The 57,671-nt window shown below is 38.6% G+C and carries 42 protein-coding genes and 1 pseudogene (2 of these 43 cut by a window edge); 11 read left to right on the top strand and 32 right to left on the bottom strand.

The features are described from left to right. The 5 genes from RMX98_RS02825 to RMX98_RS02845 all read left to right on the top strand — a co-directional run. On the top strand, positions 1 to 677 hold the 3' portion of the coding sequence (locus tag RMX98_RS02825) for a tyrosinase family protein (protein ID WP_322678162.1). It extends 547 nt beyond the left edge of the window; 677 of the gene's 1,224 nt are visible here — the last part of the coding sequence; its start codon lies off the left edge, out of view; its stop codon occupies positions 675 to 677. A gap of 189 nt (positions 678 to 866) precedes the next feature. Beyond that, the gene (gene trpB, locus RMX98_RS02830) at positions 867 to 2,096 is read left to right on the top strand and encodes a tryptophan synthase subunit beta (RefSeq protein ID WP_322678163.1); all 1,230 of its coding nucleotides are present in this window, start codon (positions 867 to 869) and stop codon (positions 2,094 to 2,096) included. A 93-nt stretch (positions 2,097 to 2,189) separates the two neighbouring features. Beyond that, entirely contained in the window at positions 2,190 to 3,305 is a 1,116-nt protein-coding gene (gene trpD, locus RMX98_RS02835; protein ID WP_322678164.1) for an anthranilate phosphoribosyltransferase, read from the top strand. Between the two features lie 148 nt (positions 3,306 to 3,453). Beyond that, complete coding sequence (gene aroF / locus RMX98_RS02840; RefSeq protein WP_322678165.1) at positions 3,454 to 4,530, top strand: 3-deoxy-7-phosphoheptulonate synthase; 1,077 nt, start codon at positions 3,454 to 3,456, stop codon at positions 4,528 to 4,530. Between the two features lie 965 nt (positions 4,531 to 5,495). Further along, entirely contained in the window at positions 5,496 to 6,848 is a 1,353-nt protein-coding gene (locus RMX98_RS02845; RefSeq protein WP_322678166.1) for an alkaline phosphatase PhoX, read from the top strand. A 241-nt stretch (positions 6,849 to 7,089) separates the two neighbouring features. Here the strand turns inward: RMX98_RS02845 and RMX98_RS02850 are convergent, their stop codons facing one another. Further along, entirely contained in the window at positions 7,090 to 7,902 is an 813-nt protein-coding gene (locus tag RMX98_RS02850; protein ID WP_322678167.1) for an SDR family oxidoreductase, read from the bottom strand. Between the two features lie 204 nt (positions 7,903 to 8,106). Here RMX98_RS02850 and RMX98_RS02855 point away from each other — a divergent pair, with 204 nt between their 5' ends. Further along, positions 8,107 to 9,084, top strand: coding sequence for a threo-3-hydroxy-L-aspartate ammonia-lyase (locus RMX98_RS02855; RefSeq protein ID WP_322678168.1), 978 nt, complete (start codon positions 8,107 to 8,109; stop codon positions 9,082 to 9,084). A gap of 214 nt (positions 9,085 to 9,298) precedes the next feature. On the opposite strand, the gene RMX98_RS02860 is transcribed toward RMX98_RS02855, so the two are convergent. The 3 genes from RMX98_RS02860 to RMX98_RS02870 form a co-directional block, all read right to left on the bottom strand. After that, positions 9,299 to 14,638, bottom strand: coding sequence for an AAA family ATPase (locus RMX98_RS02860; protein WP_322678169.1), 5,340 nt, complete (start codon positions 14,636 to 14,638; stop codon positions 9,299 to 9,301). Positions 14,639 to 14,846: 208 nt separating this feature from the next. Further along, positions 14,847 to 17,156: an NAD(P)-binding protein gene (locus RMX98_RS02865; RefSeq protein WP_322678170.1), complete on the bottom strand. Its 2,310-nt coding sequence runs from the start codon at positions 17,154 to 17,156 to the stop codon at positions 14,847 to 14,849. 79 nt (positions 17,157 to 17,235) lie between these two features. Beyond that, a complete protein-coding gene (locus tag RMX98_RS02870; protein WP_322678171.1) occupies positions 17,236 to 18,486 on the bottom strand; it encodes a hypothetical protein in 1,251 nt (416 codons plus the stop codon). A 402-nt stretch (positions 18,487 to 18,888) separates the two neighbouring features. On the opposite strand from RMX98_RS02870, the gene RMX98_RS02875 reads away from it, so the two are divergent. From RMX98_RS02875 to RMX98_RS02885, 3 genes are all read left to right on the top strand, one after another. After that, a complete protein-coding gene (locus tag RMX98_RS02875; protein WP_322678172.1) occupies positions 18,889 to 20,202 on the top strand; it encodes an amino acid permease in 1,314 nt (437 codons plus the stop codon). Between the two features lie 212 nt (positions 20,203 to 20,414). Further along, positions 20,415 to 21,002: an RNA 2'-phosphotransferase gene (locus RMX98_RS02880; protein WP_322678173.1), complete on the top strand. Its 588-nt coding sequence runs from the start codon at positions 20,415 to 20,417 to the stop codon at positions 21,000 to 21,002. 321 nt (positions 21,003 to 21,323) lie between these two features. Then, positions 21,324 to 21,800, top strand: a complete 477-nt coding sequence (locus tag RMX98_RS02885) for a hypothetical protein (protein ID WP_322678174.1) — start codon at positions 21,324 to 21,326, stop codon at positions 21,798 to 21,800. Positions 21,801 to 22,084: 284 nt separating this feature from the next. On the opposite strand, the pseudogene RMX98_RS02890 reads toward RMX98_RS02885, so the two are convergent. Then, positions 22,085 to 22,219, bottom strand: a pseudogene (locus RMX98_RS02890) (IS5/IS1182 family transposase); the annotation flags it as partial. A 492-nt stretch (positions 22,220 to 22,711) separates the two neighbouring features. Between RMX98_RS02890 and RMX98_RS02895 the strand changes: the two are divergent. Next, positions 22,712 to 28,135: an AAA family ATPase gene (locus RMX98_RS02895; RefSeq protein ID WP_322678175.1), complete on the top strand. Its 5,424-nt coding sequence runs from the start codon at positions 22,712 to 22,714 to the stop codon at positions 28,133 to 28,135. A 244-nt stretch (positions 28,136 to 28,379) separates the two neighbouring features. Here the strand turns inward: RMX98_RS02895 and RMX98_RS02900 are convergent, their stop codons facing one another. Both RMX98_RS02900 and RMX98_RS02905 read right to left on the bottom strand, forming a co-directional pair. Continuing rightward, a complete protein-coding gene (locus RMX98_RS02900; protein WP_322678176.1) occupies positions 28,380 to 29,075 on the bottom strand; it encodes a pentapeptide repeat-containing protein in 696 nt (231 codons plus the stop codon). 271 nt (positions 29,076 to 29,346) lie between these two features. Continuing rightward, positions 29,347 to 29,529, bottom strand: a complete 183-nt coding sequence (locus tag RMX98_RS02905; RefSeq protein WP_322678177.1) for a hypothetical protein — start codon at positions 29,527 to 29,529, stop codon at positions 29,347 to 29,349. A gap of 844 nt (positions 29,530 to 30,373) precedes the next feature. Between RMX98_RS02905 and RMX98_RS02910 the strand changes: the two genes are divergently transcribed. After that, on the top strand, positions 30,374 to 31,948 hold the full coding sequence (locus RMX98_RS02910; protein WP_322678178.1) for a hypothetical protein: 1,575 nt from the start codon (positions 30,374 to 30,376) through the stop codon (positions 31,946 to 31,948). Positions 31,949 to 32,054: 106 nt separating this feature from the next. On the opposite strand, the gene RMX98_RS02915 is transcribed toward RMX98_RS02910, so the two are convergent. The 25 genes from RMX98_RS02915 to RMX98_RS03035 form a co-directional block, all read right to left on the bottom strand. Continuing rightward, positions 32,055 to 32,615 carry a WcaF family extracellular polysaccharide biosynthesis acetyltransferase gene (locus RMX98_RS02915; RefSeq protein ID WP_322678179.1) on the bottom strand — a complete coding sequence of 187 codons (561 nt, stop codon included), beginning with the start codon at positions 32,613 to 32,615 and terminating at the stop codon, positions 32,055 to 32,057. Between the two features lies 1 nt (position 32,616). Beyond that, positions 32,617 to 33,201, bottom strand: a complete 585-nt coding sequence (locus tag RMX98_RS02920; RefSeq protein ID WP_322678180.1) for a YdcF family protein — start codon at positions 33,199 to 33,201, stop codon at positions 32,617 to 32,619. A gap of 12 nt (positions 33,202 to 33,213) precedes the next feature. After that, positions 33,214 to 34,212 (bottom strand): SGNH/GDSL hydrolase family protein, encoded by a 999-nt coding sequence (locus tag RMX98_RS02925; protein ID WP_322678181.1) that lies wholly within the window; start codon positions 34,210 to 34,212, stop codon positions 33,214 to 33,216. Further along, on the bottom strand, positions 34,212 to 34,997 hold the full coding sequence (locus tag RMX98_RS02930) for a glycosyltransferase family 2 protein (protein ID WP_322678182.1): 786 nt from the start codon (positions 34,995 to 34,997) through the stop codon (positions 34,212 to 34,214). The genes RMX98_RS02925 and RMX98_RS02930 overlap by 1 nt, the downstream gene beginning before the upstream one ends. A 97-nt stretch (positions 34,998 to 35,094) precedes the next feature. Next, positions 35,095 to 36,210, bottom strand: coding sequence for an acyltransferase (locus RMX98_RS02935; RefSeq protein WP_322678183.1), 1,116 nt, complete (start codon positions 36,208 to 36,210; stop codon positions 35,095 to 35,097). A gap of 254 nt (positions 36,211 to 36,464) precedes the next feature. Further along, positions 36,465 to 37,115, bottom strand: coding sequence for a class I SAM-dependent methyltransferase (locus tag RMX98_RS02940; protein ID WP_322678184.1), 651 nt, complete (start codon positions 37,113 to 37,115; stop codon positions 36,465 to 36,467). Between the two features lie 28 nt (positions 37,116 to 37,143). Next, positions 37,144 to 38,346, bottom strand: a complete 1,203-nt coding sequence (locus RMX98_RS02945) for a glycosyltransferase (RefSeq protein ID WP_322678185.1) — start codon at positions 38,344 to 38,346, stop codon at positions 37,144 to 37,146. Positions 38,347 to 38,425: 79 nt separating this feature from the next. Then, positions 38,426 to 39,754 (bottom strand): O-antigen ligase family protein, encoded by a 1,329-nt coding sequence (locus RMX98_RS02950; RefSeq protein ID WP_322678186.1) that lies wholly within the window; start codon positions 39,752 to 39,754, stop codon positions 38,426 to 38,428. Positions 39,755 to 39,797: 43 nt separating this feature from the next. Further along, entirely contained in the window at positions 39,798 to 40,901 is a 1,104-nt protein-coding gene (locus RMX98_RS02955; RefSeq protein WP_322678187.1) for a glycosyltransferase family 4 protein, read from the bottom strand. 15 nt (positions 40,902 to 40,916) lie between these two features. After that, positions 40,917 to 42,044 (bottom strand): glycosyltransferase family 1 protein, encoded by a 1,128-nt coding sequence (locus RMX98_RS02960; protein WP_322678188.1) that lies wholly within the window; start codon positions 42,042 to 42,044, stop codon positions 40,917 to 40,919. Positions 42,045 to 42,183: 139 nt separating this feature from the next. Then, positions 42,184 to 43,164 (bottom strand): hypothetical protein, encoded by a 981-nt coding sequence (locus RMX98_RS02965; RefSeq protein WP_322678189.1) that lies wholly within the window; start codon positions 43,162 to 43,164, stop codon positions 42,184 to 42,186. A gap of 45 nt (positions 43,165 to 43,209) precedes the next feature. Next, positions 43,210 to 44,073 (bottom strand): glycosyltransferase family 2 protein, encoded by an 864-nt coding sequence (locus tag RMX98_RS02970; protein WP_322678190.1) that lies wholly within the window; start codon positions 44,071 to 44,073, stop codon positions 43,210 to 43,212. A 91-nt stretch (positions 44,074 to 44,164) separates the two neighbouring features. Further along, a complete protein-coding gene (locus tag RMX98_RS02975) occupies positions 44,165 to 45,073 on the bottom strand; it encodes a glycosyltransferase (RefSeq protein ID WP_322678191.1) in 909 nt (302 codons plus the stop codon). A 21-nt stretch (positions 45,074 to 45,094) separates the two neighbouring features. Continuing rightward, positions 45,095 to 46,111, bottom strand: a complete 1,017-nt coding sequence (locus RMX98_RS02980; protein ID WP_322678192.1) for a glycosyltransferase family 2 protein — start codon at positions 46,109 to 46,111, stop codon at positions 45,095 to 45,097. A gap of 188 nt (positions 46,112 to 46,299) precedes the next feature. Next, positions 46,300 to 47,271: a glycosyltransferase family 2 protein gene (locus RMX98_RS02985; RefSeq protein ID WP_322678193.1), complete on the bottom strand. Its 972-nt coding sequence runs from the start codon at positions 47,269 to 47,271 to the stop codon at positions 46,300 to 46,302. Between the two features lie 127 nt (positions 47,272 to 47,398). Then, entirely contained in the window at positions 47,399 to 48,628 is a 1,230-nt protein-coding gene (locus RMX98_RS02990; RefSeq protein ID WP_322678194.1) for a DegT/DnrJ/EryC1/StrS family aminotransferase, read from the bottom strand. A gap of 108 nt (positions 48,629 to 48,736) precedes the next feature. Then, entirely contained in the window at positions 48,737 to 49,687 is a 951-nt protein-coding gene (locus RMX98_RS02995) for an aldo/keto reductase (protein ID WP_322678195.1), read from the bottom strand. Continuing rightward, positions 49,684 to 50,481, bottom strand: coding sequence for a TauD/TfdA family dioxygenase (locus RMX98_RS03000; RefSeq protein WP_322678196.1), 798 nt, complete (start codon positions 50,479 to 50,481; stop codon positions 49,684 to 49,686). Before RMX98_RS03000 ends, RMX98_RS02995 begins: the two co-directional genes overlap by 4 nt. Positions 50,482 to 50,511: 30 nt before the next feature. Further along, a complete protein-coding gene (locus tag RMX98_RS03005; RefSeq protein ID WP_322678197.1) occupies positions 50,512 to 51,159 on the bottom strand; it encodes an acetyltransferase in 648 nt (215 codons plus the stop codon). 19 nt (positions 51,160 to 51,178) lie between these two features. Then, positions 51,179 to 52,291, bottom strand: a complete 1,113-nt coding sequence (locus tag RMX98_RS03010; protein WP_322678198.1) for an FkbM family methyltransferase — start codon at positions 52,289 to 52,291, stop codon at positions 51,179 to 51,181. Positions 52,292 to 52,615: 324 nt separating this feature from the next. Further along, entirely contained in the window at positions 52,616 to 53,890 is a 1,275-nt protein-coding gene (locus RMX98_RS03015; RefSeq protein WP_322678199.1) for an ABC transporter ATP-binding protein, read from the bottom strand. Between the two features lie 53 nt (positions 53,891 to 53,943). Further along, positions 53,944 to 54,576 carry a DUF1566 domain-containing protein gene (locus tag RMX98_RS03020; RefSeq protein WP_322678200.1) on the bottom strand — a complete coding sequence of 211 codons (633 nt, stop codon included), beginning with the start codon at positions 54,574 to 54,576 and terminating at the stop codon, positions 53,944 to 53,946. A gap of 152 nt (positions 54,577 to 54,728) precedes the next feature. After that, complete coding sequence (locus tag RMX98_RS03025) at positions 54,729 to 55,691, bottom strand: hypothetical protein (protein WP_322678201.1); 963 nt, start codon at positions 55,689 to 55,691, stop codon at positions 54,729 to 54,731. A gap of 190 nt (positions 55,692 to 55,881) precedes the next feature. Continuing rightward, positions 55,882 to 57,003, bottom strand: a complete 1,122-nt coding sequence (locus tag RMX98_RS03030; protein ID WP_322678202.1) for an acyltransferase — start codon at positions 57,001 to 57,003, stop codon at positions 55,882 to 55,884. 135 nt (positions 57,004 to 57,138) lie between these two features. After that, positions 57,139 to 57,671 carry the 3' portion of a N,N-dimethylformamidase beta subunit family domain-containing protein gene (locus RMX98_RS03035; protein WP_322678203.1) on the bottom strand. It continues 1,699 nt past the right edge of the window, so 533 of the gene's 2,232 nt are visible here — the last part of the coding sequence; its start codon lies beyond the right edge, outside the window — the gene reads right to left on this strand; the stop codon is at positions 57,139 to 57,141.

Consider the following 57,671-nt stretch of genomic DNA (forward strand, 5'->3'; position numbering starts at 1 on the left):
ACTTTACAGGCGGCCCTGTACCTGGCGCTTTTTCGGCTGCAAATGGCTGGATTATGAATCCAGCATTAAACATTGACCCAGATACCCAAACATCATTAGGTACATCACTTGTCCGCTTTCTAAAACTACCTCCAGCCACCGATTACCCTGTCCCCAAAAAAGATGTTGAGCGTGCCCTGAGACTTAATGACTATTCTTTATTTCGCCCTGCTTTAGAAGGATTTATCTCTGTAGATAAGCAAGGTAAAGTCACTCCCGGAGGATTTATCCACAATTATATTCATGGTTTAGTCGGTGGGGTACAGATAGACGCAAGCACAAGACCCGTAAAGTTTAAAGGCTTAGGTACGATGAGCAATATACCAAGTTCGCCTTATGACCCAGTGTTTTGGTTGCATCATGCCAATGTAGACCGCCTCTGGGCTGAATGGCAAGAAAAGGGTCATCAAGGTAGCAATTTCTATCCTGCTGATGGTCAGCCTTACGGGCACAATCTTAAAGACCTAATGTGGCCTTGGGATGGCGGGATGTCTACCCCAAAAGCTACGGCGTTAGGAAATTTACTATCCCTACTACCAAAATTTAACCCTAGCGATTTGGTGCGCCCCATAGACGTTTTGAATCACAAGGAACTGGGTTATACCTACGAAACCTGGCAAAGGAAAACGCAAAGATAATTGCTCTTTTCTATGTGTTCTCTGCGCGGCAGTCGCTCATGGGGGAAACCCCCAAGACCGCGCTGCCTTGCCTCTGTGGTTCAATCAAATACTTTTAAACCGCACAGACACAGAGAACGCAAAGATTTTAAGAGTCACCTTGAATAGAACGAAAGTAAAAAATACTCGAACATCAAAGGATTTTACCCAATGGTAGGCATACAAGACATCAAGACTGCAACTGTCCAACCAGATTCTTTAGGCAGATTTGGAAAATTTGGCGGTAAATACGTCCCAGAAACCTTAATGCCTGCATTAACTGAATTAGAAGCAGCATTTCAAAAATATCGTGATGAGCCGAGTTTCCAAACCGAACTGCAAAACTTATTACGTGACTATGTAGGACGACCCAGCCCATTATATTTTGCTGAACGCCTGACAACAAACTACGCTCGACGAGATGGCACTGGGCCACAAATTTATTTAAAGCGCGAGGATTTAAATCACACAGGCGCTCACAAAATTAATAATGCGTTGGCTCAAGTGTTACTCGCTAAACGCATGGGTAAGCAACGGATTATTGCAGAGACAGGTGCAGGACAACACGGCGTAGCGACTGCAACTGTGTGCGCGCGATTTGGTTTGAAATGTGTGATTTACATGGGCGTTCACGATATGGAACGCCAAGCCCTGAACGTGTTTCGGATGAAATTAATGGGGGCAGAAGTTAGTCCAGTGGAGGCAGGGACGGGAACTCTCAAGGATGCGACTTCGGAAGCAATTCGGGATTGGGTAACAAACGTGGAAACAACTCATTACATCCTGGGTTCCGTTGCCGGGCCTCATCCCTACCCGATGATTGTCCGTGACTTCCACGCGGTAATTGGACAAGAAACTCGCGCTCAATCCCAAGAGAAATGGGGAGGATTACCAGATATTTTACTGGCTTGCGTGGGTGGAGGTTCCAATGCGATCGGCTTATTCAATGAATTTGTCCATGAATCTTCAGTGCGCCTAATTGGAGTCGAGGCGGCGGGTGAAGGTGTAAATACAGAAAAACACGCTGCTACCTTGACAAAAGGAAAAATAGGTGTGTTGCACGGTGCAATGAGTTATTTACTGCAAGATGATGATGGTCAAGTCATCGAAGCCCATTCAATTAGTGCCGGATTAGATTATCCCGGCGTTGGCCCTGAGCATAGTTATTTAAAGGATCTTGGTCGCGCCGAATATTACAGTGTTACCGATAAACAGGCACTAGAAGCATTGCAAAGACTTTCGCAACTCGAAGGGATTATTCCAGCTTTAGAAACGGCTCATGCGATCGCATATCTAGAAACCCTTTGTCCTCAGTTAGAAGGCAACCCCCGCATCGTCATCAATTGTTCCGGCAGAGGTGACAAAGATGTGCAAACCGTTGCCAAAGTCCTAATTCCTTAATTTGTTATTTGTCATTAGTCATTAGTCATTTGTCACTTGTACTGAGCGAAGCCGAAGTATTTGTCATTTGTCTTTCGTGAATGCCCAATAAATATGATCGCTGTAACGCAAACTCCACTTGAAAACTTCCCCATTCCTCCTGAGTTGTACAACTGGTCAGCTTTATTGCAACAGTTGTTGAATCGGCAATCGTTGACAGTTCCCCAAGCTGCGGATTTGATGCAAGGTTGGCTCACAGATGCCATTCCTGATGTCCTATCAGGAGCGATTTTAACCGCAATTCAAGCCAAAGGCGTATCCGCCGAAGAATTAGTAGGCATGGCCAGTGTCTTACAATCCCAATCCCCAGTACCCAGCGATGCACTGAGCTTGCCGAAGTGTACCCAATCCCCAGTCCCCCTAATTGACACCTGTGGAACTGGGGGAGATGGTGCTTCAACCTTTAATATCTCCACTGCTGTTGCCTTTGTCGCCGCCGCCGCCGGGGTAAAAGTTGCCAAACATGGCAATCGTTCCGCATCTAGCAAAGCTGGTTCCGCTGATGTGTTGGAAGCTTTGGGTATAAATCTCAACGCTACTCCTGAGAAAGTACAGGCGGCAGTGAGTGAAGTTGGAATCACCTTTTTGTTTGCTCCTGGCTGGCATCCTGCACTAAAGGCGATCGCTAGTTTACGAAAAACTTTGAAAGTGCGGACTGTTTTTAACTTGCTCGGCCCACTAGTAAATCCCATGCGACCGACAGGGCAAATTATTGGTGTGAACGACCCAATTTTACTAGAGGAGATTGTTCAAGCTTTATCCCAACTGGGATGTCAGCAAGCGATCGCACTCCACGGACGGGAACGTTTAGATGAAGCTGGTTTGGCAGATGTCACTGACTTAGCTGTACTCCAAAATAAAAAAGTCCGTTCTCTAACCCTCAATCCTCAAGAACTGGGTTTGAGTTTTGCACCGACTGCGGCGTTATGCGGTGGAGATGTTCAACAAAATGCCGAAATTTTAAAGGCAGTTCTCCAAGGTAAAGGCACTCAAGCGCAGCAAGATGTAGTCGCTTTAAATACAGCTCTTGCACTGCAAGTGGGTGAAGCCATTCATGGGGAAACTGATGTTTTAGCAGGTTGTGTTAAAGGTATTGCCCTTGCCAAGGATATTCTGCAAAGCGGCGCGGCTTGGACAAAACTAGAACAACTTGGGGAATTTTTGCGCTAGAACCTCTCCTACAAGGAGCTACGGTGTAGAGGCAAGTCTTCTAAAGTTGCCCTACACCTTGACCTGCAATGCCAATGCATTACCCTGCAATAACAATGCATCGACCTGTAAAGATTAGCCCACCCAAACTATACGCAAGGAAAAGTAGATGATTATTATACTTAAGAGCGGTACACCTGTTGAGGAAATTACTCGCATTAGCCAAGAAGTGAGTGAGACTTGGGGAGTCACGGTAGAAAAAAGCATTGGCACTCATAAAGTTGTGCTGGGGCTAATTGGTGATACCACTAGCATCGATAAATTACAAGTTCAGGAATTCAGCCCTTGGATTGAGCAAGTATTACGGGTGCAACAACCTTTCAAGCGCGTAAGCCGAGAATTCCGACATGGAGAAGCCAGCGAAGTTGTTGTACCTACACCTAACGGTGATGTCTACTTCGGTGAACATCATCCCATCGTAGTGGTAGCCGGGCCTTGTTCCGTTGAGAATGAAGCGATGATTGTCGAAACAGCAAGGCGCGTGAAGGCAGCAGGAGCGCAGTTCCTGCGTGGTGGAGCTTATAAACCCCGTACTTCACCTTATGCATTTCAAGGTTATGGTGAAAGCGCTTTAGATTTATTAGCAGCAGCGCGGGAAGCTACTGGTTTGGGTATCGTCACAGAACTGATGGATGCTGCCGATTTATCAGCAGTGGCGAGAACAGCTGACATCATCCAAATCGGGGCGCGAAATATGCACAACTTCTCGCTGCTGAAAAAGGTAGGCGCTCAAGATAAACCTGTGCTGTTGAAGCGCGGGATGTCTGCCACAATTGACGAGTGGCTGATGGCAGCAGAATATATTTTGGCATCTGGAAATCCGAATGTGATTCTTTGTGAACGAGGAATCAGAACCTTTGATGGTAAATATGCCCGGAATACTTTAGATTTATCAGTGCTTCCGGTATTGCGATCGCTTACCCACTTACCAATTATGATCGATCCCAGTCATGGTACGGGTAGGTCAGAATATGTTCCATCGATGGCAATGGCTGCGATCGCAGCTGGTACAGATTCCTTAATGATTGAAGTTCATCCCAATCCCGCAAAAGCTTTATCTGATGGCCCCCAATCTCTCACCCCTGAGAAATTTGACCGCTTAGTTCAAGAAATGTCAGTCTTGGGCAAACTAGTCGATCGCTGGCCTACACCTGCACCTGCATTCGATCGCATTGGTGGGCGTTGAAATAAAGGGATAAATTGAGGTCATCCACTTTACAATAGACCTCTTGCAAAAGTTCTTTTTGCAAGAGGTGGGAAAAGGGAAAAGGTTAAAGGGGAAAGGGAAAAAAACAAACCTTTCCCCCTTTCCCCGACAAATGCCAAGAAGTCTAATGTCCACACTGTAGGTCAAGGAAATTCAGAAAAACGGAAAGCGAAGAGGTATGTGGGCACATTTGCATCAAATGCAATGTGCCTGCTGCCGTGCTTCTCTACGAGACGCTACGCGAATCCTAACCATCCTAAATCATTTGTGAAATTCTTGATTTGTTTTCTTGGCGCTCTTGGCGACTTGGCGGTTCGATAATTTTCACAACTAAAATAAGTAGGTGGACACAATTATTTAGAAGACGCATTTCGACTCCCTTCTCTACGAGAGGCTGCGCCAACGACTCCGCTACCTCGACTTCGCTCGGCACAAGTCAGGGCAAGTCGCTCAATGTTCGGTAAGGTTATTCCTTGAGGGTTGAGTTTCGACACAACGACTACGCGGTAGTTGAGCGTAGTCGAAACTCAGTGCATCGCTACGCGGTAATCGAGCGAAGTCGAGATTCAACTTCCGCGCAGTCGAAACCCGGCCAGATCGAGTTAGGTTTAATTTAGTCCTTCTACTTAGAATTACTATAGGTATACCGAAAGAAGATATCCTCTCAAAAATTATTGATTTTTTATTGCTTATAATAAATCCGATTTTTACCTCTTAAAGGGTGCGATTAAAGGAACCTGCTACCACGACTTTGTTTATATCGCTCTAGGTTTTAGGTAGTGGGTTTACATAAAACTTATATGCATAAATTTGGCTGACTTGGGAAATTTTTATATAAATTTATCTTTTATTAACTAACTCTAAATTAAATAAAGCATTACCTAAACTTAATCAAAATCAAATAATTTTTCTTCAGCATTATTTTAAGTAACCAAATCATCCTCATGACACTCTCACGACGTAAATTCTTTGCAGTAGCAGGTACTACTGCTGTCGGCACTTTGATGGTGTCTCCTTTAGAAGGTCTTCTTGCCAGAAAAGCCTATGGTAAAAAATTTGGTAGAGGATATGGGCCACTTTTACCAGATCCCAATGGCTTGTTAGATTTACCAAGCGGATTTGAGTATCAAGTTATTTCTCGCACAGGCACTCTGATGAGCGATGGCAATCTAGAGCCTAGTAATCATGATGGTATGGCAGCCTTCCCTGGGCCTCAAAACACAACAATTCTGGTTCGCAATCACGAACTTAGCATCACCTCTGGTACACGAGTACAAGTACCAAATCCCTACGATCCCATTTGCAGAGGTGGCACTACGACTCTAATTGTTGGACGCGATCGCCAGTTGATCAAACAGTTCAGCTCTCTCGGCGGAACCATTCGTAATTGTGCCGGTGGTTTAACTCCTTGGGGTTCATGGATTAGCTGTGAAGAAGATACAACCATACCAAGTGCAACTAATGGAGTCACAAAGTTACACGGTTATAACTTTGAGGTTCCATCTAGAGCCACCTCTCCTGTTGACCCAGTGCCTCTAGTTGCGATGGGACGGTTTAATCATGAGGCTATAGCTGTAGATCCCAAAACTGGATATGTCTATCAGACTGAAGATAGAGGAAATAGCCTCTTCTACCGTTTTATCCCGAAAGTTCCTGGACGGTTAAAAGAAGGAGGCATTCTTCAAGCTCTGAGGATCATAGGTAAACCAGGAGTCAACACTAAGACTGGTTTCGTAGTAGGACAAAAGTTGGCTGTAGATTGGGTAAATATTCCTGACCCCAACCCAACAACTACAGATAATGTCAGAGTGCAAGGTCATGACTTAGGTGCAGCTCAGTTTAGCCGTGGGGAAGGCATCTATTATGACGACAACAGAGATAAGAAGGATAAAAAAGGCAACAATTGCAAAGGAGAATTTTACTTCACTGCTACAGATGGTGGCCCTGTCGGCGGTGGTCAGGTCTGGCGCTACATTCCGGGTGAAGAGACAATTGAATTGTTTGTCGAGTCTCAATCTAAAGATGAACTCGATATGCCCGATAACATAGTCGTAGCACCTTTTGGCGATCTTATCCTTTGTGAGGACGGAGACGGCGACAATTTCTTGATAGGTATTACTCCCAGTGGTGAAATCTACAAATTTGCGCGTAATGCCCTCGAAACTGGTGAGTTTGCTGGAGCCTGTTTTTCACCTGATGGTCGTACTTTGTTTGTTAACATTCAAAGCCCTGGTATTACTTTAGCTATTTGGGGCCCTTGGAAGAGTAATAGAGGCTGGACTGATATCAAGTGGTAAGATCAATAGACTTCTTGGCATTTGTCGGGAAAAGGGTAAGGGGGAAGGGGAAAAAATTCTGTATTGTCCCCTTCCCCTTTAACCTTTGCCCTTTTCCCCCTCTTGCAAAAGTGCTTTTTGCAAGAGGTCTAATGTCAATGTAGGGGTAGCCCCCGCAGGCATCGCTAAACCCGATCAAGAGATTATTTCGTCTAAAAAATCTCTTGATCTGGTCTTGTTGAAAAGAGTATAAAATCTCGAACTACCTATTTTTTTTGAGTTCGTGCATACTTCTCACAACCTTTGTGACTAAATTTCTGGGTGTAAATCTGACACTTTCAGTCAATATCTTATTTCTCATTCCAGGAACAACAACAGTTTTGTTGTTCATTAAACCGCGATAACCAATTTTAGCAACGGTTGCTGTATCCATCATTCTGTTAACATTAGCAATCTTTGAATCTTCCATTGCAGCAGTTTGTTGAAATTCTGATGCTGTTGGCCCTGGACAAAGAACAGTGACGCTGACACCTGTACCCTCTAATTCATTAGCGATCGCTTCTGAAAATGATAATACATAGGCTTTTGTAGCGAAATAAACTGCCATTAGAGGCCCTGGTTGAAAAGCTGCTGCTGAGGCCACATTTAATATTTTTCCATAGTCTTGCTCGAGCATATCCTTGAGAAATAACTTAGTTAAATGAGTCAGACAGACCATATTTACCTGTAGCATTTGCAGTTCAATGCTGAGGTCTGTTTCGCTAAATGCTCCATAAGTACCAAAGCCAGCATTGTTAACCAGCACATCAATTTTGATGGATGCTTGCTGTAGTTCTGTGAAAATTTCTTCTGGAGATGCTGGGATAGATAAATCCTTAACAAAAATTTTGACAAAAATGCCAAACTTTTCGGGAAACTCATCTATAATTTCAGTAAGTTTTTCTTCATTCTTATCTACTAAGACAAGATTATAACTATGACGAGCAAAAATCTGGGTTAATTGATAGCCTATCCCACTAGCCGCTCCTGTAATTAGAGCAGTTTTTTTTTGCCGACTTTCGGATGTTTTATTCATGCTAAAAAAATGGCGAACCTGAATTAATTTAAGTTTTATAAATTTAGCTATAGCAATATATAATGTTTGCTTTAGCTATTTTTATGCAAACAATAAATGATGCTAACCACCTGAAACGAATATGCTTCAATCCAGAATATTAGACGCAAATATAAAAATCTGTATCTATATAAACAAGAGCAAGAATATTTAAGATCGTCATCAATGCCACAACATAATTCCGTTACTATTACTGACGTACAAGCAGCACAAGAGCGAATTTTGGGAATTGCTCACCGCACGCCTGTGCTAACTTCTAGAATGGTTAACGATCGCACCAATAGCCAAGTATTCTTTAAGTGCGAAAACTTTCAACGCACAGGGTCATTTAAATTTAGAGGTGCGTACAACGCCCTAGCCCAACTATCGGTAGTAGAAAAACAAACAGGCGTTCTCACCTATTCATCAGGAAATCATGCCCAAGCGATCGCTTTAGCTGGACAATTACTAAATATTCCCACCACCATTATCATGCCTGATGATGCTCCGGCTGTTAAGCAAACTGCTACTTGTGGTTATGGTGCAGAGGTAATTTTGTACAATCGCCAAGAAACAAACCGAGAAGAATTAGCCCAAAATTTAGCAAGCGATCGCAATCTGACTCTGATTCCTCCTTACGATCATCCCCATATAGTCGCCGGACAGGGGACAACTGCTTTAGAACTGATTCAAGAAGTTGGTGAATTGGACTTACTATTAGTTTGTTGTGGTGGTGGTGGATTACTTTCCGGGTGTGCGATCGCAGCCAAAGCACTTTTACCCAATTGTAAAGTAATCGGGGTAGAACCAGCACTTGCCGACGATGCTACCCGCTCCTTTCACACCAAAACCCTGCAAACTGTCAAAAATCCTAATACTATCGCCGATGGTGCGCGAACTCCTAGCCTTGGTAAAATTACTTTCCCCTTAGTGCTGCATTACGTCGATGATATGGTGACAGTATCGGAAGCAGCGATTCTTCGCACCATGTTTTTCTTGTGGGAACGTCTGAAAATTGTCGTTGAACCTACCGGAGTACTTGCAGCCGCAGCCTTACTCGAAGGTGTGGTGACAGCACCAGAGGCGAGGGTTGGTGCGATCGTTAGCGGTGGAAATGTAGATTTGACGCAAGTTGGTAAATTATTTTCTGTAGGATTGGATTGAACCGAGTGTGCGGCTTGTAAGCTGTTAATCACTTAATTTGCTTGTTGAGACCGCAGGGGGGCAGGGGAGCAGAGGGGCAGGGGAGAGGGTTTGAAGTTTTTCCCCAAAATTTCAATTGTGCAACTTGTAAGCACAGTAGCTTAACTATCAGCGTTTTCAACCAGCGTAGGCGGGTAAAGTCTCGTGTAGCCGCGACTTCTAGTCGCTTGGTATTCTAAATTACCTTTTGCCGACAGGGAATTTGAATGATAAACTCTGCGCCCTGTCCAGGTGCAGAAATGCACTCTATTGTACCGTGATGCTTGTCTACTACGATTTGATAAGTGATTGATAATCCTAAACCAGTACCTTGTCCTACAGGTTTAGTAGTGAAGAAAGGATCAAATATTCTTTGTCTAACGCTATCACTCATACCTACCCCATTATCTTTAATGGAAATGACGACCAAATCAGGATTGACTGCTTGGGTACGAATAGCGATCGCACTATAATTACTCTTAATCTCCTCTGCTTTTGTTTCCTGATTTAACTTTTCCAAAGCATCAATCGCATTATTGAGAATATTCATAAATACCTGATTTAGCTGCCCAGGATAACATTCAACTTTTGGCAAATCACCGTAATGTTTGATAATTTCAATTGCAGCCTGACCTGGTTTTACTTGGAGACGGCTTTGCAAAATTAATAAAGTGCTTTCAATCCCCTCATGAATGTTAACAGGTTTCATGTCAGCCTCATCTAAGCGAGAGAAATTACGCAATGTCAGCACAATTTCCCGAATGCGTTCCGTGCCACTTCTCATAGAAAATAAAGTTTTCGGCATATCTTCTTTAATAAAATTAACATCAATATTCTCTAAAAATTCTTCGATTTCTGGTGTTAATTTAGGATAAGTATTTTGATAAATATTAATTAAACCAAGTAAATCTTGTGTATAATTATCAATGTGAACTAAGTTGCCATGAATAAAACTTACAGGATTATTAATTTCATGAGCAATACCAGCAATCATTTGCCCCAAACTTGACATCTTTTCTGTTTGAATCAGTTGGGTTTGAGCTAGTTTCAATTCTTGCAGTGTTTGCTTTAATCGCGCATTTTTTTCATTTAATTGCTTGGTTCTTTGCTCTATCTTATCTTCTAAGTTAGCGTAGAGTTGGGCATTTTCTAAGGAAATAGCTGCTTGTGAAGATAGCATCTTTAATATTTGTATTCTATCGGAAGTAAATGCTCCCACTGTTAAATTATTTTCTAAATAAAGTAATCCAATTAATTTGCCTTGATTAATGATAGAAGTACATATAAGCGATTTAATCTGATTTTCAGCAATATATGGGTCTATCGTAAAACTTCCTTCATTACTGGCATCAGATAAAACCACATCTTTTTTAGTTCTAGTAACATAATTAATTATAGATATAGGTAGTTGCTGACTATTTTCTACTGGAATTGATTGACCAACAGTTAAATCATCTTGATCTACACTTGCTTTAGCTTCAATAAATAACTTGCCTGCTTTTTCTAAAAGTAAAATTCCAGTCTGAGCGCCAGCATTTTCAATCACAATTGTCATTAACTTTTCTAGCAAATTTTCTAATAAAATTACTTCTGATAAAGCTTGTGATGCTTTAATAACTGTGATTAAATCTAGCCCACTTGATTTTTCGTTAGCAGTGGAAGTAGTAATAGTATTATTTGTAAATGCTACTTGAGATTGAGTGGAAACCTTAGTAATTAATTCTGGGTATTTTAATTCCAAGTCCTTAAATTTAGCACTTGCTCCCCAACGACGATAACCATAGTGTGCCTTAGTCATATATAGGGATGCAAATTCATTTCTCCCTAGACTGAGATAAAATTCTGCTGCACATTCATAAGCTAGCGCCTCTTCATGAATATATCCATAATTATGAGCGCCTTTAATTGCGCGATCGTAGTATTCCATCGCTATCAATGCTTGTCCTAAAAATCGCGCTTTTTCTGCTTCTACTAGTTCATATTTGTGCTGATTATTTACAGGTGAGTGATCTGCCCATTGTTTTAATTGTTTTTGATTGTCTTCTACTTTTTCCATAGCAGTTTTTATATCTGTTTGGGAAGTAGTATTTAAACAGAGAGCCAACAATGCTAAAGAATAATAAAACTTATATTGAGGTAGATAAGTAGTTCCACTAGCTGCAACTTCATACTCTTGTGCTAATTGAGCATTTTTAACAGACTGAACATAATCTTTAAAGAAATAATTTAAAATAGTTTTGGCAAGATAAACATAAAATATAGCTGTAATATTTCCTGCCATTCTCTGCATTACCGATTCATTAAAACTATCACCATCTAAACAAGATTTATTATCCTGTCTTTTAATTAGCTCGATGACCATCTGTTTTAAAATCAGCAAACAAATTGTAAAATGCTCTTGCTGTATTTTATGCGCTAAATTAATATATTGTTCTAGTCTTTGTTCAACAATCTCTAAATTTTCTCCAATCCAAAAAGGATGCCAACAAACTAACAACCCATTGTAACCCACATACTCAATATCCCCCGTATCTAAACCACTTTGAACACCATCCTCTAAAGGTTCTATAGTTGCTTGAATATGTTCTTTCCAATGTCTAGCAAAAATATTAAATAAGGCGTACACTTTAGATTTAATTTCTTTAGCATTAAATTGATCTAAAATCTGTAAAGATAATTTACCAAAACGATATCCTGATTCAATATCCTTAAGAGGGCCACATAAAATTAGTCCATAAAAACCATAGGCATAAGCTGCAAAAGATGAATTGCCATACTGCACACATAAATCAACCATCGTAAAAGCAATCAATGGTAAAAGTGCAGGATCTGCTAAATAAGCGGGAGGCATGGCTGTCATTAGTATCCTCATGGCAGCTAGCTTATGAGCATCAGTCATTTCTGGGAGGTTGACTAATTCTTCAATTGTTAACTCTGTTGGCGGAGTTTGAGACAATGAAACTCCCAACATCTCTAGCACCTGTAAATCTAAATCTAATGCTTCTCGCATTCGATTTTGAGCTACATAAAACTGAATCTTTTTCTCATAGACTTTAACAGCATCAAGAATAGTTTTACTGTTACTTATAACACTCTCGAATAATGCTTCTGCTTGCTCAAAATTTGTATTTAAATATTCTGCCTCTACTGTTTCTACATGAAGGTCAAGAGTTAATTCATAATAGTTTTGCCAGCAATCGTTTGCAAGTAAGCTTAGACCTTGCCTCAGAAAACTTACAGCAGATTCGTAAGCAGCAGAATCTTTAGCTTTACGTCCCGAAATAAGATTTAACTCAGCTAGTTTATATCTTTCTTCGAGAGAACTAATTAATTCATTGCCGATATTCAACTGGTTAACAATATCGAAGACTTTTTCTTCTAGTAAGCCTTTTTCTATATTCTTTAATAGTAGTCTACCAATATTTAAATGAATCTCCTTTTTTTGCTCATCAGGTATTAATGCATAAGCCGCTTGTTGGACGCGATCGTGAAGAAATTTATAATCAATTACAAAAACATCAAGATGGTTTAATAGCTGTGGTTGTTTATAACTATCACTTAAAGGTATGACTAGACCAGCTTGTAGTGCTTCCCAAATATCTAATGCTGTGTCCTTCTGAGAATTTTCATTAATAGAACACAGGATATTGAAATTAAATCGATTACCAATACAGGCAGCTATTTTTAAAATATTTTGTGTAGTGCTTTTAAGTTTTTGAATTTTACCAATCATTAACTCAACAACATTATCAGCAATTCCTAACATTTGAATACGTTGAATATCCCATTGCCATTGACCAGTAACAAAGTTAACTAAAAGCAGATTTTCGTGATGGATAAATTTGAGTAATTGATTTATAAAAAATGGATTACCAGCAGTTTTATTAAAAATCAACTTTGCCAACTCTTTAGAATCCTCTAAGCTAGATTTTAGGCTATCGCTAACTAACTGATAAACATCAGTGATTTTTAAATTTTGACAATGAATAATCTTCACAGGACTACTATTTTTTTCAATTTCGCGCAAAATTAACATTAAAGGGTGACTGGTATCAACTTCATTATCTCGATAAGCTCCGATTATCAATAAATATTGAATTTCAGTATCTGTAGTCAATAACTGAATTAATTTTAATGAAGCTAAATCTGCCCATTGTAAATCATCTAAAAATACCACTAATGGATGCTCTTTTTGAGCAAACAAATTGATAAATTTTTGAAAAACCAAATTAAACCGATTTTGTGATTCTGCTGAAGATAGTTGTGGTACTTCTGGTTGTTTCCCGATAATGAGTTCTAGTTCAGGAATAACATCAATAATAATTTGAGCATTTGGAACTAGAGCCTCTAAAAGTTTTTCTTTCCAAGTGGCTAATTTTGCTTCACTTTCTGTTAGTAATTGCTGCATTAGCTCTTGAAATGCCTGAATCAGGGAAGCATAAGGAATATTGCGCTGAAATTGCTCAAATTTACCAGCAATAAAATATCCTCTATTTTTGATGACAGGTTTATGGATTTCATTCACTAATGCCGATTTTCCAATACCTGAATAACCTGCAACTAATATTAATTCTTTATTTCCTTGATTAACGTTTTCAAAAGCAGTCATTAAGATATCTATTTCTGCTTCTCGACCATACAACTTTTCAGGAATTTGTAATTGGCTAGACTGATCCTGCTGACCAATAGAAAATTCAATTATAGAATTAGTTTGCTCTAACTGCTTGAGACAATTTTCTAAATCAGCTTTAATCCCAAAAGCACTCTGATATCTTTCTTCAGCAGTTTTGCTAAGTAATTTCATAATAATTGCAGAAATTACTTGAGGTATTTCTGGAATTAACTGATCTATTGTTGTAGGTTGTCTGGCAATATGACAATGAACTAACTCCATTGGATCAATTACTTGAAACGGTAACTGACCTGTGAGCATTTCATAAAAAGTTACACCCAACGAATAGAAATCTGTGCGGTAATCAAGTGTTCGGTTCATTCTTCCTGTTTGCTCTGGAGACATATAGGCTAGAGTTCCTTCGAGCAAACTAGGATTATTGAGTTTGGGTTTTTCTTGAAAAAGTAGCGATGAGATAGAAAAATCAATAATTTTAACTTGATGAGTTTCTAAATTAACAATAATATTCTGTGGTTTAATATCTTTATGAATAATATAATTTTGGTGTAATTCACCTAAAGCTTGGGTAAGTTGAATGCCTATTTTGAGAAAATCAAGTAAATTAATTTTTTCCGCTTGGATAATTTTGTAGAGAGAATTACCATCAAAATTTTCTAGCACAATGGCAAAACCATTGTTATATTTTTCTAAACTATGAGCTTGAATAACTCCTGAAATATTTAAATCTTTGATTAGCTGATATTCATGTTTAAATGCCGCTATATCTTTTAATTCAGGGTATTCTGTTTTTAAAAGTTTAATAACTACTAATTTATTATCTTTATTTCTCGTGGCTCGATAAACAGCAGTTTTTGTTCCCTCATCAATTAATTCTATAATTTGGTAGTTAGATAATGTAATCATTTTTTATATTAGTAATTTAGACAATTTATTTATATATTAGAATAATTATTTTAATCATTCATAGAATAACAAATACATTTTTAAAGTCTGTTATGGCACAAACATTAAAAATGTATCAGATTACTAAAGTATATAGGTTGACAAAACCTATATAATGCTAATTTTTGTTGAGTTTTTCAAAATGCATCTCTTGAATTTGAATATACATTTATAACCAAGAATCCCACTCACCAACAATTTGTTTGGTGTATTTTATATGGAAGCATTGGTGTAAGATAGCTCGTGTTGCTTGCATTGCAGATATTACTGTAGCTTCCACGCAACCAGAATTGTAACCGTTGTTAATCCAGTCGCCAGCTAGGTAAAGGTTATCATATCCAGATTCATCAGTTTTGAGTCGATACTTGGTACTTCCAGGTACAGAAAGTACATAGCGTTCTGATGGGTTAATGTTAATTCGCCAGTATTGAGCTTTAAAGCGTTCTACTCCCTGACGGTTTTGAAAATCTACTAGTAAATTCCAATTTAAACCTTGGGGATTTTTAGGGTGAGTAGCATGAGGCCAAAGGTGTCCGATGTAATTGTTGAGGAAGTTAATTGCTTGTTGGTCTACTGTTTTTTGAGCTTTAGCTGGAAAATCATATTCTGTCTGGGGGGGAATCCCTGGATCTGCAATTACGCCAGTGAAATAAGCTACGTTATAAGGATAATGCTCAGAAGGCCAATTTTCTCGTTGTACTAACTCGCTCATATCTGCATAAACATCGAGTGGTTCAATATAAGCTCCTAATACGGGACTAGATTGTTGCCATCCCAATTGCGGTAAGGTAGGCTTAAGCCATATTTGTCCGCCTTGAGTAGTTACTGTCTTAACTTGAGTTAACATATCATGCCATTTTTGATGCGCTGGATTTTTTTTGGCATCGATTAGTTCACTGCAAATAGAGGGTAAAGCGGCTATAGAAATTCCCAGCAACACAATATCAAAATCATTGCCTTTAGTAAGGGTAATTTTGTCTACATTCTGCCAAGGTGTCCAATATGACTCAAGGTTAATTTCTTTATCTTGGAGTTTTTGGGCTTCTTCATCGACAATCTGATCGTAAAGAGGTTCACTAGGCCAACAACGAATGTCTTTAACTGTGATGAGTGGTTGATATTCTTGCTCTGGGTTTTTTAAGTTTACTTGGCGAGCTAAACTGATACTTGCAATTGATTGCTGATCTTTATCTAAGTGCAACTGATCGACAACATGGAAGAACTTGAATTTTACACCGCGACGCTTTAACACTTCGTATAGCGGAGTGATGACTACCTCCGCCATCCCTGATTGCATTTTCCACATGATTGCGCCATTGTATTTGAACAGGATGGTGGTGAGGACACGAATGGCTGTTCCGGCTGCTAGTTGCGGTTTATTGGTATTGCCTTCTGGAAAACCATAGACTAAATCGTATAAGACGCGAATAAATGCTGATTTAACGCTTGATTCCCTAGCTCCGTGTTTTCGTAGCCAGTCTCTGTAGTCGTACCCATCTAAACTGTCTAGAGAACGAAAATCAATTACCTCATCTACAAATAAACCCCGGATGTTTGCTAATGCTAGGTCGATAAGTGTGAAACGCCAAAAGATATCAGGATTTTGACCGTTTTTAAATTCTATCTTACGGATCAAGTGTTCTTTAAAACGGTCTATTAGCTTGAGAATTAATTCGTAATGTTCACGTCTATGAGTTTTGGTGTTTTTAGGCAGTGATTGAGCTAGATTGTAGGCAAGATTTAGAAACGTTTTTTCAGAAGTCAAGTCTAGGTTTACAAATATATCGCTAATGTATTGGTTAATATTGTTAAGCCATTTTCCCCAAAAAATAGGTTCTTGGAAAAATAACTGAATCAACTGGCTAGGAAATTGCAAAAGACTACTATCTGATAAAAATTCCATTACCTCTTTGCCTAATGCTATTTGTTTGGCAAGAGATGCTGAGGAACTTTTATCAGGATAAAATTGGTCGTAATATTCGATTTCTGCGTAAGTCTGAATGAGGAATTTGATGGTGGTACAGATATGTTCCCAAAGAGAAGAAATACCGCCACCTTTCCAAGGAACTAGAGAATTGGTAGGAAAGTTAAAAGGCAGATTTACCCAATTTTGATTGATGTATTCTTCTAAGACAATGAGACTGTGGGGTTTGAATGCGTCTTCTATGGTGCTGAAAGGGCCGTTGCCACCAAGTTCGTCGTAGCATTGGTTGAGTAGACGAAAGGCATTTTCATAGAATCCAAAAAAAATGTGCAGTCCATGTTCTTCGATGCGGTAGTCTGGTTCAGAATCAGGTGCATGGGGTTTGATGTTGCGTCCAGTTGCACATTTACCACCCAAACGCCAACCTGTTTGATAAATAGTAATGTCGTAGAGACTATCCCATCCTAGTTGACTGGTTAATTCATAAGCGGTGGTTAATGATGCCATTCCACCGCCTAAGATAGCGATCTTTTTTGGCTTAAAGGTTTTGGACATGGTTGTTTTTCTTTGGGTAGTAAGGGTAAAGAAGGAAGTAGAAGATAGAGAGGATAATTTACTCAGCACTAAGCACTCACTACTTTTTCTGTGGTGCTTCCCAAACGATTTTCCCGTCTTTGAGGATGAAGTCGAAATGTAGGACGAAACCAAGCTTGACGGCGATATTTACTGATTCGCTACCTGCGGGATAACCTTTGTCTAGTCCTAAATCTTGAACGATTGGTTGGCTAGCAAATTTATTAATTTTTAATTGAAATTGATCGCCAAAACCATTAAAACCAAAAAGTTTGCCGCCATAGAATGTTTGTAGTTGCATAGGAGATTCAACCAGTGCTTGATAGCAGGCTTTTTTACTATTTTCTACATCGCGGATTTGCTTGAGGGTAACGAGAGGGACGACTTTTTCTAAAAGATATTCGAGGAGATTAAAGGGTAACTGTAACCCAGGAACTGCAATCTCTTCATTGTTAAATAATAAGCTAGCGATCGCTCTTACTGCTTCTTCAAAAGTATCCCATGTTTTAATAGCTTGATGTTTAGCTCCTGTACTGATGCGTTGAACTTCTAGCAGGCGTGTATCTAGAGCTTGACTTGTAGGAGAAAATTCTTTAAATACTAAGGTATCTACGGTTAATAAATCCGGTTCTTGATTTAAGTCAGGAATCTGAAATTTACCAAGTTGTTTAAAGAAGCCGTAGACTTCTCTACCAGAAACTAAGATGGGAGAATTATTCACGTACAAGTAAGGCATGAAACAAGCTAGGCGTTCAGCAATAAATAAAGGCCCGACTCTTCTACCTACGACTGTTAACATCCAAAAGATGGCTTCTTCTTCATGCACAGTTCCTTTCTCATAGTCGGGTGGGTCAATAGAACTTAAAGAATCTATCTTGTTGAAAGTCAAGATGAGATAGTTTGTCGCTGGGCGATATTCAATCTCCCCGTTGTTGGGATCGTTGAGATATTTATCACACACCTCTTGTAACTTCGCCATTGAACCTTCAACGACAAAGCCGTACATTTTTGTGTCTTTGATTTCGTAAGGCTGATTAAATGCTTGTCCATCTGCCCGTTCTATATATTTGGGGTAGGGTAATTTGTTAACATCTCCGCTAAAGTAGTTTTTGAAAAAACTAGTAATATCTTGTTCCATATTTTTGCCTTTTAGCGCTAAATCTTGGAACAATTGATCCGGTTTTTGTTGTATTTTGGTAAGGTAATTTGTGAATTGTTGGGGTTCTTGAAGTAGGGCAGTAAATTCGCTAACAGCGCCTAAAGCCGTATGGAAACTTGTTTGTATTGTCTGCAAAGGGTTGTTGGTGCTCATCGGATTTTGGGTAATAAATGACAATTCTTCTTCAGCACAGAGTCTTGTTTGAAGTATTCCCTTTACACTGGCTTTTCTAACAAATGACTCAGACAGGTTTCAGTCCCCTTTGGGGGTAATAGTTAGTGGAAACCGCGCTAACATAAGCTATCGCTATTGCTGGTATAAAAATTTTCAATATAATTACGGTGTATGAAACTATGAGGCGATCGCCCCAAATGCTAAAGTAAAACTTAATTAAGTGCTATAAGTGACATTTACGCTGCCAAAGTAGTGTTAAGGATAAAGTTGCGATCGCTTATTTTCCACGATAATTAGGCTGAAAAAGCTCTAAAATCAAGGCTTTTACTAGTCAAATTTTCACATAGTAATATTGTTTTGGTTTAAGTACGGATATTGAGTATGGTTCCCATAAATACTTTTTTGAAAGATTCAAAGCAAGTCACTCGTTTGTTTTCCCATCTCGAATTTGATGGAAAAAAACTCAATCATCAACCGGGTAGTGTGTTGGGAAGTACTGCATTGATTGCTGGAACCACCGTTGGGGCTGGCATTCTCGCTTTACCAGCCGTTACCTTGCCATCTGGGATTGTGCCATCCACCTCTGGACTAATTGCTGTTTGGCTCTATGCTTTAGTTTCAGGGTTACTGATTGCAGAAGTTACCTTAAACACGATGCGAACAGAAGGGCATCCGAGTATAGGTTTTTTGGGAGTTGTTGAGAAAATCCTTGGTAAGCTGGGAGCGCGGCTTGCTGGTAGCGCATATTTATTTATGCACTATGCCCTCTTGGTGGCATATATCACCCAAGGAGGAGAGATTTTAGGAGGTGCGGCGGCAAAAGTTTGGGGTGTGCAGATATTGCCTGCGTGGGTAGGCACAACAACTTTCACGCTCTTATTTGGTGGTATTATGTATCTTGGACGGGAAAAGTTTATTGAGAAATTAAACAGCGCCTTTGTTGGAATTGTCATCGTTTCCTTCTTAGGACTATTATTTCTGGGAGGAAGGCATATTCAGAGTGCCCAACTATTATCTCAGAACTGGAGTGCCCTCGGCAGTGCCATTTCAGTTATGTCTGTGGCGCTGTTTTTCCAAAACGTTGTACCGTTGGTTGTGACGCAACTGGAAGGGGATGCCCGCAAAATTCGTCAATCTATCTTTATTGGTTCTGTAATTCCTTTAATTATGTTCTTGGCGTGGAATGCCGTAATTTTAGGAAGCATCAGTCCTAATATGCTACATGGTACATCTGATGCTAGAAGTGTTTTTGATCCACTGCAAATTCTTCGAGCAGGTAGCGCGGGGGAATGGTTAGGAGTGCTAGTATCCATTTTTTCAGAGTTTGCGATCGCTACATCATTTATTGGATTTGTCTACGGATTACTGGATTTGTTCAAAGATATTTTTCTGCCTGCACAGGGGCAACTTTCTAGTCGCTTACCTCTCTATTCGCTGGTTCTTTTCCCTCCTATGACTCTGGGAACGCTCAACCCCAGCATCTTTTTTACGGCCCTAGATTACACTGGAACATTTAGTATTTCAGTTCTCGGTGGAATTATTCCGGCATTAATGAGTTGGAAGCAACGTCAAGAACAAGAATCAGATAACATAAATCAACCACTCGTTCCTGGTGGAAGGGTGACACTCATTTTGATGATTGGAGTGGCATTAGCCATGATGGGAAGACAAATTCTGTCAATTTACACAAAGTAAAACCATCAATAAAAATTTTGATGTAACATAAAAAAATATCATTGTAGTATTATGATTCCCACAGTCATTGCACCCCCCAGCCCCTCCCCGCTCTTTGGGAGGGGAGACAAAGCATAGCTTTGGCGGGATAGGGTTCTTCCGGCTTAATAAGTAATCAAGCGAACATGATATACCAATGACCAATAACCAATGACCAATGACTACTTAATCAAATGAGTGATTCTCGTCTAGTTAAAATCAGTAAATATCTCAGCAAATATCTACGACACACACCGGATGCAATTGGAATTAAACTTGCTCCCGGTGGTTGGGTTACTGTTGATGAACTACTTAGTGCTTGTGCTAAAAACAAATTTCCGATTACTCGTCAGGAATTACAGGCGGTAGTTGAATTCAACGAGAAACAACGCTTTTCTTTTGATTCTACGGGTAATCTGATTCGTGCTAACCAAGGACATAGTGTAAAAGTCGATTTACAATTAGAACCTGTTGTTCCCCCAGATGAGCTTTATCACGGCACGGGACACAAATCTGTAGAGTCAATTATGCAAACAGGGCTTTGCAAAATGTCACGCCATCATGTCCATTTATCGAAGGAGATTGCAACAGCACAAAATGTTGGCGCAAGACATGGAAAACCAGTGGTTTTTGCTGTAAATACTATGGCAATGCATCAGGCAGGTTACATATTCTATTGTTCTGACAATGGTGTTTGGTTAGTAGATCATGTGCCACCTGAGTATCTACAAAAAATTAGAATTGGGGACTTGGGAGCGACAGATTTGGATAACGGTCAATAAGTTGGCATCTTGGAACCTTAGAGAGCGATCGCGCAATCGTCTATCGTTGCAGCGAGAGATGCTGGGACTGTAGAGCAGATATTCGTAGGGTAAAGTAAAAAAGAGCGATCGCACAATCCCTCTCAAGTCATAGATGCATTCTGTGCTGTGATAGAGGTTTTTTGGCTCCTACTTCAGTATTCTATTTAGATAAACAAATTGTTAGAGAAATCATAATTTTTCTACTCTCTACCTAATTTTTCGTACCTTTTACTTAGAGATAAACAATTTTTCAGGTCATATTGATAGCAGGTAAATAGTCTTACAATCACGATAGCAAACATGGATAACACAAACGAAGTTGATAGTACTAAAAAGAATTTGGATCAGCATAAACTAAGGAATAAAACTGATATGGATTCATCATCTAACGAAATAATACAGACAAATAAAACAATCAATATAGATGGTCAGCGTCCAGTCGATCCAAGTAATATAGAAATTAAAGAAACAATTAATATAGATGGTCAGCGCCCAATTGGGAAGAATGAAAATGATTATGATCAAACAATTAATATAGATGGTCAGCGCCCGATTGCTAAGAGCGCTTTTCAAGAATATGATACGCTAGCTGTAGACGGTAAGCGTCCAATCGACCCTAGTGATTTAGAGGTTGAGGAAATTCTTGATATAGACGGTCAACGTCCGATCGCTAAGAGTAATTTTCAAGTTCAGGATAGTCTAGAGATAGATGGTAGCCGCCCAATAACTTCAGATAATGCTGCTGAAGAGCAAATAACAACAGATTATATAGACTAAAATCACTAACTTCCTTGACACTGTAAAGTGGTAAATATAAAACAAGTGAGGTAATTTATACTCTCTTGTTTCATGCTTTTGCTAATTCGTTTAGTGTATCTAATAATAAAAGTACACAAGCTAAGTCTATTAGCCAGTTATAAAGCGTGTTTAACTCCTGAATTCTGAATTCTCCTGTATTATTTGCGTTTCAAAAGGAATCTGATACTAAAAGCACTTGATACCAAGATTCCCCACATCAAAAAAGGTTCAGGAACACTTAGAGCTGATTCGTAAACAAAAGCTTAAGATGCCATTCGCTTGATCATCAGACGAATCAATGAGCCATAAATCATTGCTTCACTTAACTCTGTGTACAACTCATAATCCTTGCTCAAACGCCGAAATCGATTAAGCCATCCAAATGTACGTTCGACAATCCGAGGCTTAAGAATTAACCATTCCGCATCACTTAAGTCACTTGGGTAGGGTTTGCGGTGCGGATTTTCTATCGCAGGTAGACGGCTCATACCATTTCTTTGTGAGGCTGCGCCAAATTCTCTTGGCTTCCTTCTTTCTTTCTTTGTGTCCTTTGCGCCCTTTGCGGTTCGTTCCTTATATAGTTTGGAGTTTGGCGCATCTTCATACAGAATTGGTATCATCGACAACAACATAACTTCACTCGATTTAGCCTATAACTTGAGTAAAGCCAGATTCAGTCTTCTTTAGGTTTTCTTTACGAATCAGCTCTTACGCAGAAAACCGAGATATATACACTGTATAAAAAATTTTGCTATCATTGCATGGGAGGACAGATTAGCTTCGTTAATCTTTCTTTAATCACCATTTTAAGAGTTAACTTGACTTGAATTCTGGGAACTATCATAGAAGCTACCAAAATCTATTAGAAAACAAAATTCAAACAAGTATTAATGTTTAAATTAATTGCTCACATCCCTGACTATAGTATTACAACTTTAATTTATGAAGCTGCTGCCACAGTAATTTATCGAGCCTACTCAAAGGCTAACGAACACTCAGTTGTTATCAAACTGCTCAAAGCAGAGTATCCCACTATCAAAGAGATTGCTCAACTCAAGCACGAATACGAAATTATCCAAAATCTAAATATTGCAGGTGTAATTAAAGCCCATGAATTAATCAGTTATGACAACGGTTACAATAATGGTCTAGCACTGGTTTTAGAAGACTTTGGTGGAGAAACCTTAAAACATCAAATATCTACTAAAGGGATTGAACTTACAAAATTTCTTAACATTGCCGAGCAAATTACTGAAACTTTGGGAGAGTTACATACCCACCACATTATCCATAAGGATCTTAAGCCCGAAAATATTCTTTATAACCCCAATACCGAAAAAATAAAACTGATTGATTTCAGCATCGCTTCGCTGTTATCAAAAGAAAGCCCAGAAATTAGTAGCCTCAACCTTCTAGAAGGAACACTGGCTTATATGTCGCCAGAGCAAACCGGACGTATCAACCGAACCTTAGATTATCGTACAGATTTTTACTCATTAGGTGTCAGTTTCTACGAAATGCTGACGGGTCAGCTTCCCTTCCCCAATGCTCAAGACTCAATGGAGTTAGTGCATTGTCACATTGCAAAAATTCCAGTAGCTCCGCACGAGATTAATCCTAATGTACCATTGGCAATCTCTGCGATCGCTATGAAACTTCTGAGTAAAACTGCTGAAGACCGTTACCAAAGTGCTTACGGGTTAAAGGCTGACCTAGAACAAGCAGCGATACAACTGCAAACAAAAGGCAGCATTGACCTTTTTAGCTTAGGGCAGCAAGATTTTTCGCATCAATTCCAAATAGCTCAAAAACTTTACGGTCGGGAAGTAGAAGTGGCAGCTTTAATGGCTGCCTTTGAAAAAGTTAGCCTTGGTTCGAGTGAAGTTGTATTGGTAGGAGGATATTCAGGTATTGGCAAATCCTCACTAGTTAACGAAGTTCACAAACCGATTGTCCGGCAACGAGGTTACTTCATTGGTGGTAAATTTGACCAACTCAAGCGAGATATTCCTTATGCTTCTTTGATTCAAGCATTTCGAGAATTGATGCGACAACTGTTAGCTGAAAGCCAAGCCAGAGTTGAGGTTTGGAAAAATAAATTGCTACAAGCACTGGGAGTTAACGGTCAAGTTATTATTGATGTCATCCCAGAAGTAGAACTGATTATTGGGCAGCAAGCACCTGTACCGCAGTTAGGAGTTGCTGAGTCTCAAAACCGTTTTAATCGGGTGTTTAAGCAATTTATCCATGCCTTTACTGCTGCGGAACATCCTTTAGTACTGTTTTTAGATGATCTCCAATGGGCAGATGCTGCCTCTATAAAGCTAGTCGAGAATTTGATGACTGACCTAGAAAGTCAGTATCTATTGCTGATTGGGGCTTACCGAGATAACGAAGTTAGTCCCACCCATCCACTGATATTAATGCTAGAGGCAATTCGAGCATCTGGGGCAACTGTTGAAGAGTTGCTTTTGAAGCCATTAGCAACACCTCATATTACTCAACTAGTTTCTGATACGTTCAATTGCGAATCATCTCAAGCAGAACCTTTAGCTGATTTGCTATTCCAAAAAACCCAAGGTAATCCTTTTTTCTTAACTCAGTTACTAAAAGTATTGCATCAAGATAATCTCTTGAAATTCGATTATCGTTCGGGTTTATGGCAGTGGGATCTCAACAAAATTCAGTCACAAGCCATTACCGATAATGTAGTCGATTTAATGGTGAATAAAATTCAGCGATTGTCACAACCAACGCAGCAAGTTTTACAATTAGCTGCTTGTGTTGGCAACCGTTTTAATTTAGAAATGCTAGCTGTAGTCAACGAAAAATCTCCATCAGCAACAGCAATTGATTTGTGGTCAGCTTTACGAGCGGGATTAATTCTTCCTTTGAGCGATACTTACAAAATTCCTCAGTTGTTAAATCAGTCGGAATTGGCAACGTACTGCGATACTGCGGTACAAGTTGACTATAAGTTTTTGCACGATCGCGTTCAGCAAGCTGCCTATTCTTTAATTCCAATCGATCAGCAAAAACAAGTACACCTGAAGATAGGAAAGTTACTATTACATAATACTGAAAAATCCCAGTTAGAAGAACACCTTTTTGATATCGTCAACCATCTCAATGCTGGCGGTTCATTGATTGTGGAAACAGTAGAAAAATATGAACTGGCAGAATTAAATCTGAAAGCAGGTCAACGAGCAAAATCATCTTCGGCGTTTGTAACTGCACTCAATTTGCTAGAAACAGGGGTGAGCTATCTACCTGAAAATAGCTGGCAAGATAATTATTTACTTACCTTAAATTTATATTTACAATCTGGAGAAGCCGAATTTTTAAATGGTAAATATGAGGAAGCTTTGCTAATTTTTGAGCAAACTTTCAGGCAGGTAAAAACTACTCTTGATATGTGTCGAGTGAATGAATATCGGATTATGTGTTATCGGATGGAAAATGATTTAAACTCCGCTTATAAAATTGGGTTAAATACTTTGGAGCTTTTAGGTTTTGAGTTTACAGCTTATCCCGATGATGCATATCTATTGAAAAAACTTAATCATACTAAGGAAGTTATTGGCGATCGCTCAACTTTTAGTCTCGCAGAACTACCATCAATGCAAGACGAAGAGAAGCTAATGGCTCAACGCATCTTAAAAGAAGTCTGGCCTATTGCTTACTTTTTAGGATCTAAAGCGTTGCATATCACATCGATGAACATAACTCAACTTTCAGTTCAGTATGGCAACTCCCGAATTTCAGTATTTGGCTATATGCTTTATGCTTTTAATCTGGTGTTTCAATACGGTGAAGTTGATTCAGGTTATGAGTTTGGCGAACTATCTTTGCATTTGCATGAAATTTTAAGAACTAAGGAATTAGAAGCAAATATTCTGAATATGTGGGGCGGTTTGGTTTGTCATTATAAAGATCATATTAGCGAGAGTAAACCTTATTTATTGAAGGGATTTAATAGTGGTTTAGAAACAGGTTCTTATCAATGGTCTGGTTATTGTTCAGTTAATTTTTTATGGCAATCATTATTTGGAAATGAATCTTTAGAAAAAACCGCAGAGATAGCCGAAGATTTTATTCCTAGCCTCCGCAAGATTGACAAAAATATGTTGAACTACCATCTGCTGGCTATGGAAGCGATCGCTAACCTAACTAAGCCAGGAGAAAAGATTGACGAACTTGTTGGAACTTGGGCAGATGAACGGCAAGTCCTAGAGTTTGCATTGGCATCTTCAGATATGTTGAGTGCATTTGTAGTTTACATCTATAAACTTGCGCTCTGTAACTGGTATGGAGAATTTATCAAAGCTGTTGAGTATGCAGACAATGCCGAAAAATATGTAGGGGGAGCGCGAGGGATTTTTATTAATCCTGTTTTCTATTTTCAGCAAAGTATTGCCTTAGCAGGGGCTTATGCAGAGGTAGATACAGAAACTCAAGTTATTTATCTGGATAAACTAAATGTCAACTTAGAAAAATTCCAGCAATGGGCAATGCACTGCCCAACTAATTATCAACACAAATTTCTGCTGATTAAAGCTGAAATTGCTCGGATTCACCAACAAGATTATCAGGCAATGGAGCTGTATGACAAGGCGATCGCTTCTGCTGCCGAAAACGGTTATTTACAAAATGAAGCCTTAGCAAACGAACTCGCATTTCGATTTTACTTAGCCAAGGATAGGAAAAACTTTGCCAAAGTTTATTTAAAAGAAGCCCGCTATGGCTATTTAAAGTGGGAAGCTACAGGTAAAGTTCGGCAACTGGACGAACAATATTCGCAACTTTTTAGAGGTACAGTCGAGCGGCGTACCGCTACAAAGCAGATTCAGGATATTGCTGAAGCTAAAACCCAAACTCTAGATTTAAGCACAGCGATTAAAGCGTCTCAAGCACTCTCAAGCGAGATGGAGTTAAATCCTCTGCTGGAGAAAATGATGACGATCGCGATCGAGAATGCTGGGGCCCAAATGGGTTATCTACTTGTAAAACGGGAGAACCAGTGGGTGATTGAAGCCGAAGGAAGCATTGATCGAGATGAAGTGACAGTGCGATCGTCAAGTCTGTTTCAAGTAAAGCATAAACTACCAGTTTTGCTGATTAACTATGTTGAAAGAACAAAAGAAAATTTGGTTTTAGACGATGCTAGCCACACAGAACGTTTTGTGAGTGACAATTATATTGTTGCCAATCAACCCAAATCAATTTTGTGTTTGCCTTTCTCTCATCAGGGTAAGCTAACTGGAGTTCTTTACCTGGAAAATAACCTCACTACCGGAGTTTTTACCGCAGAGCGATTAGAAGTACTAAACTTATTGACTTCGCAAGTTTCCATCTCTATAGAAAATGCTCGGCTCTACACAAATTTGCACATATACTCCCAGGAGTTAGAGATTTCGGAGACACAAGCGCGTGAGAAAGCAAAGCAGCTAGAGCACACACTTGATGAATTGAAGCTTACCCAGTCCCAGATGGTGCAAAGCGAAAAAATGTCTAGCCTGGGGCAGTTGGTGGCAGGCGTTGCTCACGAAATCAATAACCCAGTCAGCTTTATCTACGGCAACCTGACTTACGTAAATAATTATGTCAAAGATTTGATGAGTGTAGTACAACTTTATCAGCAGCAAAACCAGAATTTACCGCCTAAAGTTCAGAATGAAATAGATGCACTTGACTTAGATTTTTTGATGGAAGACTTACCTAAGCTGTTGGCTTCCATGAAAGTGGGAACTGATCGCATTCGCCAAATTGTATTATCTTTACGAAACTTTTCCCGCCTAGACGAAGCTGAAGTCAAAGCCGTTGATATCCATGAGGGCATTGATAGCACCCTAATGATTTTGCAAAATCGGCTCAAACCCCAACCAGACTCTCCCGGAATTCAGGTAATACAGGAGTACGGCAACCTGCCACCTGTAGAGTGCTACCCTGGACAGTTGAATCAGGTATTTATGAACCTGCTCGCAAATGCGATCGACTCTTTGGAAGAATTTAACAAACATCGGACTTATGCCGATATTGCACATCAGCCAAGTATCATTACAATTCGTACTACTGTTGAAGGCGATTTTGCCGTCATCCGCATTGCTGACAACGGTTCTGGTATCAGTGAAGATGTGCAGCGCCAACTCTTCACACCCTTTTTTACTACCAAAACTGTTGGTAAAGGCACTGGCTTAGGGTTATCTATTAGTTACCAGATTGTGACTAAAAAGCATCGAGGAAAGTTGAAATGTGTATCAGTTTTAGGAGGAGGGGCTGAATTTATTGTTTCTATTCCCCTTCACTCTCAGTAGAATCCCTAACACTGTATGGTTAGAATCCCATAAATATGATGAATTATAAATCGTAAATCCCCACATTGCGATCGCTTCTAGGCACGATTATTAGACTTCTTGGCATTTGTCGGGAAAAGGGGAAGATGGGGTTCCCTCTGGGGATAAGGGGTGGGGGGAAGGGGAAAAGGTTCTATATTGTCCCTTTCCCCTTTAACCTTTACCCTTTTCCCCCCTCTTGCAAAAAGCACAAATGCCAAGAGGTCTATTGTCTAGCAAAAGCCAAGTCACTCTCAATTAACTTGGCATCTGTTAGGTTAGCCCCACTCAAATTGCACAAGTGAAAATTTGCCCCTCTTAGGTCTGCTAATGCGAGATTAGCTCCTGTTAAATCTGCATTAGTGAGGTTAACTTCACTTAAGTTAGCGCTACTTAGGTTAGCACCTCTAAGTGAAGCTTGTTGCAAGTTTGCCCCACTTAGATTTGTCCTCATTAGATATGCCTTACTGAGGTCGGCTCCACTTAAATTAGCAAGGCTTAGGTCTGCTGCTGTTAAATCAGCTTTACTGAGATTAGCTTTACTTAGGTCTGCCCAACTCAGCTTTGCATAACTTAGATTAATTTCACTCAGCTTCGCTGATCCAAGTACTGCACACCTCAAATTAGCATTAATAAAATTTCTTTCTCCTATTGCATAACGGCGTAAAATTTCATCAGTTGTTACTCTGTCTAAAATAGCTTTTGAAGCACCTTGGTAACACCATGTAGCTTCTAATAGTTTAGCAGCAGTGTTAACAGCTACCTCATCATCAGCAGCCACAATTACACCATTGCAACCATCCCACTGAGCGTTAAGCATCAGGGCAATCTCACTAGCGGCAGCAATTGAGTCAAATAATAAAACAGAGTCTTTGTGCCCTTTCAACCAGTTATTCCAAATAATCGAGATAATATTTTTCATTTTTATAAGTTTTGGCACTTTCAAACGATTACGGCTTTAAGTTCTAGATATTAATCATGCCTCTTTTTTTCGCTACTTTGTGACAGAGCGCTGTACAAAGACCTACAACACTGATGCAGCCTATTTACAGCGCCCAGTCACAAAACAGTTACACTCGACTTAAGTACAAATGTCTGCAAAAAGTGAATTACCTACACCGCCTGAGTAGAGGTCAGTGTAAGCTTCTAGCGTTTTAACACTACCAGAACTGCTTTCTATTTTTAGCTAACTTCTAAGCAGCTGAATCTGAGCGTTCTATTTGCTGCCGAATGGTATCAATAGAAGCATTAATGCCAGCCAGTTTGGACTCTAAATCATCTCGCATCCAAATCAAGAATCTTAATTTCCGCTCTAAGCTAGCTTTGTGCGAAATGGGTTCGCTTCCATAACAGACATTACCCCAAAAAGGAAACATAGTTTACCTCTGCATTTAGCTTTTGTAAGAGTGCAATATATTGCACCACTACATTCTGACTAATAACAATCAGACTGATATGTGTAACAACCGACCATTATTGTACGTGCTTAACGAATGCTTGCTAAAAATCATCTCTTGATAATTATTTAGTTTGTATATTTTGAACACCTGAGACTAATTACGGTCTATCCTACCCGAATTGATGGATTTCCGCTTTCTCGTCTAAGGGTTTTCACTGCCTTTTTTATGCTTTTTTGGTGTTTGTCGCCTTTATCGGATGAGTGATTGTTTGTGAAACCTATCTTGGTTCTTGTCAGATTTTGGTGATGATGAAAGGTTACGCACTTTAAGGCAGAAGGCAGGAGGCTCAGTTGGCAGAAGGTTTTAAAACGTTTTCTTATCCGGGCATGGGATTTGTGACTTCATTCTTGCGATCGCTTACGGCTTTCTTATGATACAGATGTTCTATAATCCAAGCAGAGCTTCAATTGTGGTAATTTTTCCTTCCTCTGCCCTTTGCCGTCTGCCTTCTGCCTTACCCCAACCGAGATCACCAAAAGTTGCCAAGAACCCCTATCTTGTTCTTGGCTTTTATGTCTGGCTTTCCCTCTTCTTCTCTGTATCTTCACATAATTGGGTCAATTTTAAATTTTCAAATAAGCCCTCTAAGGGAGTCACAGACTAGTTTTGAAGTTTTCGGAGACGTTTAGTAAGAGAAATTACCCTTGACTGATCAAGGAACAAGTCAGATTATGACTACTGTAAGGTGTAAGGAGACTTAATGATAAAGCTTCATTTACGTTCAATGCGCTCGAGTATTTCCTCTGCGCTTAGCTTTGCTATGACTCTGAGTATGGCCGTTAACACGCCACTATATGCTCAAACCCTCACTTCACAATCGACTCCGTTAGATCACCTTAAGGCCGCACCTCGACCTGTATTTAAAAAAGGCAATACTCTGTTACCTTTGGGTCAAGCACATTGCGGGCTATCGAAAGATACTTACATTGAATTAGCTAACTATTGGGGATACGGACTACCAATAGAGAAGGCCGATTTGACAAAAGTTGCCCTAGCTAATCCTGGTCGCTATCAACCTGTAGTTATGGTAGGAGGACTGTATAGATTTTATGATAACTACGATGGGCGTAACTCCGATCTTCCCAAGCTGCCACCGAACACCTGGATACGTGACAAAAATGGGAACATCATTTTTGAAGGTGGCCGAGCAAAAGTGAGTCCTGCCGCACCAAATGAGACATTTGAAATCATCGGTAATTATTACGGTCAACAGTTAGGTCAATTAGAGAAATCTGCTGGCCAACCTATCAAGTTGATAGTTAACGAAGGTGAGAGTGGGCTTTGGATTGTTGCTGAAGCTTCAGAGGAGTTCGTAAGACAAGACCCGACAGTCAATGCAGATTTTAACAACTCTGGTCTGAACGACTGGTTCGCCTACATATCTCGGAACAAAGCACGACAGGAAAGAGTTCTAAAAGAGGCTCTATTTAAGCGCTTGCAATCTAGACCAGTTTATTCATGGTATCAAGAACAATACGGTACTGAGCGTGGTCGCTGGGCTGGATGGCCTTGGTATATGTTCTTGTACGAGCATTTCCTAGACTCTTCTCGCAAACCAATAGTATCTGACTATACTGCACCAGAGATGTATTATAATTTTCATAACTCTGGTTGGAGTGGTATACAACCAGATCATTTGGTGCCATGGGACGCATTGACGCAAGCACTAAATAATATCTCTGGGGCAATCAGTCTGGGACAGAAGTTTACTTATCCTTGGACAAGTATGGGTTGGGAAGGTCAACCAATCTCCAGTCCTGATAGCTTTATGGGTATGATGAAAACTTACTACACCGCAGGAGCGATCGGGTCTGTGACCATGTATCCTGTATGCAGTGGATCGTTGTGGCAGGCACTCTACTATAACAAGCCAATTGGTGCTACAACTCCCACACTGATTCGGCAATTAACAATACAAGGTCATGTACATGCATTGTTCTCACATTTGGAAGAGTACTTGCGTAGGGGCGACCTTTTGCCAGGGCCAAATCTGCATCCCTATCAAAGCTCGACTAAGATATTGCCAGCAATGGAGTTCCCTGCGGAAGGTCAGACAACGCAAGTACAAGGTAATTGGGGGGGACCTGTTACAATACCAACAGCTCGTGTGCTGGCACGCAAAATTCAAGGCGAAGATCGTTGGCTAGTTACTGCTTGGGCGAATGTGGGCAGTGACCGCGATGTGAAGGTGAAAATTGATAACAAACTGGGAACTCTGACTTTACGTGCTAGAAAGGCGGGGTCTGTGTATGTCGTCAAACTTGTAAATGGTCTGGTTCAACAGACTCTGATAGATTCTGATGCTATGAACCCGACTAAGTTTTTGTCTCCTTAATATCAGAACTCACGCACAAAGGTTATCTGTTCAGATTGGGTGTAAGGGTGTAGGAATAATTCTTAACTCTTGTAGAAACGCGATTAATCGCGTTTCTACTCCTAACTCAGCACTCAGCACTCTCAATACCCAATTTCCGTTGCTTTATGGCTTGAGCCGGATTACCTGCATAAATTGTCATTGGCTCTAAAGAACTACTAGTTACTCCCCCTAAGGTAAGCACTGCTCCCCGACCAACAGTAACTCCTGGACCAATTATTGCCTTAGCTGCAATCCAACTACTTTCTTGAATGTAAATAGGTGCAGTAATCAGTTTAAAATCAGGATGGTTCCAATTGTGATTGCCAGTACAGAGATAAACACCTTGAGATAGACATACATGACTTTCAATAGTTACTGGAGCAAGGTTATCAATCCAAGCATCTTCTCCAATCCATACATGATCCCCAACTATCAATCGCCAAGGGAATTTGATGCGAACTCCTGGCTTTATCCGGACACCTTGACCAATTTTTGCTCCAAAAGTACGAAGTAGCAAAACTTTTAAGCCTGACATGGGAAGCAAATCACTTTGTACTAGGGGTGAACCCAAAAAGTACCACAGAAGTTGCTTCCAGTAAGGTGCGCCAGGAATATAATTACCGACTGTGTAGCAATTTAGATGCATATTAGGGTAAATCAATAGCAGCCTGAAAGCTGGTTCCTGTATGACCTGTGACAATCCAAAGTAGAGAGCGCCCTAGATCGCGAATAATAGGAGAAATAGTTTCTTTTTTAGATTGATCTGATGGTACAGAAATTGGCGTAAATGCAATACCTTGGCTACCAAGAATTAGGGTGGCGATCGCCTTGGCTCTAGGCATATGATAATCGGAGGTAATTAGGTAAATATGGTGTATATGTTTACCCTTGAGTTCGGGGACAACTGTAGTAAAGTTTGTAACAGTATCAACAGCACGGTAATCAAGGTGAAGACGGTTTTGTGATATACCAGCAGCCTGAAAAATCGGTCGCACTAGTTTAGGTGGAGTACCTGAAGAAACCCAAACTTCTAAAGAAGGATACCAACGAGCAATTTCAGCAGCAGTCTGTTCTCGATCTGTCCAACCACCAAGGGTGAGTATAGCTTGCGGTTGAGGGGCTTGGTAAAGGGCGATCGCTATATCCAGGGGAATGATAGCTAGCAAAATCAGGATAAGGCCTGTAAGAAAAAAAATCCAATATTTTTTTAGTTGGCGATGAAAGCGATTCACAATTATACTCACCTATCGAAGTATATTCTCACGACATGCAGGTAACTGCCCAGCAACGCATAGCTGCTGAAACAGTAAATTTGCTAACGCTTGGTTGCCTGCCTCATTTGGGTGTATACCATCTCGAAACAAGGTTTCCACTTTTTTCTTCGGCAAGCTTGACCACTGGATCTCAGTGTCGATTAAAGGAACCTGTAAAGACTTTAGTTGCTGAATAAACTCCAATTTATACTTAGGTGGGTTGTTGGAGGGAACTAAGTTAGAAAGTTCAGGTACGAACAGGACAAAAATTGGAATTTTTTGAGCACGAACTAGCTTTACAATAGCTTCTAGGCTTTGCATGTTCTGCTGGAACTGGCGATCGGGTTCCGCAGATAAAGGAGTTAATGAAAAATCAGAAGGTGCAGAATCAATTTTAAAAATTTCTAATAACCTTGGCCAGGTATAGCGAGTCCAAGCTTCTTGAATTGCAAGTAGTGGTCGATGAGTTGGGAAATTAGGGTCATTTCCTACAGGAGCACTAGTACTTGTAGGTTGAGCTAGATCGTTAGTGCCAATCTCCAGAACAACAACATCACTCTCAAAAGTGCCGAACTCACGTAAATATCCTAATTGGTTACCTATTCCCCAAGAGCCAGCAGAGGCATTTAGTACTTCTACCGGGTGTCCGGTAGCCAATATTTTAGACTTAAAGAGTTCAGTGATTATTTGCTGTTGATCGGTAGGACTACCACCATTAAGAACTGAATCACCTATCATCATAATTCTCAGTATTCCTTTAGGCTTTTCTGGAGTAATTAGCTCTGAACGCTGAGAATACTGGTTGTACTCAATTCTTTTACCAAAGCGAAATATTTTTTGGTTCGCTTGAAAGCGATAACCTGTGTAAGTATCTGCTTGACTTAATACCGGATTGCCCAGTCCTAGTAAAAGTCTTAAAGAAATTTCAGTAATTATTAGAGTAAATGTTATATAAATAGGTATTCTATATTTACGAAAAAATTTCTTCATCAATTTATACTAACGTCGTTTTGACCTAATTTTTCATATTCAACTAAGCGTATTGATAATAAAATTTCGGCTAGCATTCGCTGGAAAGCGTAATACCAACCTGCCCATCCGTCTAAGATTCCTCCTTTTAAAATTAAACAATAAAACAAGATAATAAATGGAGCAAAAAGCTTTTGTTTGCGAATTCGATCTGCCAAACTTAGTTCACTAACTGGAGTTGCTAATAACTTCTTGACTTCAATCACCATGTAGCTATCTTGAGCCTTCAACCATCGACTTAGAGGTTTGCGATCGTCGTGATAAATGTATGTATGTAGTGTTTTAGATTTCCCTTCAACTACAACTCTATGGCAATGTCCATCATTTTCATAAATGGCTTTTGTGCGATTATACAGTATTTTTCTAGGTGGAAGTAAAGTACCACGTAATGGTTTACCAAAAACACAATATTTAAATCTAACGTTATAGGCATCTATATCTGTTCCTAAAGGAAGAGCTTTGATTTCATCAATTAACTCATCAGTTAAGATATAATCAGCATCTAGCGATAATACCCATTTAGATGTAATTTTTGACAGACCATAGTTGCATTGACTAGCAAAAGAATCAAACTTCCTTTGGAAAATTTCTATTTGAGGATAAGAAGATAATATATCTAAAGTTTTATCTGTGCTATAACTGTCAATAACGACAATTTTTTTAGCCCAAGTGAGACGTTGAAGAGTACGCTCAATATTCGGAGCTTCATTGTAAGTAAGGATAAGAAGGGTAAGTGTTTCTAGCATAGTTAAAAGAATTTTTTTAAATCGATTTAGAGTTTGGAAGATGAAATGTACATAAAATTGAATTATAAAATTTTATAATGTCTCATTCTAGCTAGTATTAACCTTTACGCTTCAGTGGCAATAAAAAAGATTCTAAATAAGTTAAAATATAACTCAAAAATATAATTATTGCTAAATATATAAATACCATAATTAAAAAAATATTTATACCAATAGATTTAAATAAGGCAAAGGCAGGACGAATTGGGGGACTGTGTAGAAGGTAAAAACTATAAGAAATACTACCTAAAAAAACTAAAAAGTTATAGATAGGTAAAATATATCTAGTTAGTAAAGCTAAAAGAGTCAAACCGAGAAATGAGGCAATCGTTAAATTGAAATTGCTTGCAATTAATCTAATTACTTCAATTGGTTGATAATTAATAAATATTCCCATCAAGATACTTAGTAATAAAATTATTACAATCAGCTTCTTGTTGGAAAATATATCAGTTATTGTTTGATTTTTTTCTTTTAATGAGTAAGCGAGTACCATACCTAGACTGAATTCGGCAATGCGATTAGGAGCTAGTCCTAATATATATATGTAACTATATTCTGAAAGAGAACTTATTAATCTAGACAGGGTATAAATAGCAAAACATATAATTAAAAAATTAATTTTTTTAGTTTTTAAAAGTAACCAAAATAATAATGGAAATAAAATATAAAACTGAATTATAAGACCAATAAACCAAAATGCGTCCGGCCCATACCAAAAATATTGAGGAAAAAATACTCGCAAACCAGTTACACTTAATAAAAAGCCTATATTTAAAGGCATATCTGTATATTTACCTTGAAGCGTTCCGGTTACGAAAAAGAGGATATGAGCAAATATATATAAAGGATATATTCTTAACAATCTTCGTACATAAAAGTCTTTCCATGATAAACTAATCCATGAATTACTGGCATTATTAGCCATTTTACTCATCATGGAAAATGTTAAGCCAAATCCACTTACTAAAATAAATACATTAACTCCAGCAAATCCAAAACTTGCTAATGTTCTGATATTGAATATTTGTTGATTGGCTGGTAACATCAATTGATCGATGTGATACCAAGCGATCCATAAAATTGCTAGTCCTTTAACTATCTCTAGAATATTTGAATGATAAGTAGATCGAGAGTTAATTGTAGTTGCTAAGGGATGTGGATTTATGTTCATATACTTTAATCAACGTATATTATAATGAAAAGCTAGTTTTGCTTTTGGAAAGTACTGTGCAATTAATTTATACTATTCTCATAACCAATGACTGAAATATGTTTTAGTTATTTGCTCAGAGAGTGGTAATATAGCGCTTCCTATACAACTGAGATATAGCGAGGTTCATTACAGTAAACTTCTTAGCATTGACAATGTATCTCACTAAAATTAGAAACGCTATATCTTACAGAAACTTGAGCGAATGTTTTGGATTAAACTAAGATGCTAGAACACAACATGGATTTCCAAAGATAGGGAAATCTACCTGCAAACTTAAAGTTGATATTTGTATAATTCTCGGCTTCAAGTAAAGTATTCAAAGTTGCTACAGAAAAAAACTTTATGTGACCACCATCCCAGAGAGTAGTGAAGTGTTGATCCATTTTGCCTGTGACAGCAAGAAGCAAGTTTTTGAGATAACCATGATAAGGTGTAGTGATAATTAAACAACCATTAGGTTTGAGAATTTTTTTAGCACTTTTAATTAATTCTTTTGGAAAAAATAAATGCTCAATTACCTCAGCAGCGATAACAATATCAAATTTATCGCTTATTTCTCCATAAGGTAGATTGTAGATACTACCTTGAATAAAGTTGCAATTGGGAAAAGTCTGTTTAGCTAATTTAACACCTGAGGCTGATTCTTCAATACCAACAACCTCATAGCCCTGCTGTGCAATTAAGTTACTCAAACTACCATTACCACAGCCAATATCTAAAATCTGAAGCTTTTTTTGATTGTTAAGAAGTACAGAATATTCGGATATCATCTCCATCAGAGGTTTGAATAGATAAATATGATGGTGCGATGAATTGGCAGATTCATATTGGTATTCGTACTGGTTCATAATATTTGAATTCATCGGTTTAATCTTAATCACTCATTGTTTATTATTTGTGTTGGCTGATACCAGGAACAGACTGATTTTCAATCATGTCTGTATAAACTGAAATCAGTTTTGATGCAATACGATCCCATGTGTAATTTTCACATATCAATTTACGAGCGCGATCGCCCATTTTTTTTGCCTGCTGAGGATTTATGAAATAATTCTCTAAAGCATCGGTAATCGCTGTCACATTCATTTCTGGGACGTAACCTATTTGGTTTTCTTTGACAACAGCAGCTAGAGCTACACCAGGAGTAACAAGAACAGGAACACCTACAGCTAATGCCTCTAAAACTGAGACTGCAAAGTTTTCTGAGTAAGAAGTAAGCACAAAAAGGTCTGAACCTTGCATCAATATATCTTTTGTTTCACCTTCTACAAATCCAACAACCAGGGTGCGATCGCGCAATCCGTTTGAGACAAGCAGAGATTCTATTTGAGCTTCGTAATCTGGAGTACCATTGCCTGCAAGTATGAAAGTAAAATGGTAGTGAGTAAGTTTGCTCAGAGCGGGAATCAGATACTCTAACCCTTTTTTATAATGCAGCCGAGACAAAAATAAAATCACAGGTTCGTTTAGGGGAATGTTAAACTTTTGCCGCAGACGTTTAGGCGCATCAGAAATCTGGGTTGGCAAAGACAATCCAAGGGGCAACACAAAGTTAGATGTTTGTAGTTCAAGTAGGGACACTTCTTGCTGTTCCTTTTGGGAAGTAAAATGGATAGTCTGGCTGCTGTTAAGATTTGCTTGCTCTATGAGTTGAAAGTAGGTTTGCTTTCTACGTTTGCTCTGTTGTAAAGACCACTCACATAGTAAACCATGTGGAGTGACTATATAAGGAACTTTTTTCAGGCGGGCGATTGCCATTGCGATTGTAGACGGATAAGAAAATAGAGCGTGAACGTGTACAAGTTCATATTTAGAGATATTTTCCCAAAGCCATTGAGTAAACTGAGCAGAGAAAGCGTATTCTCTAACCATTTTGACGTTGGGTGAAAAACGGTGAAAAAACCAGACTGGAACGTGTTCATACTCAATGCACTTCTGTAAAGGGACATCAAGTAAGTTATCACCATCATCGTTAGTTGTAGCAATCTCAGCATAAACATTGTTGGTTTGCAATGCCCTAACCATGTCTAAAACAGCTTGACTAGTGCCGCCACGAACTTTTGTCACAGAAGCAATAACGTGGAGAACTTTCATTAATAACAATTAGTAAGTTAAAAACAACCCGACATGAAAATAAATATTATTTTTTTATCAAAGTTTGATTTGGCACTCTTTATGACCAGATGTACTTTTTTTGCATATTATCTACATCAAGTAAATACTTTCCCAATGATAAATATGTCATGAGTGCTATTACAGGGAAAGACAGATTTCCAAGTAAAAATGGTTCTCCAAAACTTCCTATTAAAATAGATGATAAACCAGCAACAATGGTGCTAGTATGCAAAAAGTAATGAGGTTTTTTGACACCTAATTTGTGAAGTTTAAGGATCATTTGTAGACATCCTAATCCCATCATTATTAAAGGTATTAATCCAAACAACCCTGTGGTACTGGCCGTAGCTAACCATGAACTTTCACCAAAAACTAAACGATCTCCATCTAATGGACTACCAAAAAGTGGGTTATTAATGAAACCAGTCCACATACCTTGCCAAGCACCTTCTCGGGTATTACCACCTGAGACGAATCTATCAGTTAATAAAGTATAATTAGTAGTTCCTGAATCTTGATGTATAAATGACAATATAATAGCTAAAATTAGTCCAATGAATAATCCAAAGCGCAGCAACATACCTATTCTAAAGCGATAGAAAAGCAGAATCGAGGTTATGCACATGATCATACCAGTGCGAGAACCTGTTAAGAATAAAAAGTAGGCGTTAACAAATAGGAAAGCTATCCAAAATAATTTTACCCAATCCCAACGTCTACGGCTTTCAATCAAGAATATCAAGCTGGGAATTATAACTGATAATAAAATGGAAGCATGTATTGGATTACCAGTAGTTCCAAGAAAGCGTCCTTGATGAAATGCTATAGGATACATGTTAAAAGCTCCTTGGTAGATACAAGCGCTCGCAAACATAACACCAACCATTGCAAGTGACCAAACGCCTAAGTGGAAATTATTGTCATCCTGTAACCATTTGGAAGGGCCTGATTTTACCATGAGCAATACTGCCCCAAATGAGAGTGCTGCTTGAAGAGCAAATCCTTGATTACCATATATCAATATTTTTAAAAATATTACGGACTGAACTGCTATTAGGTAGTTTAGAGGCTGTGGAAGCAACGTCTTACGCCATCCACTTCTTGTCTGTAATGCCAACAGCAGAAGCAAAGCCAGCACAACAATGGTTAGGGGACGACCAATCTCGCGTAGCTGCTGTAATGGAAAAACTAAAGGGGGAGGCTCCTGTATCCATTGATCTTGAAATTTTCCTAGTGAAGCTACATAACAGCAAAGTGAGAATAAGAACCAAGCTATACGAGGGGATCGTCTGGCTTTGTCCAACACTATTAAGCCGATAGCAATGCCCAGGAAAGCATAGGGACTAATGATCAACTCAAAAAGTTTACTAATATAGTCTGGAGCCATGTTTTAGGTCTAAATGTTAATAAGACAAAAGATTATAAAAATTTTACGCGACTAGATTAATTGTATTTTTATCACCTGTTTTGCTCTGGTGTACATTGTGTAACAATTCTTGCCAACGAGTTGCCCAGATATTTGCAGCGTAAGGGGCTGCTAATTGTTGCGATCGCTTTCCCCAAGTTGGCAACTCAGCATACTGCTGGTGTAAAGTAAGCATTGCTCTAGCTAAAGCTTTGGGATTTTCTTTAGGTATAGTTAATCCATTATACCAAGGTCGCAGTATTTCAACCGCAGAACCACAGACATCAGTACAAATAATGGGTAGCCCAGCCGCAGCAGCTTCTACTAAAGCTAGCGGCCAAGGGTCAAATCGACTGGGTAAAATAAAAGCTCCTGCCGATCGCCATATATTTCGCATTTCTGATGGTTGTAAAAATCCTCGATTCTCAATTCCTGGTTTTCCCTCCAGATGTGATTCCAATGCTCCTTGTCCGCAACATACCAAAGTCCAAGGATTCGATACTTGAGAACGATAAATTTGGTAAGCTTCTACTAAAACATCAATTGCTTTAACTGGAACATAGCGACCAACAAATAGAAATGAACGCGGCCATTCAGACTGGAGGCGTTGTTCCCACAATGGAGACCAAACATCATAATCAATACCATAAACTCCATGCGCTATATTTGCTCCTTCAATTCCTAAACGTGAAGCATATTGCCAACTACGTTCTCCAGCAACAACAACGCTATTTATACATTGCAAATAAGAACGAAGAAACAAAGGAGCTAAATGTTGTTTCCACGTACCCCACCAAGGGGTATCCATCGTCATCACTAAGGCTGTTTGAGATAATTCACCAGCAAAGGCCAGCTGACGATAAGGTTTATGCAACCAACCGCAAAGGACAACTACATCTGGAGATTCTGTCAACACCAAACCTTTGATTAAATTTGCATCTTGTCTTTCTTGTATATCCAAGAGTCGGCAAGGAATACCCTGCATCAATTCATCGGTAAATGCTGTTTCTGTACGAGCTTGAAAGGCAATAACAAATACATCAATTTCTGATAATTGATGCAGAGCTAGCCAGCAGGCTGCCATGTAACCAGAGATGTCAGACCAGCAAAAAACAACTTTTATACCCATAAAGATTTGTTGATTTTAAGCAAATTCGTGTAAAGCAGTTACTACCCTGTTTACACATCGCAACCAAGTATGTTCTGCTGCATGTTTGCGGCCTCGTTGCACATATTGTTCGGCAAGACGAGGATTTGCTTCTAAGTTTATAAGTATTTCGGCGATCGCATCAGTTTCTTCTGGATTAACAACAATTCCAGCATCCCCAACAACTTCAGGAAGAGAAGCTCTATTACAAACAATTGCCGGAGTACCTACAGCCATTGCTTCTAGCGCGGGCATACCAAAGCCTTCATAGAGAGAAAGAAACAAAAGCGATGATGCTTGGCGTAGTAATCGGGGTAGCTCTTCGTCTGGAACCATGCCCAACAATGTGATATTAGAATGGGCTTTCGCTGCTTCAATGTAATCAGCTTCTAATTCACCAGCCACAACAATCTTTAAATTACTTTTGCGCTCAAGGAGAGCCTTGGCAACAGCAAGAACATAATCACCTCCTTTTTTTTGACGCAAACCACCTATGACCAAAGTATAAAGTGCTTCGACAGGTCGCTTTAAATCTGCTGAATTAATTGAGGTAATATCAAAGAAAGACTGCTCAACGCCATTTCCAACTACCACAATCTTATGGGGATCGCCTCCTAATAATTCCACCATCCGTTGCTTGGAAAATTCTGAGACAGTAAAAACAACCCGACAGTCAGATAAAGCACGACGCACCCAACGCCCCCATTTGTAGCGAAACCATTGATGTTGCCAAGTACGTGACCAGGGTAAATTTGTTTCAAATGCCTGTACGTCATGGATTGTAACAGCAACCGGGCATTTCAGCACCGGGATGTAAGTTTCCATCGGTGCGTAAAGCCAATCTATCTGTTCTGGCAAGTATTTATCCATACGAGGATAGCCAAATAGTTTCCATGTTCGCTCAGTGGGATTTTCTAGCCCAGGGAAAGTACGCTTGGATAGTTCTCGTAAGGGGCAGCGCCGGTCTAATTTACCATCTTTTCCTAACCATTCTTGCGAGAAAAAAAGTTCTAAATTTACTTCTTTTTTGTCCTTAATACCTAATAAAATATTGTTTATATGTCGTCCAACTCCTGTACAAGGAAGATAGGTTCGGATGGGATGAATATAAGTAACTATGTTCATAAATAGATAAAGATAAAATCAGTTTTAAATACAGCGTATTACAGGTTTATGAGATACAAGAACAGGTTCATCAATCAAATTCATATTTTCTCCGAATTATTACAGTAGGCTTTATCAGAGGTATAATTAATTTATTAATTTATTTTTTAAGCTTATTTTTACTGCAAAAATTATGGTATGTAATATTAAAAAAACGTTGTCTTCGGCAAGTTTCAATAGGAATCAAAATTAGCAAATTCCAGACAAACATCCAATAAAATGAAGCCATTTTTTTGAAAGGCATACCTACTAATAAATATCTATAAAATAAATACTTATGAGGCATTAAAATATTCAATCTGTATCCTGCCCAATGAATAAGAATTACCCTCTTATTGTGATCTAAACCCCCATAATCCCACAAATAGTATTTTCCATCTTTTTGGTAAATTTTTCCTGATTGTCTTGCCCACCCGTTTTGGCATATGCCCCCAATTACTTCTGCAAGATGCCCGTAGCGCACAGGTTTCATATCGCAGCAATAGTTGATGAAGGTTTGATCTGTATTACGAGGGTTGAGTTGATCTCGTATTTTCAACGCACCCTCTGCTAATAATTCAAACTCTTCTATTGAAAACAGACCTTTACGGGAAGCCCAGAGACCAGATAGGAATCCACGCCCTCGATCCTGTCTTAAAAGTTCCTGACGAAATGCTCCTAGCTCGTAAACTTGATCGATGGCACAGTCATAGTGTAGAAAGTCAAATTTAAGGGTTTCTACTGCTTCAATAAAAGTCTTGAGTTCTGCTAACACAATTTGTCGAGCATCTAGGTACATAAAATACTCTAATACTCCCCAAAAAGACGCATAGCGTCTGAACCAATAAGGGCCAGTAGGGGTGTAACCTAGCTCAAATGCTTGACCGATCGCCTCTAATCGAGAAAATGATGAATCAGTATATACTTCAAAATTGTAAGTATCGCTTAATTTTAGCAAGCGATCGCACTGCTCATTAAAAGGAATCAGAATCAGGCGTAAATCTGGGTTAAAGGTTCTGAAGCTATTGAGAAAAGCGATCGTCCAATCATAAACAACATCATTTGCCGAAAAATAAACTCCAATACTCTTAGAGGGAGGCATATATATTCTGTATTTAATTAATAGAAATCCTATAATTAACTTAAACTAATATATTCCTCGATATTTACGTAAAGCAACGAGCCATTGACTAGGAAGCAGATTACGCATTTTACTAATAATGGTTTTTTGCAACCAAAAATTTTTGTATTCATTGAGGAAATACAAGTCTTGCTCAAACGATTTACCAAAGTATCTTCTGCAAAGAGACCAACGCTCTTTAGTAAAATTCAATAAATCTCTAGATACTCCTCCTGAAGCATCAAATCTAGAAATGACTATAGGAATTTCCTGAAAGCGATAGCCAGCAACGTAAACTTTAGCTATGAAATCATGATCCGCACACCAATTTAATAACGTATCGAAAGGATATTGAACTTGTAGTTCTCTTCTAACAAAAATACTCTGATGGCAAGCAGGTATTTCACGCCATATTATAGACAGGTCATACGGCTTACGCTGATAGGTACGATAGCCGTACCTATCATTAAAAACAGATTCAACTCCTCCATAAACAACATCTACTGAATTATCAAGATATTCTGCTACTTTAGTCAGTGTATCCTCTGCAAAAAATTTATCGCCGGAATTCATAAAAATTACCCAATCCCCGGTAGCCGCTAAGGCTCCTTTGTTCATAGCATCATAAATTCCTGCATCTTTTTCACTAATCCAATAAGATATATTTGCACTATTTTCGCGCAGAAAATCTGCCGTACCATCCTCAGAACCACCATCAATAACGATATATTCTAGGTTCTGATAAGTTTGAGAGATAACATTTGAAAATGTTTCACTTAAATCTTTAAGTCGATTGTATGTAACTGTAATAATAGAAATCTTTGGTAAATTTCGATCCCAATTTTGCTGCTTTTTGAACACTCTTATGCTCCCATAAGCTTTGCTTTTCACTTTTCATACTTAGTTTAAGTAACTTCAGGCATTTTTAAAATTTGAACTTATGTACTATCATTAATAGTCCTTGAGCAATTAAGGTATTTCGCTAATTAGTAATCTCTTTTAAGGCTAGTCTTCTACCCTTTTGTTCAGCTTGATGGAAACGAGATACTCTGAAACCATATCTTAGACCTAAGTACAGCGAATATATCTTTGATGACCTCCAAAATTGTTGAGCCAAAATAGTACCCCGAAAATATGCCAGGATGGTTTGTGAGTAAGCAAGTCCTTCTACTAAACGCAAGAGATAGTCTTCTTTCAAACGATTAGAAGGTATTAAGTGAGTCAGGTTTAAGGATGTAAACATCCCTGTACCTAAACCGATATCACAGGCTGTAAATGCTAAGTCTGAATCTCCACAGGAGGTAAGCATTTTACCCTTGCGATCCATATCTGCTCTTTTAGGATCTTTACGAACTAACTCACTATACTTTTCAGCAACAACCTTGCGAATACAAAGCCCAGCACCACATGGGGTTGTCTCATACTGTTCTATTAAATTAGACCAGCGATCGCGCTCAAATTCTCGAATTGCCAAATTGCCTAAATAAGGTTTTGCCCATGATGGAGGCGGCACTTCAAATTCTGGTCGAATTTGCCCACCCCAAGCACCAATAAATGGATAATCTTTACTAATTTTTAAGGCTATTTCAAGGTAGTCTGGATCTAAGACGTTATCATCATCCACGAAGACTAAAGTTTGCCCTACTGCTTCTTTAATTCCTCGTAACCGCGCAGGAGTTAGACCTAGTTGTTCTTCTCTAAGATAGCGAGATTTAGGATGCCAGCTTAAATCAATTTCTGAAGATAGAACTTGTTCGCTGGCATTATCAACTAATAGAAGTTCCCACTGTTCTACTAGCAATGTCTGAGCCTGTAAAGCTTTCAAAACTTTATCAAGATAATTGAGTCGAGGATTGTGAGTACAGATGATGACACTTAACAATAGTTTCATAGAACAAGAATAATTATTTTATCAATTTACCGACTGTACCCAACGTATTCGCGACAACACCCTCAGGTAAATAATTTTTATACTTAACTTGATAGAAGACCTAATTACCACTATTGATAAGTGACACCTTAAAGCTTCTTTAAGTTGGTTTATAGCACCGTAACTATCACCTGCCCTAATAAATTCATTTGCAGAACCAAGCGCATAAAATGCATAGTTTTTTAATGCTGATCTGGAAAGCTTCTCAACAGATTCGCTTGGCAAATATTTCCGCACAATATCTACTGCCTTGCGAAAGTCTTGAATATTTTTACCAGTCCGTACAGATTGTCCCGTTAAAGAAGTGGAACTTTTACGGTATAAAGCTAGTGGCTCAACTTCATACCAAACTGGATAGTAGGCAGCAATACGAACCCACATTTCCCAGTCTTCACACCAGCAGGAAAAGCAACGGTCAAACCCCCCCAGATGTTCATATACATTACGCCGCACCACAATAGACGGTGTTTGAATACGCTGCTGTATGGCAATTTGTTCTAACCAATTACTCAAAATGCCACTTTTAGGCTGCTCCAATGGAGAAATAAATTGCCAATGGCTATTCTCATCTATAATGATATGACGACAAAAAGCAGCACCAATATTTAGATTTTCCTCGAAGGCTCGTTGCATTTTGCGATAAAAACCATCTCTGACGCAATCATCACCGTGCAGTAGATGAATCAATTTGCCACGCGATCGCTGCAAGCAAGTCTCAAAATTTCTGATGTAGCCAACATTCTCCGATTGCCGATAGAAAGTAACACGACCACGCCCTAATTCTTCAACAACCGCTTGTGGATCGTCTTTGTTAGAGCAATCGTCAATCACCTCTATCTGCATGATATCTGCTCCTGGATCTTGCGATAATACAGCAGCCAGTGTTTCGCGCAGATAATTGGCACAATTATAGGTAGGAATCATTACAGACCATAAAGGTTGCGGTATTTCATTAGGAACAGGCAAAATAGTAGCTCGAAAAGGATGTTGCTCATTCATGAAAATTATTTTAGAACTGTTTGATAATGATTTAATAAAATCCACATTTCAGATGCTAATTCCCATTGAAGTTTAAACTTTTACAGCAAAAATATTTTTGATATATCAGCTTGGAAATGTTGAATAGTTAAATATCTTTTGATTGATAGTTTTTAAAATTAGTTTCTGAGTTTTACTGAGTAAAATTTTTAAAGTTTACCAAAATTTACTAAGAAACTATCTTTTAACTTTTTAACGGTTTTGTATAGAATTGGAGTATATATTTGAAGTATGAACGAAACCTTAAATGAAGTTTTACTTAATAGTCTATTACTTAAAAAGTCGTTTAATAACCATTTACTGATATATTTATTAGTATTTTTTTTATCACCATTTTGATAATATATCACAGCCAATTGACAATAGTAGCTGGACAAGGTAACTCTAGCTGTTCTTTGGTGTTTCGAGTTTAAGTGCAGATATTTAATAATATACTCAAATAGTTTAGCTAACTCTAAAGTAGCTTCTAAAGTACTTTTACTAGACCAATTTCCTTGGGTATGATTCCTGTATACACTGAAAACTTCATCTATATATCCAATTTGACCATGTTGAGCAACTAAAACTTGCAGTGTCCAATCTACAAGATCCACATCATAAATCCAATCTGGGAATTCATGTACAAATCCCTGTCTAAGCATTATTGAAGCTGTTGGCATCAGGTTTGAAGAAAGTATATCTTCAAGAGTGAAAAACAGTTTCTTATTTTCAGGAGACAAGTAATAATTTGTGCTACTATCCTGAAAAAGAATTAAGGCATTATGAAAACAAATTGTATAGTCAAGATGGGTATCTAACAAATCTACTTGTTTCTGGAGTTTATAAGGAGAAGTCCAGTAATCATCTCCCTCTAAGATGGCTATGTAATCACCTTGACAAGCTTTGAAAGTTTGAATAAAGTTATCATGCATTCCCAAATTTGTATTAGGCAATAACAAGCGGATTTTATCTGGATGTTTTTGTTGATAGCCTATAAGGATATTTCTCGTATTGTCCTTAGAGCAGTCTTCTCCAATCACAATTTCATAATCAAAATTTACTTGCTGCATCAGTATACTGTCTAGCGCCTGACTAATAAATTGTTCATGATTATATGCAAGCATTAATACGCTCACTTTCATAGGAATAGTTTCTAATAATGTTGACTCAAAGCAAATTGCCCTCACATCGAAAGTCTAGGGCTATACAAACAAAGTCCCTGCTTTCTCATCGGTAACTATTTTTACCAAAGCTAGGATACACCTTCGATCAATGTGCCTGTATCAAGTCGCCAGCCGCGTACAGCAGTTTCTCTTTTATTTCATAACTATGCTGAACTACGAACCGAATAATCTGACAAATTTTACCGATCTCTTCTGCACCAACAGCAGTACCTGTTGGCATAACTAACACCCGTTTCCCTAAAGTTTCAGTTTCTGGAAGCAGCAGTCCTGCATGAGGAAAGTAGGAGCGATAAGGTTCCATACGATGGCATCCAGGATAAAAGTAGCGCCGAGCTAAGATATTTTCGGCCCAGAGTATTTTTACCAGTTGATCTCGACTAATCTGAGTAATTTCCTCATTAATTTCTAATACAATGTACTGATAGTTGGACTTTTCAGCCTCATTGTAGGTTAATAATTTAACACCTGGTACGTCTTTTAGCTCGGACTGATATTTTTTGTAGTTGCGATAGTTTACAGCCACAAATTCGTCTAAACTTTCCAAACCCGTTAGCCCCATTGCTGCACAAACTTCGCTCATTTTGCCATTGGTGCCGATATAACTAACATTCTCGAATCCAGAAAAGCCAAAGTTTTTCATCAGACGAATTTTGCCAGCGAGTTCATCATTATTGGTGGCGACGGCTCCACCCTCAAAGGTATTGAAAAATTTAGTTGCATGAAAGCTGAACACCTCTGCATCGCCAAAGTTACCTATCATTTGTCCGTTGTAGGAACAGCCAAAAGTATGGGCTGCGTCAAACATCAGCTTGAGGTTATGCTTGCGAGCTATTTCTGTTAGGGCTTCTACATTACAAGGTTGTCCCCACAGATGAACGCCAATGATTCCGGTCGTGCGGGGTGTAATCATTGCCTCAACCCGCCACGGATTAATAGTGTAAGTATGAGGATCGATATCACAGAAGACTGGAGTTATCTCTTGCCACTGTAATGCGTGAGCAGTAGCAATGAAGGTAAATGAAGGAATAATAACCTCTCCCGTGAGTCCTGCTGCTCTAATGGCAATTTCTAAGGCGACAGTTCCATTACACATAGGAATGCAATGTTTGACTCCAATCATATCAGCAATGCGCTGTTCAAACTCCTGAACGTATTCACCGTTATTGGTCAACCATTTTCTATCTAGCAGGTCGTTAATTCGTTGGAATAGGCGATCGCGATTACCAATGTTAGGACGGCCTACATGTAACTTTTCATTAAAGGCAGGAGCCGCATCGAATATTGCTAAGTCTTCCAATCGAGTTTTGTTAATCATTTGCTGTAAGTAACCTTTTGGCTTATGTATGTTTATTAGGTGAAATAGAGAACCAATACAGTTCTCGAACACTTGCTATTAATGAGTTTAATGAGCCAAACTTAAAAGCTAAAATTTCCAGTGTGCTGGTACATCAGTAACAGCTTGTTTGATTTTTTCAACGACTTCGGGATCGAGTGCGCCAAATTCCACAGCTTGCAAGTTAGCTTTTACTTGTTCAGGATTCCTCATTCCCGGTATAACCACTCCAACCCCGGAATGATATAAGACATACCGCAACGCTGAAATTGTAATTCCTCCTGGCAGTTCATCTAAAAAAGCCAACTTTCTCGTACTTTCGAGTAACCAATTTTTATCTCTTTCGGGCAAATAATGCCGCCAATCATTCTCGGCAAATTCTGGAGTTTTATACAAATATTTTTGCTTAAGAAAACCCGAAGCCAAAGGCACTCTAGCTATAAATTGATATTTTTCATCTAAGTTATTAAATAAATATTCTTCGACACGGCGATCCAATGCATTAAATATCGCCTCAATCGCACTTCCAAACTTATATTCTGCTACTTTTAATGCGCCTTTAATACTTTTTGAACTCACACCATATTTCTTTATATATCCTTTCTGGGTGAGGCGTTCTAGAATGGTCTTATCGTAACTTTTCCAATCAAAATCATCTGGTGGACTATGAAATAGTAAAACATCAATGCAATCAATTCTTAAACGTTCAAGGCTATTAATTACAGCTTGTTCGAGCCACTTTGGAGAAAAATCCTGAAAATAATTACCTTGATTATCTTTTCGATTGCCAAACTTTGTGCAAACAACAAAATTTCTACTTGGATAGTTTTGAAAAGCTTTACCTAAAATTTCTTCCGATTTACCCTCTCCATAAGAATCAGCTGTATCAAAGAATTGGATACCGCGATCAAGAGCAAAATGAACCGCCTGAATAGCTTCTTTCTCGTCAATATATCCCCATCCTTTATGCTGACCAGCAATAATATTTTCGCCACCAAATTGCCAAGTACCAAAGCCTAATTTATGAATTACTGTTTTCATGCTGGGCAAAAAAGTTCTAAATTTTTGTATTTTCTTGAATGCAAAATTACGGAACCTTTCATGAGAATCCGATCACCTTTGTTAGGAGTAAAAAAGGCATTTCTACCATGCAAAAGTCTTTCGTCATGGAAGAATACAGCATCTCCTTTTGTTAATATAATATTCGTGCAAATTCCGCTATTTTGAACGCGCTCTTCAAGAAAATACTGAAATCTTTCAACCAAATCTTTAGCTTCTGGAGTGTTATCTTTATCTAAGGGGTAATAATTATAATTTAAGCGAATCCCTAATTCGTCTTCTGTAATAATGGGCTTAGTTTTACTGACACCTTCTTTTGAAAAAGATACAGGAATTTTTTTTAGGTCTTCTAGTAATTGATGCTCATTGTCTAACTTCAAAACTTTAATGAGTAATTCGCTATCCAAGAAAAAAGTAGCACCTCCCACTTGCGCCTGAGATAAGCAATAAAAATAATTCACTGCATCATGATGATTAAGATAAGAATTATCTGTATGAAGAGGCTGCCTGGTTTTACTTGAGCGGTACTTATTTGGACGTGCCGGGTCGTAGCTAATATCTATCCACCGTTGACCCGTTCGTTTCCCTGTGTCTTTATCTTCATCCATACTAATCACTAGTCCTAAGAAATCACTTAGTTCCGTGAAATAATCGTGAATATTTATTTGGAAATCAAACCCGACAAAATGAACTATTTTATATTTATCAAGTGCTTCTTGGATAGCTTTTTTAGTTTCTTCAGGAGAAGTGTATTCTATTTTTTTATAAAATTCCATAATCAGCCTCACTAAATAAATCAATCTTCCTTATAATTCAATTTTTCTTATTATTCTAGCCGGAACACCATAGACTAAGACACTATCAGGAATATCATTGACGACAACCGCACCAGCTCCGATCAGGGCATCTGCACCTATCCGCACGCGATCTATGACTGTCGCTCCAATTCCGACCCTAGCTGCACGCCCTACCGTTACTCGTCCAGCTAAACGAACGCCTGGGCAAATATGCACTCCATCTTCTATCACGCACTCGTGATCAACACTAGCACAAGTGTTGATAATGACATTTTGACCAATCTTTGATCCGGGATTAACAACCGCACTAGCTGCAATAACGGTTCCCGATCCTATAGACACATCAGCAGCAATTGTTGCGGTGGGGTGGATAGCAGTTGCTAGGGAAAAACCTTTTCTATAAATTAACTCAGACAACTTTAATCGCGCCTGACAATCTCCGAACCCGAAAATTATGTACTCAATCCCTTTATCTTTACAATAATCTAAATGTTCTTGTCCTCCCAGAATTGGGACTTTGCAGAAGTTTTCACCATGACGTTGCGGATTCACATTATCAAGGAAACCAACAATTTCATAAATTCCTTGTAAGCGGATTATGTCTGCTACTACTAAAGCGTGTCCTGAAGCACCCCATATCAGTAATTTTGGAAGCATAAAGACTTAATAGTTAAACTCATGCATCAGAAATAGCATATAAAACGGTTTCCTCTGAATGGATTGTGAAATGACCCAAATAAAATTTGTACCCCAAGTGAAGAGAATGAATAAATTCAGGGATTTTAACGAAGTCATCTAAACTATGGTAAATCGAAATAGCTAAATTTGGTCGAAAAGTATTAATAACGTTTATAGCTCCTTTAAGAGAGTTCAGTTCTGCTCCTTCAATATCCATTTTTATGAAATCTATTCGTTCTATATTATTCTTTTTAACAAAGTCATCAATAGATATTGTTAAAACTTTTTCTCCTATATCATTTTGCATTTCTTCAAAAGATACAAAACTTGCTGGACCATTATCTGAATAATACATAACTTTTTCAGATTCATTCCACAGAGGTCTTTCTATAATTTCAATGCGCTTTTGAAGCGTTGAATTAATCTCTATATTCTTTTTCATTATGCTCACGTTACTTGGGATAAATTCAAAGGTATATACTTTGCCTGCATCACCCACTTCACTAGCAAAATATAAAGCCGTATCACCCCAACATCCACCAGCATCGATAACAATATTGCCCTCTTTCGCTTTTAGTTGCTTTTGTACAGGGCATTCATATTGCTTCACTATAAAAGTGTCTAATATTCCTATAGGAACATAGTACAAAGTGATGTTATGACCATTATTAACTATTTCAAATTGCGAAAGTTTCCAATCACGATAATCGATATTAATATAACTTTTGCTATTAGTTGCTTGCTCTAGTTTTCGGAATTGTTCCCAGTATTGCTCGTTATTTAACGGTAGCTTGTATTTTTTATGACCTAAAATTCTGTATGCAATAATTTTTATCAGTAAATCTTTAGAAATTTTATCTTCTAATAGTTCATATAAATTAAAAATATCCAGAAAATAAAATTTTATATTTCTGAGTAAATTAGAATATTTATGGTATTGTACACTCTTTCTCAAACCAAAGTTTTTTATTAATTTTGCTGTTTTTTTTCTCCAGGAATCAACATCTTCATGATGTACGCTAGTGTATGTATTTAGATTGTCATTATAATTATTAGTCAGATTTACTAATATTTCTTTGAAGAGAGTTAAACTAAAATTTGTGTAAATCATAAATTACCTTTTTTTTGTAAAATTGTGTTCTAAATTAAAACTAAACTACAAATTTATGACTTAGGCAGGCATTGAGAGAAAAGTCAAAATAGAAGGTATGATTTTCAGCACTTCTAACTTTATTTTATGTTAACCATTAGACGATCACAATCAAAAAAAGGTGATTGATAAAAGGATAAAACGACGTATTTACGTTGATACACAATATAGCTAGTTTATACAGTGCATAATTCATAAAATTTGGAATAACATGACTAAATTGAGCAGAGTTTAGATGCAAACCACTGTTTGTCTCTACAGAAGAAAATATTTAGTGATTTCAAGCTAAAACGGCACTGTATTTTTCATTTTCCAGTACAGCATTGGTCTTACTGTACCAGGCCACTTTCCATGCCAACCCTTAATATCGCGTTCATCTCTTACTTCAAAGGAAACAGCATTTTCAAGCTTATAGAGACAAACAGACTCATCTTTAACAACCATCATTGAAATTGTGTATATGCCATCATTGAGTAAATTTTCTGGTATATAGCAAAGTTTTGTGTGAATACCTTTATTGAGCTTCAATGATGGGGAAGCTGTAGCAAAAATACATTCTCCCTGAATGTTGTCTAGACTTAAGGATAAGTTAACGTAGATACTATCAATTAGAGTCCAAAACTCACATTCTATCGTAATAGCTGTTTTTGTAGTTATGTCGTCGTAAGGTGTTGCTATATCTGGCAATATTCTTATAGATTTTATTCTAGTGTATTCATTACCAGGTGCTTTATTAATATCATCAAATGTACGTTCTAAAACATTCAATGTCTCAGTTTGCAGATAGGTGTTTATTACTTTATCAGGGTCGGCTAGCATGATGTTTTTACCTTGATTCAAAAGTAATGTACAGGTACATAGATTTTTGACTGCTGTCATGTTATGACTTACAAAAATCACAGTCCGTCCCTCTTGCCCTACTTGCTCCATTTTCCCCAAGCACTTCTTTTGAAATTGAGCATCTCCTACTGCCAGAACCTCATCCACAATCAAAATCTCTGGCTCTAAATGCGCCGCCACCGCAAATGCCAAACGCACATACATACCTGATGAATAGCGTTTAACAGGTGTATCTAAAAACTTTTCGACTTCGGCAAAAGTGACGATTTCATCAAACTTCCTTTTAATCTCCGCCTTGCTCATCCCTAGAATGGCACCGTTGAGATAAATGTTTTCCCGACCTGTCAATTCTGGGTGAAAACCTGTACCCACTTCTAAAAGACTTGCGACTCTACCCTTAATAGAAATACAGCCACTGCTTGGTTCAGTAATGCGGCTCAAAATTTTGAGTAAAGTTGATTTCCCTGCACCATTGCGACCAATGATCCCAATGCGATCGCCCTGTTTAATTTCAAATGAGACATCTTTTAATGCCCAAAACTCTTCACGGGCTGGATTATATATTTCTTTGCCAGAAGACTTCACCAATTTTTTACTCAGTGAACTGACTCTATTACTAATGGATTCTCGCAAAGATTTATATCTGCTGCTTCCTTCTTGTTGGTGACTCAAGACGTATTTTTTACTGAGGTTTTCAACGCGAATTACTGTATCAGACATTATTACACTACTCTCAGTAGATCGAAAACTTTTCTCTCAAAATGCCAAATTTGCTATAGTGTGCTACGGACTGGCCACCCGTAGACAAGGCTCGGCTTACTGGTGTTGATAACACCGCCAAAGTTTAGGAAGACGACCGAGGCTGAACTTACAGCGTCGTAGGAAGGACTCGTGGTACTCGACCAGTAGTTGAACTGGACGTCGGTAGCCCACTGCGTCCCTGCTGCAAAACAGCCTGTACCTTCTTGGTCTACCAATGTCGGAGTACTACAGTTAAGAGTTGAAGGAGGTAACATCGCTGTCACCTCGTCTTTGGTCGGCAAACGCCAATCGCCAGGAGAAGAGTTATCCGACAGATTGCAGTCGCCGCTCTGAATCTCAGCTGCTTTGTAATTGGCTGTTGCCCAATCTGTTGCTTCGAGACAATCTGCCTTCTTGAGCCATATAAGTCCAGTCATGGTATCAGTCACCGTGCCATTACCACAGTCTACATAGCGATCGCTGTTGTTGAAGCAGGGTCCAGAGGCTTTGACCACAGTCTGCACGGTATCTTGAGTATTCATGTAGTTTACATAGTTCCTGGCTTGTACGGACACAGGAACAGTAAGGATAAGAGCCAGAATAAATATGAATACAGTCCCGTATAGTATTTTGATAGCAAAACCAGGTAAGCGAGTGTGCAGCATATTTTTCAACTTCCAAATATCTAAACCTGTTAGTCTTTGCCGCTTGCTTCGGGGAATCTACTCTCAGAGATTAAATATAAAATACTATAAACTACTTCAACAACAATCTTTTTGTTACTCTTTTATAGAATCTCTGAGAAAACAAGACCTTTTTAGGTTCGTACAAATAGAATCTTATCGACCGCAAATTTTCTCACCAGAGTCATAGCTCCGGTTTTCAAATCCACACTAAACAGGGAATTTGTTCCTTCATATTTGGGGTCAGCAAGCGCAAATAGTTGACCTGAAAAAGAAAAGGCTAGACTTGCCAAGTCATTTTCTAAAGGTTTGTTCTTGAAGCTTAATTCCACTAGTCTGATAATCTTTCCTCTGCCAGTAACTACTGCTCTGTTCTCTAGGTCTAGTTGCACTAAACTGACGCCACCTTGACCGCCGACACTAGTAGCGTAAATTTTTCTATCTAATGGAGATTGAGCAAGATTACTGAGTCGCTCTTTGAGAGGAAGATATGGTAGACCTGTTGCAATACTAGAATCTAATTGTCCTGATTTAGGGTCAATAAATGCCAACTCAAAAGGTGGGCTACCTTCTGCTAGACTAATGACACCAAGTAGTGTCTGCTTGCCTTGTATGGTGGTTGCTAATAAGCCTTCAACGGTACTATACCTCTTGTCTTTGGTTTTTTTGATTTTCAAGCCTTTTGGACGCTTGATGCCAGTATTTTTAGGAGGTGCAATAGATATGAGGCGACTGAAATCCCCCTTCTTAGTGGCAGCAACAGCAGCAATAACAAATGTATTATCGGATAAAAGAGTAAAAGCAGTTATCCGCTCGCTGTGCTTTTTTACAACGAAGGCTTTAGCCACAGTTTCAGTGATTTCCTGGGGGTTACTAACAGTGTCGGCAGCGATTTCGGCATTTAACAACATCTGACCAGTCGTCAAGTTTATAGATTGAAAGATAATTCCTGGTATGGCGTTAGCAGCCGCAGCGTCAGCTGAGTCTTGTGTTTTACTCCTGCTGATTGAAGAAAGGAGCACACCATAAAGCTGCTCTGACTGTTGTGCAATGACCTTGGACGTGAAATTGGCGATCGCTGTTGTGACAGTGCTCATAATAGCCAATTGTCCAAATCTTCGCCGTCTTATTCTAAAATTCATAACAAGCAATACCTATAATATGTCAAATTTTTTTGAGGTGGTTTTTGCTAGTGCTGGCATCCTGATTTTCTATATTCCAGCGAGGGTAGGTATGAATTTGATAGCCTCATTATAATAATATTATGCAGCGCTAGATTTTGTGTTTTTAAATTGGTTGTTTATCAGTGTAATTAAAAAATCTTTTTAGCTCAATAATTGGTTTTTCTAGAAAGTGCCATGAAACACTAGCTATAATAATAGTAGCAATCGTTGAAAATATCGCTATGACTATTGCTGATCCAGAAAATGATAGCTCTAATTTTTGAAAAACTTTACTAACTTCATACAGTGTAAATAAGTGTATGAGGTAAATACCATAACTAATTTTGCCTAAATAGACTAGAGGTTGAGACTCGAGAATACTTCCGACAATGCCTTTGAAACCTATTGATGCTTCCGCAACCAACCAAGTAAATATTAATGCTAATGCAGTATCACTGAAAACGATCTCGAAAATTATATTGTTATCTATACGCTTGAATATTTTTCCTAATAACAATAAAATAATACCTATGATGAAGAATACTTTGACTATTTTTTCTTGAGAGATATTGAATATTTCTTTTCGATGCTTTAGATACGCAAGCAGTGAACCTAGTCCTAAAATATCTAGGACACTTGGTGTAAGAACCCAAACCGCAACCTCATTTAAGCCAATGTGCGTAGCTAATAACCGAAACAGAGGACCAACCAAAATTATAAGAACTAATATAGGTAATAACAATTTTTTGGATGAAAATAGGATAAACCAAGGCCATAAGAGGTAAAATTGTTCCTCAACTGCTAAAGACCAAAAATGACTAATTGATCCATCAAAACTACCTTTTATAGCGAAATAAATATTTGATAAATACGAAATATGCCAACCAATTGTTTCTCTGACTGGTGGAATATTAACAATAGCAGTTATGGCTATAATCAAATAAAATAAAGGAAAGAGTCTTAAAAAGCGGCGAATGTAGAAGCGATATAAGGTAGATGATAATGTTTTTTGCCTTGAGGTAATTTCTTTTCGGCACTTTAAAAGGATACTAGTAATTAGAAATCCACTTAAAACGAAAAATAGTTTCACCCCAAACTTTCCCCAATAAATACCAAAGAGCCAGTATGGAGCAGGTAAATAGTGGGTATAAAGTACACTAAAAACAGCAATAGCTCGAAGCCCATCAAGCTGCTTCATGTATTTTATTACCCTGCTATTTTCAGGTGCAGGTTGTAAAATTTTCATTACAGTTTCCTAATATTTACAGCGAGGTTTGTTTGAGCCAATTTCCCAAAAAAACACGCGAAACATTTTTTGCATGAAGTTTTTTATGGGGTAAAGGGTTGAGAGTCAACACCCTAACTTACAGGTTTAGGTTTATCAAGGCACAATTATGTTTGCGCCAGGAGTCACAGGTCTGGCTCCCATATCTGCCAGGATATTGACAACCATTTGCTTGGCACGAACATCTTCACGTGGTTCGGTAACGCCGTAGCTGTCTAACCCCCACATAAACTGAATAGAGCCAGTCGAAAAGACCTTGGCACCGTTGGCAGAAGTGAAGGCAACTGCTTGGGAAATCCGGGGATCTGTTCCAGCAGGAAAACCCTCTAGTTCAGCTTGATCAAGGTTTTGTAACTGTACAGATTCGCTTAGACTCACCAACCCACTTGGAGATGCGTTTAGATTAATCGCATCCCATTCAAAGCCCACCAAACCACTTAATTTATCACCATCATTCAGGTTTGTGTTGGCGTAGTACGGATGGGTACTGTTTTTCACGACAAAATCGAACCCATCGAAATAGAAATTCTGCCACGTTCCTCCAATATACATATTTCCTTTCAACGCGCTCTCTGGCTTGTTGTTTTCTGGGCTGCGGAACTTGTTAGTTGGTGCTACAGGATCTGAAG

This window comes from Nostoc sp. DedQUE02, assembly GCF_034531035.1.
GTDB lineage: Bacteria > Cyanobacteriota > Cyanobacteriia > Cyanobacteriales > Nostocaceae > Nostoc.

Coding starts and splice junctions, on each gene's coding strand:
- trpB (WP_322678163.1), top strand. CDS start 867: ATGGTAGGCATACAAGACATCAAGACTGCAACTGTCCAACCAGATTCT.
- trpD (WP_322678164.1), top strand. CDS start 2,190: ATGATCGCTGTAACGCAAACTCCACTTGAAAACTTCCCCATTCCTCCT.
- aroF (WP_322678165.1), top strand. CDS start 3,454: ATGATTATTATACTTAAGAGCGGTACACCTGTTGAGGAAATTACTCGC.
- RMX98_RS02845 (WP_322678166.1), top strand. CDS start 5,496: ATGACACTCTCACGACGTAAATTCTTTGCAGTAGCAGGTACTACTGCT.
- RMX98_RS02850 (WP_322678167.1), bottom strand. CDS start 7,902: ATGAATAAAACATCCGAAAGTCGGCAAAAAAAAACTGCTCTAATTACA.
- RMX98_RS02855 (WP_322678168.1), top strand. CDS start 8,107: ATGCCACAACATAATTCCGTTACTATTACTGACGTACAAGCAGCACAA.
- RMX98_RS02860 (WP_322678169.1), bottom strand. CDS start 14,638: ATGATTACATTATCTAACTACCAAATTATAGAATTAATTGATGAGGGA.
- RMX98_RS02865 (WP_322678170.1), bottom strand. CDS start 17,156: ATGTCCAAAACCTTTAAGCCAAAAAAGATCGCTATCTTAGGCGGTGGA.
- RMX98_RS02870 (WP_322678171.1), bottom strand. CDS start 18,486: ATGAGCACCAACAACCCTTTGCAGACAATACAAACAAGTTTCCATACG.
- RMX98_RS02875 (WP_322678172.1), top strand. CDS start 18,889: ATGGTTCCCATAAATACTTTTTTGAAAGATTCAAAGCAAGTCACTCGT.
- RMX98_RS02880 (WP_322678173.1), top strand. CDS start 20,415: ATGAGTGATTCTCGTCTAGTTAAAATCAGTAAATATCTCAGCAAATAT.
- RMX98_RS02885 (WP_322678174.1), top strand. CDS start 21,324: ATGGATAACACAAACGAAGTTGATAGTACTAAAAAGAATTTGGATCAG.
- RMX98_RS02895 (WP_322678175.1), top strand. CDS start 22,712: ATGTTTAAATTAATTGCTCACATCCCTGACTATAGTATTACAACTTTA.
- RMX98_RS02900 (WP_322678176.1), bottom strand. CDS start 29,075: ATGAAAAATATTATCTCGATTATTTGGAATAACTGGTTGAAAGGGCAC.
- RMX98_RS02905 (WP_322678177.1), bottom strand. CDS start 29,529: ATGTTTCCTTTTTGGGGTAATGTCTGTTATGGAAGCGAACCCATTTCG.
- RMX98_RS02910 (WP_322678178.1), top strand. CDS start 30,374: ATGACTCTGAGTATGGCCGTTAACACGCCACTATATGCTCAAACCCTC.
- RMX98_RS02915 (WP_322678179.1), bottom strand. CDS start 32,615: ATGCATCTAAATTGCTACACAGTCGGTAATTATATTCCTGGCGCACCT.
- RMX98_RS02925 (WP_322678181.1), bottom strand. CDS start 34,212: ATGAAGAAATTTTTTCGTAAATATAGAATACCTATTTATATAACATTT.
- RMX98_RS02930 (WP_322678182.1), bottom strand. CDS start 34,997: ATGCTAGAAACACTTACCCTTCTTATCCTTACTTACAATGAAGCTCCG.
- RMX98_RS02935 (WP_322678183.1), bottom strand. CDS start 36,210: ATGAACATAAATCCACATCCCTTAGCAACTACAATTAACTCTCGATCT.
- RMX98_RS02940 (WP_322678184.1), bottom strand. CDS start 37,115: ATGAATTCAAATATTATGAACCAGTACGAATACCAATATGAATCTGCC.
- RMX98_RS02945 (WP_322678185.1), bottom strand. CDS start 38,346: ATGAAAGTTCTCCACGTTATTGCTTCTGTGACAAAAGTTCGTGGCGGC.
- RMX98_RS02950 (WP_322678186.1), bottom strand. CDS start 39,754: ATGGCTCCAGACTATATTAGTAAACTTTTTGAGTTGATCATTAGTCCC.
- RMX98_RS02955 (WP_322678187.1), bottom strand. CDS start 40,901: ATGGGTATAAAAGTTGTTTTTTGCTGGTCTGACATCTCTGGTTACATG.
- RMX98_RS02960 (WP_322678188.1), bottom strand. CDS start 42,044: ATGAACATAGTTACTTATATTCATCCCATCCGAACCTATCTTCCTTGT.
- RMX98_RS02965 (WP_322678189.1), bottom strand. CDS start 43,164: ATGCCTCCCTCTAAGAGTATTGGAGTTTATTTTTCGGCAAATGATGTT.
- RMX98_RS02975 (WP_322678191.1), bottom strand. CDS start 45,073: ATGAAACTATTGTTAAGTGTCATCATCTGTACTCACAATCCTCGACTC.
- RMX98_RS02980 (WP_322678192.1), bottom strand. CDS start 46,111: ATGAATGAGCAACATCCTTTTCGAGCTACTATTTTGCCTGTTCCTAAT.
- RMX98_RS02985 (WP_322678193.1), bottom strand. CDS start 47,271: ATGAAAGTGAGCGTATTAATGCTTGCATATAATCATGAACAATTTATT.
- RMX98_RS02990 (WP_322678194.1), bottom strand. CDS start 48,628: ATGATTAACAAAACTCGATTGGAAGACTTAGCAATATTCGATGCGGCT.
- RMX98_RS02995 (WP_322678195.1), bottom strand. CDS start 49,687: ATGAAAACAGTAATTCATAAATTAGGCTTTGGTACTTGGCAATTTGGT.
- RMX98_RS03000 (WP_322678196.1), bottom strand. CDS start 50,481: ATGGAATTTTATAAAAAAATAGAATACACTTCTCCTGAAGAAACTAAA.
- RMX98_RS03005 (WP_322678197.1), bottom strand. CDS start 51,159: ATGCTTCCAAAATTACTGATATGGGGTGCTTCAGGACACGCTTTAGTA.
- RMX98_RS03010 (WP_322678198.1), bottom strand. CDS start 52,291: ATGATTTACACAAATTTTAGTTTAACTCTCTTCAAAGAAATATTAGTA.
- RMX98_RS03015 (WP_322678199.1), bottom strand. CDS start 53,890: ATGTCTGATACAGTAATTCGCGTTGAAAACCTCAGTAAAAAATACGTC.
- RMX98_RS03020 (WP_322678200.1), bottom strand. CDS start 54,576: ATGCTGCACACTCGCTTACCTGGTTTTGCTATCAAAATACTATACGGG.
- RMX98_RS03025 (WP_322678201.1), bottom strand. CDS start 55,691: ATGAGCACTGTCACAACAGCGATCGCCAATTTCACGTCCAAGGTCATT.
- RMX98_RS03030 (WP_322678202.1), bottom strand. CDS start 57,003: ATGAAAATTTTACAACCTGCACCTGAAAATAGCAGGGTAATAAAATAC.